Here is a 55,551-nt window from a genome sequence, read left to right on the forward strand (position 1 = left end):
AGCGGATCGCGGAGCGACCGCGGAAACGGTAGTGAGAAGCGCAGACGGTTGCTATCGAAACGGCTCGCCCTGTTTGGCGTCGTCGCCGTGCTCGTGCTGACGGCCGGCTGTCTCGGCGTCCTCGGCGGCAGTGATGGCGAACCCGCCGAGCACGCGCCTGCGGACAGCAACGTGCTCTTGCACGTGGACGCGGACGTTTTGAGCGACGAGGACAACCAGCAACTGGTCAACGCGTTCGCCTCCGTGGAAGACGAGGAGGCGGTCGACGATCAGGGAGACGTCGTCAGCGAGTTCGAGAACGAGACCGGACTCGACATCCGCGAGGCGAATCAGTTCCTGCTGTTTGCAAACTCAGAAGAGGGTCCCATCAACGAGAGTGGCGGCATCATCGTCTACAGCGATTGGGGGACCGATGCCGTCATCGATGCGGTCGAGGAGGAAGACGAGACGGAGTACGAACAGACCGAGTTCGAGGGTGAGGGCGTCCTCTACGAACCGGCTGAAGATCCCGAGTACGGAGCGCCGCAGTACGTCGGCGACCTCGGTGACGGCCGGTTCGTCTTCGGACCAGAAGCACCCGTTCGCGGAGCGCTCGAGGTCGAATACGGCGATGCAGCCCCGGTCTCTGGCGACGTGCGGGGGGCCTACGACGAGACGCGGGACGGGCACGTGACCCTGGCGATGTCGCTTCCCGACGGATCGGTTCCGGAAAACGATCCGATGACCCCCAACGTCGATGTCAGCGCCTTCCAGAACGTCAGCGTCATCACCGGCGTCTACGACACGGACGGCGGCGAGGCCGGCATCGAAATGGGAATCCACGCCGACAGCGAGGACGACGCACTCGACGTGAAAGACGTGATCGACGGCGCGATCTCGATGTTCAGCGGCTCCACGACGAACGACGATCTCAAGGACACCCTCCGCGGGATCGAGGTCGAACGGGACGGCACGACCGTCGACGTCTCGTACTGGAACGACACCGACGAACTCGTCGAGTTGATCGAATCGAACGACCTGTGAGCCAGTTCGAGAGGGAAAGAAAGAGAGAACAGTACCGTTCCCGCTGCTATCGAACGTGAAAGCAGCGATTACCGAACGGTACCGGCCTGCGACTCGCTTTTAATCGGCCGCGTTACGCTGTCCGTGTTGCCCGCGTCCCGGATCGACCTGTGCGTACTGATCGACGACGCTGTAACTCGGCCGTCGTCGAGCAGCCCACCGTCGCAGGTCACTCCCGAGCAGGTCGAGGCCGGTCGCTCGCATGAACCGCCGTGCAGGCGGCGATCGAATCATCGTGATCAAGGCCCACATCGTTCCCGCCGTGAACGATCCCATCGCCGAGAACGTCATCCCGAGCGTCAGGAACGTCGCCGAATAGACGTACCCGATCGTCATCGACGGAATGCTCGTTCCGAGGGGCACTCGTGAACTCGGGTTCAACAGCGTCGGCCCGAGGAAGACGAGAGAGAGGCCGCTTCCGATCATGAAGACGAAGTCTTGCCACATCATCAAACACGCTTACTCGATTGTGAGTTAAAACTCCCTCGGTCGGGAAATAAGCAGTTGCGACTGATATTCGTGCCGAACTGAGGTACCAGATCCGAACTAGGAGCGGTCGAGAACGCCCTCCGAAACCAGCGTCTCTTCGACGGCCGCCATCGAGGAGACGACGACATCGCAGTGCGGTTCAACGGCCGGTTTCGGCTCGAATCCGATCGCGAGCGACGCGGCCTCGAGCATCGGTAAGTCGTTCGCGCCGTCGCCGACTGCAACGGTGTCCGCGAGCGAGACGCCGACCGACTCCGCGAGTTCAGCGAGCGCGTCGTCCTTGGTGCCCTCGATTAGCGGCCCGTCGACCTCGCCGGTCAGTTCGGCCTCGGTTATCGGCAAGCGATTCGAGACGATGTGATCGACGGTCACGCCCTCGCGCTCCAGTGCGGCCGCGACGCCGCGTTCGAAGCCGCCGGTGAGAATCGCCGTCGTCACGCCGGCCTCGTTCAGCGTCTCGATGAGATCGGCCGCCCCCGGGCGGAGTTCGACCTGGTCGAAGGCAGCGGTCGCGTCGGCCTCCGATAGCCCTTCGAGCAGGGCCGCCCGCTCGCGGAGGCTCGTCGCGTACCCGATTTCGTCGTTCATCGCGCGGTCCGTGATCTCGGCCATCTCGTCGGCGACGCTCCGGCGCTCGCCGAGGAGCACCGTCATCTCCGAATCCGAGAGCGTCCCGTCGAAGTCGAAAGCGACGACTGTCATTGCTCGCCGATTGTGGCCGATCGGATAAACCAGTTCAGGTTTCGGGCAGGTTTCGACGGGAACCTGGCCGGTTCGACCGGCCCGCTCTGTTCGCTCGTCTCGGTCGAGAACCGATAAAGAACCGTTCGAACGAAAATCCCTCACCGAACGTCGCGGACATCGATACCGCCGCTGACACGGTAGTTTTTGCCGCCCGTGTCGACAACGGAAGGGTTTACCTGCTCCGCCCGATTGTCTCGCGCATGAACGTGCTCGTCACGGACCCCATCGCGGACGCGGGTCTTGACGTACTCAGAGACGCCGGCCACGAGGTCGAAACGGGCTACGAACTCGAGGGCGAGGCCCTCCTCGAAGCGGTCTCGAACGCCAACGGACTCATCGTTCGCTCGGGGACCGAGGTGACCGAGGAGGTCCTCGACGCAAACGACGACCTCGTCATCGTCGGCCGCGCCGGCATCGGCGTCGACAACATCGACATCGACGCCGCAACCGACCACGGCGTCATCGTCGCAAACGCACCGGAAGGCAACGTTCGCGCCGCCGCAGAGCACACCGTCGCAATGACCTTCGCCGCCGCCCGCTCGATCCCCCAGGCCCACATCCGCCTCAAGGACGGCGAGTGGGCAAAGAGCGAATACCTCGGCGCCGAACTCGACGGCAAAACCCTCGGCGTCGTCGGCCTCGGCCGCGTCGGACAGGAAGTCGCCAAAAAACTCGACTCGCTCGGCATGGACATCGTCGCCTTCGACCCCTACATCTCCGAGGAACGCGCCGACCGCCTCGGCGCCGAACTCGTCGAGTTCAACGACTGCCTCGAGCGCGCCGACTTCCTCACCATCCACACGCCGCTGACACCCGAAACCGAAGGCATGATCGGCGAGGCTGAACTCGATCTGCTCGACGGCGGGTACGTCATCAACGTCGGCCGCGGCGGCATCATCCAGGAGGACGCACTCGCCGCGAAGGTCGAAGACGGAACGCTCGCCGGAGCGGCGCTCGACGTGTTCGCGGAGGAACCGCTGCCCGCCGAGTCGCCGCTGCTCGAACACGACGACGTTATCGTCACGCCTCACCTGGGTGCGTCGACCGAGGCCGCCCAGGAGAACGTCGCGACCTCGACGGCCGAACAGGTCAACGCAGCCCTCTCCGAGGAGCCGGTCGCGAACGCACTCAACGCCCCTTCGATCGACGAGAGCGCGTTCCCCCGCGTCGAACCCTACATCGAAATCGCCGAGACCGCCGGCAAGGTCGCCGCCCAGTTGCTCGACGGCCGCATCGAAACCGTCGAAGTCACCTACGAGGGCGAGATCACCGACGAGGACATCGAGTTCGTCACGGCCTCGGCGCTGAAGGGCGTCTTCGAACCGCTCGAGTGGCAGGTCAACGCGGTTAACGCGCCCCAGATCGCCGAGGATCGCGGCGTCGACGTAACCGAATCGAAGACCCACCAGGCCGCGGACTTCCAGAGCCTGATCTCCGTGACGGTCGGTAACGACGAGGACGAAATCTCCGTCGACGGAACGCTCTTCGCCGGCGACGACCCGCGGATCGTCCGCGTCGACGGCTACCGGGTCGACGCCATCCCGCACGGGAAGATGGTCGTCACGCGCAACACGGACGAACCGGGCGTTATCGGCCTGATCGGTTCCGTCATGGGCAAACACGGCGTCAACATCGCCGGCATGTTCAACGCCCGCGAGGCCCACGGCAGCGAGGCGCTAACGGTGTACAACGTCGACAGCCAGGTTCCCGACGCGGCGAAGGACGAACTCAACGAGGACGGGAGAATCATCGGCGTCGACTACATTACGCTGAACGGCCAGAACTGAGCCTGACGCTGAACGGCCAGATCTAAGCCGCATTGCACTCGATAGCCGACGTTCAGATTCGAATCGCTGCTCCGTCGAACATCGAACGTCGAACGTTATTCCGACTGGGATTCCTGGTCCTGTTCCTGATCCTGTTCCGCCGACGGCGACTGCTCCGGCGTCTCCGGCGGCTCCGGTGCCGACCCCGTGATCGTCACCGTCCGCCCCTCGACGCTGCTCTCGTGAACGTCGCTCGTAATTCCTTCGAGTTCAGCCACGACTTCGTCGGTCAGGTCGGTACCCGGCTCGAGGATGAAGACCCAGGTCATGGTATCCGCCATCGGCGTCTCGCTGGAGACGCCCCAGATGTATATTTCGTCGAGCGTGACCGCATCGCCCGCCGGAGCGTTGTATTCGCCGGTAACGGTCGTCTCGTGTGGAAGTTGTCTGAAGAGGTGCGTGAACTCCTGGTCGACATCTTCGAGGCGGTCGTGCTCGCCGTTGTGGGCGTCGATCCGCTCCTCGTAATCCGGCCCGACGACGATGGTCTCGTTGCTCACCGCGATGTCGCGCCGTCCCGACGAGTTCGGAATCGCGCCGTCGATGACGGCGAAGTCCGCGTACTCCTCGACGAACTCGTACTCGTCGTCGCCCTCGACGCCGTCGACGATGGCCTGCTTGTCGAACGAGCCGAAGAAGACCTGCGTGAGCGACTGGATCAGGTGTGCATCGACGGTGTCGGCGGAGACGCCGAAGTAGTCCGGGAAGACGGAGGAGAAATCGGTGTCCTCGGGGAACGACTCGGTGTAGTCGAAGCGCCGGTTACCGCCGTTGAACGGGTCTGCGTCGGTCAGCCACGTTCGGAAGGCGGCGGCCTCGTCCCAATTAGCGTCGATGTCGCGGTCCGGGATGTCCCGGTCGAGTCCGTCCTGTTCGCCGTTGCCGTCGGTACTGTTCCCGTCATCTTGATTGCCGTTCCCGGTATCATCGGAGTCGTTGCTGCCCATACAGCCCGCCAGCCCGACTGCGAGAAGCCCGATGACGCCGCGGCGCGTGACCGTTGAAGATGTCATGTCTATCTGGTAGGCGTCAACCACGGGCTGACGGATAATGGCTCGTGACTGTCTATCCGCGTGAGAACGTCCGTAATATTAAGGTGTCTCGTAGCGCTGCAAGCGCTGGAAGGGAGCGAACGCAGACCGCACATCGGGAGCGGTTCACGTCGAACGACGTTCCGAGCGGGTAACAGTAGGTATAAGCCACTATAGATCAACAATTAGACCGGAAGCCACACTCCAGAGTGGGACGACCGCGCAAGCGAAAATGTCCCGGGTGCTAGGCCCACCCGAGACGTGGCTTCCAAGTTTGCACCACTTCGAAGCCATGACCTGGTTCATTCTACCGGGATATAAACGTCCCGACAGATTGACGAATACGGGGGAGAATCAGTGGCACCCGCCGGGTTTGAATCTGACAAGAGTAAGAGAAATACGGCCAACAGTTGCGGCGGATCGAGGCGAGTCCGATGTGTGATCGCGATCCACCCGATGACGCTGAGCGGCCGAACGTCCTCTCACTGTCTACCTGTCCGGTGTGTGGCGGGTCGATCACCCGCGTAACAGTTCACGGTCCCTCCAAGGCCGTTTCGACCCCCTGTGGCTGTCAGTTTCCCCCTGCCGGTCTCGAGTTCGAGTAGCCGGTCGCAGCCACAGTATCTACAGCCAGTTGGTGCCGAACGCATTCGGGTATCCATTACACGCGTGAACGACGTGCGATCGATAACGGCAAAAGACCTATCGCCCCAACGGCCAACTCATCAATTATGAACGACGATGCCGACGTTACGGTCGAGTTCGACGAGGACGGACTCGTTCCCGCCGTCGCACAGGACGCCGAAACGGGCGAGGTACTCATGCTCGCGTACGTCTCCCAGGAAGCGCTCGATCGCACGCGAGAAACCGGCCGCGCACACTACTACTCGCGCAGCCGAGACGAACTCTGGGAGAAAGGTGCGACGAGCGGTCACATCCAGACTGTACGGGAGGTACGCGTCGACTGCGACGCCGATACCCTCCTCTATCTGGTCGAACAGGACGGCGGCGCGTGCCACACCGGCTACCGGTCGTGTTTTCACCGGACCATCGAGGGCGATGTCGTCGGCGAACGAGTGTTCGATCCAGATGCTGTCTACGACGCGGAAACTGATGGCGAGGAAACGACCGAAACCGAGGTCTAACACGGGCGAATGAGTGAACGCGTCTACCCCGCCGCCGACGTCGGCGACGAGACACCCACCCCGCTCGACGAACTCGAGGCCGCCAGGGAGCGGCTCGAGCAGGCGACCCAGCGCATCGAGGACCACGGCAGCGACGCCGTCACCGAGGCCGCCGAAGCCTACCGCAACGCGGACGACCTCCTGACCGAGTACGTCGACCGAGCCACCGGCACCGGCCGCGAGAACTTCCAGGCCTACGTCGAACTCGAAGGCCGGTTCTCGACGCTGGTCGAAAGCCTCCCCGACGACCTGAAAGCGCGCGCAGCGTTCGACGACGCGCTCGACGCGATCGACAAACGCCGCCTCAGCGAAAGCGACTTCAAACGCGCACGCGACGCACTCGAACCCGCCGCCCGGTACGCCGATCTGCTCGACGAACGCGAAGCCGCCCGCGAGGCCCTCGACGACGCCCGAACCGTCGCCGCCAAGCGCCGCCGCGAACTCGACGACGAGATCGGCGAGCGCGAACGACTCGTCGAACTCGGTACCGCCGATCTCGATGCCCCGGTCGAGCGATTGCGAGACCCGATCGAGCACTACAACGAGGCGGTCCGCGAGGCGTTCTCGGCGTTTCTACACGAGACGTCGGCTCGCGACGTCTTTACCCTCCTCGAACGAAGTCAGTGGTACCCCTTCGTCGAGTTCAGACGGCCGCCCGCAGACCTGCGCGAGTACGTCCAAGCGAGCGCCGACGGCGAGTACACGATTCCGGAACTGCTCGAGTTCGCCGACTACTCGCGGTCGAAACTCGAACACTACGTCGAGAGCGCGGACGTGCTCAAACGCCGGGTTGCGACCCAGCAGACCTATCTCGACGGGATCGATGCCGAGCCACTGACGGTCGAGTGGCCGCCCGGTCCCGCCGGTGCGCTCCGACGCCGAGTCAGGGAGTATCGGCCGTTCGTCGCCCGCGTCGCCGGCGAAGAAACGGTCGATCGACTCCGGGCGGTGCGCGAGTGCACGTTCGAGGACGAGTACGACCGCCTTCAGACGGCCGCCCAGGCGGTGGTCCAACTCACGCCCGACGAGCGTGAACAACTCGCAAGCGGCGCGCTCGACGCTGAACTCGAGGCGCTACGAGGGGAGCAGGCCGCGCTCGAGGCCGCACTCGAGATCGACGATCCGGTATAACGCGGCTCGAGACTGCGGCTGTGACGGGGTTTGGAACACGCGTCTCGCTTCCGAGGACACCGATTTCTCCTGTCAGTGAGCAGTGAGTATCGGAGATCGATCATCGAGAAGCGAGAAGTGAGCAGCGAGCATCGATCAGTCGTCAGGGCTCGTCCCGTTTTCCGCCGCGAGTTCACCCGGCTCGAAAATGTCCTCGATCGGGCAGTCGAAATACGCGGCGAGTTCGAACGCGAGTTCGAGCGAGGGGTCGTAGCGCTCGCGTTCGATCGCGTTGATCGTCTGCCGGGTGACGTCGACGGCCGCGGCGAGGTCGCCCTGGCTCAGGTCGGCCCGTTCGCGGCGGGCCCGGAGGTCGTTTTGCATACTGTTACGCTCGGAACCGGACGTACGTGTACGTACCGCCCCAGAGCAACCAGAACGCACACCACGCCCAGAAGACGTAGAGGAGCTCCGAACTCCAGGTGAACCGCCCGAGCAGCTCGAGCGTCCACAGCGAGACGAAGGCGGCGAAGCCGCCGAATCCGATCGCCGTCAGGACGAGGTCGCTCGTGCGAGCGGCCAGCGCCTCGTCGCGTTCGTCGTAGACCGACTGCGGTGACGCTCGCGGGATCGTGACGCCGACGACGAACGCGGCGACGTAGACGACGGTGCCGATCAGCGCCTCGCCGACGGCGATCCCGAGGAGGAGTGCGGCGATGCCGACGACGTAACTCGCGCTCGACGCTCTACGGTACGTCCGGGGATTGAACTCGGAAGTTGAGAGTGCGGTCATGGGTGGTATCGACGGGAACGGTGGAAAGCTCCCTTTACAGTAAAGGATGTTTTACACCCTTATGAATCTATCCACCGATCGGATCGCTGATAACGGATCGACTCGGTCGATACCGCCAAAGGTGGGCTGGCTCGACGACGAGCACGGAGTTTTCACCGTCGATCGCGTAGCGTCGGCCATGACTCGCCACCTGCTCGTACCCATGGACGACTCCGAACCCGCTCGCGCGGCCCTCGAGCACGCGCTCTCGATCTTCCTCGACGACGAAATCACGGTTTTGCACGCCGTCGATGAACTCGAGGCCGGCTATGCCGGCGAGCCGTCGGCCACCACTGCCACCGGCGACGAGTTCGAGCCCGAGTTCTTTGCGGCTGTCCGATCGATGGCCGCGGAATACGACCGGAGCGTCGAAACGGCCGTCGTCGAGGGTACGTCGGCAGCAGCGATCCTCGAGTTCGCTCGCGAGGGGGGCGTCGATCAGATCGTCATGGGAAGCGAGGGGCGATCGGGCGTTTCCCGGATGTTGCTCGGAAGTATCGCGGAAGGGGTCGCCCGTCGGTCGACGGTTCCGGTGACGGTCGTTCCGGGAGGAGAGACTGACGAGTGACGAACGGACGGGTGTTTAACGGGCAAGTGGCGACCTGAGACGACGAATCGGTGGAAATCAGCGGGGTTTTTCCACGGCACGTCCCAATCGAGACGTATGGACGACAGGGCCGGGACGACGCTGCATACCGGTCTGCTCATCCTGACGACCGCCGTGATTGCGTGGATATCCGGACTGCCAATGTTGTTCCCGAGTCTCGGTCCGTCGGCGTTCGTCCTCGCGCTCTTTCAGGACAGCGACGCGACCTCGCCGCGGCGGGTGATCGGCGGGCACGCGATCGGCGTCGCCGCCGGATTACTGGCGTATCACCTGCTCGCGACCGGCGTCTCGATGACGAGTTCACCGCCGCCGGGGTCGATCGAGGGGCTTCGCCTCGCGGGGAGCGCCGTCCTCGCGACGATGCTCACGGCGGGCGGGATGCTCGCAACCGATACCCGTCATCCGCCCGCGTGCGCGACGACGCTGATCGTTTCGCTCGGCCTCCTCTCGACCGTCTTCGAGGGGGTGCTGATCGCGCTCACCGTCGTCGTCCTCGTCGTCGCACACCAACTCCTCCTCGCGACCGAACGCGCGGGTGCGCGGTACGAAAAGCGGCTCCGGTCGTGAACGCACTCCCCGCGTTCAGCGTCGGACGTAGCGTCCGTCCTCGTCGCGGGCGAACGGTTGGCCGGTGTCGAACCAGCCGTCGACGAACCGACCGGCGGCCGACGGGTCCGCATCCGTCGCGTCGGATTCCGCCGTCTCGTGCTCCCGTTCCGTCTCCGCTCTCGCATCCGCCTTACTTTCGCTACCGACCGGCGGCGCGCGTTCGTCGGCGACGATCGGTCCCGTCACCTGCAACCGGCCGGTCCCCGCTCCTTCGAGTTCGGTGTCGCCGTCGCCGACCAGTCGCACGCGGCAGTCGAGCACCGGTCGGCCGACCGCGCCCGGGACGGACTGGGCGTCCGCTCGCTCGCCGTTGGCCGGCACCCGGTTCCGCTCGACCGACTGCGCGAGAACGGTCGGACATTCGAGGCGGCCGTAGGCCCGCGAAACGGCGATTCCACTCGTGTTCGTGTTCCTGCTCTCACTTTCGTTCTCGTTCGCGTTCCCGTTCTCGTTCTCAGTTCCGGGAGCAGTACCGGAGACCTCGCGGTAGGGCTCGAGAACGTCGTCTTCGACCGTCGCATCCGCGATCACCCGCTCGATCGATCCGATCGCGTCGTCGAACGCCGGTTCGGCCGCGAGGTCCCGGAGTGCCGGCGTGCGTCCCGCCAGAAGCGTCGCGTTCTCGGCCGCGATCGCCGTCAGCGCGTCGCCGGGATCGAACGCTCGGTCGAGCAGCAGTCGACCGCCGGCATAGAGGAGGGGAAGCGCGAGCCGAATGAGCCCGTCCGGCGTCGACAGCGGCGTGACGAGCGGTGCTACGTCGTCCTGCGTGATTCCCCACGTCACGAGCGCCGTGATGCAGTTCCACTCGAGCGTCCGCGCGGAGAACGCGGCAACCGGCTGGCCGCCGTCACCGTGCAAGCACAACAGCGGGTTCGACGCGGCGGATTCGTCCCGCCAGTCCGCCTCGGGGGAAACGGTCGTCAGTTCCTCCAGCGTCACCGACCGGTCGAACGGAATCGAGCGGACCAGATCGCGCTGAGCCGGCTCCGCGACGACGAGTTCGGGATCGATCGCGTCGAAGGGGCGTTCCACGGTAACCGGCGTCAGGAGGTGCGAGATCGGGGCGAGCGTCGCGCCGAGTCGGCGGCAGGCAAAGAGGAGCGCGAGCGAGAGCACGCGATTTCGCGAGACCAGACAGACGGTATCGCCGGGACCAATATCGAGTCCCGAGAGCCGGGCACCCGCCCAGTCGGCGAGCGTCGAGAGATCGCCGTAGGTGATCCGCTCCTCGCTGATCGTCTCGGCGGGCGCGTACAGCCGTTCCTCCGAGATGTCGACGACGGCCGTTCGGTCGGGAAAGCGTTCGGCCCGTCGCGAGAGCGAAAGGGTCACGAGAGCACGAACGACGCTCGCAGCCGTAATACGAGAGGGGTCATTCGCAAGCACGGGCATCGTCCGCAGTGCGTCGCCGGCCGCTTACGATCCGTCCGCCGGCGAGTTCACCTGCGGTTCCAGAAATCCGAGCAACAGATCGTTCGCGTCTCGCGAGCGCTCGACGAACGCGAGGTGGCCCGCCCCCTCGAGTTCGGTGAACTCGCCCCGCGGCAATCCCCTGGCGAGTTCGCGTCCGGCCGCGGGCGCGACGAGGTCGTCCTCGCTCCCGTGGAACACCCGCGTCGGCTGTGTCACCTCGACGAGCCACTCCGTCGCGTCGAACTCGCCGAGGGCCGCACGCTGTGCCTCCCAGCCAGCCCGATCGGCGTCGCCGTCGGCCCGCCAGTCGACGATCCCCTCGACCGCGTCGGGTTGGGCGGCTCTGAACTCGTCCGAGAGGACCGCCTCAAGCGAGTCGCGGATCGCCTCGCGATCGGTCGGCGGCGCGAACAGGGCATCGAGACTGAACTCGTCGCCGCGAGCCGCGGTGCCGAACAGCGAGAGCGTCGCGACGCGATTCGTGGTTCGGGCCGCCGCGAGCGCGATTGCGCCGCCGAGTCCGGAGCCGACGAGGTGGGCACTGTGGGTATCGCACTCCGCGAGGACCGCCTCGAGATCGGCGACGAGTTCGGACATGGCGTACGGAGTCGGCGGGGCGTCCGAGCGACCGGTCCCCCGGAGGTCCCAGACGACGGTTTCGAAGGGGCCGGTGAGCGCGGCGTGTTGCCAACCCCAGAGCCAGCCGCCGAGGCCGGCCTCGGGGACGAAGACGACGGGGGCGGTGTCGCCCGCGGTATCGCCCTCGCGGTGGTAGTACAGCGAGACGCTCCCGTTCGATGCGGTCGGCATAGCTCCTGTAAGGAGACGCACGAGAGTGAAAGCGGCGATTTCGAGTGAAAGCGGCGGTGAAATAGAAACAGATTGATACGTGTCGTCGAGACGAATAGGGTATGGCCACCGACGACCGACCGCATCCGCTCTCGTCGCGCCGACAGTTGCTCACCGTCGGGAGCGTCGGGTTCGCTAGCGCCTTCGCCGGCTGTGCCGGGATCCGATCGCAAACAGTCGCTCAACCGGAAACGCGCGATGAAGACACCGGAACGCATCTCCTCTACAGTGACGGGGACGATCGCCTCGCCGAGATTTCGCTACTCGAGCAGTGGGCGACGGAACCCGTCCGTTCTCCGTACACGATTCGATTCAACGCCTCCCACACCGACGACACGCAGCTCAAGCAACTCCGATACGAACTCCACCCACTCGACGGCGGGCAACCGCCGGAGTTCGCGCTCGTACGACCCGACGGCATCCCCTGGAAACCGATCGAGTTCAGCAGCGGCGACGACAGCGACACGACGGTCCTCAACATTCCAGATCTCGGCCGCCACGGTCGCGGCTCGGCGACGCTCGATTTCCTCGTCCAACCGCGAACCGATGCGGCCTTCGACCTCCGCGTCAGCGTCGAGGCGACGCTCGAGTCAGCGGGTATCCTCGGCCTCGACCAAACGTCCCATCTCGAGGGTGAACTCGTTCGAACGCTGCCGGGGACCGATCGGGTCGAGTGAGGATTGATGCAGTCGACCGACCGCGAGGATCGTCACTAGCAGGTAGCAGTCGTTCGAGCGAAGTCAATCGACGAACAGAGAAGATCCGAGTGATCTTCGTTACGCGTCCAGGACCTGCCGCAATACGTCCGGCGCATCCGCAAGCGCCGCGTCCAGATCCGCAACGTTCGGCCCGCCGCCCTGGGCGAAGTCTGCCGGGCCGCCGCCGCCACCGCCGACCTTCGCGGCGAGTTCGCCGACGACCTCGCCGGCGTTGACGGCGACGTCGTCCGGCACCGCGACGACGAACTGAGCACCGCTCTCGCCGCTCCCGAGGACGGCGATACTGCCCTCCTCGGCGATGGCGTTCGCGGTCGCGCGCAGTTCGTCCACGTCGGTGTCGAGTCGATCGACGACGGCCGTCCGATCGCCGACCTCGAACTCGTCGCCGCCGCCACCGCCGCCGGCGCGGGCGGCCGCGAGCTGTTCCGTGAGGTCGGCGATCTGCTTGCCGCGATCCTTCCACTCCCGGAAGAACCGTGCCGCGGTCTCGGGAACGTCCGCAGGGGAGACGTCGAGCGTCTCGGCGGCCTCGTAGAGGGCGTCCTCGTTAGCCTGGGTCGCCTCGAGTGCGGCTTCGCCGGCCGCGAAGGTGATCCGCTCGACGCCGTCTTGTACGCGTTCGGTGGTCAGGATCTTGATCGCGCCGATGTCGCCGGTTCGGTCGACGTGCGTGCCGCCGCAGGCCTGCACGTCGTCGGCGACGTGGATGAGTCGGATCTGTTCGCCCGGCGGGATGCCGCCCTGGTAGAGGTCGAAGCCGTGTTCGGATTCGGCGTCGTGGCGGTCGGGCCACTCCTGTGAGACCGACGTGTTGTCCATCACGAGTTCGTTCGCGACGCGTTCGATCGCCTTGACGTCGTCGCGGGAGATGCGGTCGTAGTGGCGCAGGTCGATCCGCGAGGAGTCGACGCCCTTCTGGGCGCCGGCCTGGCGGACGTGCTCGCCGAGGACCTCGCGCGCGGAGTGGATGATGATGTGCGTCGCCGTGTGGTGGCGCATGAGTTGGCGGCGACGGCCGGCGTCGAGTTGGCCGTTGACGAACTCGCCCTTGCCGAGTCGCTCGTCGGTGCGGTGGAGGATGACGCCGTCTTCGATCTGGACGTCGCGCACGTCGACGGTCGCGTCGTCGGTCGAGAGCGTCCCCTTGTCGGCGGGCTGACCGCCGCCTTCGGGATAGAACATCGTCTGGTCGAGGACGACGTCGTAGCCGTCCTCGCGTTCGAACACGTCGAGGACGACGGCCTCGAACTGGGTTCGCTGCTGGTCGTCGTAGTAGAGACGTTCCGTCTCGGGGAGGTCCGCGAAGCGCTCGTCCTCCTCGTCGGCCGCCTCCTCGACCGTCTCGGGGGTATCGTGGCGTTTGGCGACGAGACTGTAGAAGTCGTCGGGGACGGCGACCTCGGCACCGGACTCTTCGGCGATCTCCTCGACCATGTCCGGCTGGATGCCGTGTGAATCGTAGAGTTCGATCAGTTCGTCGGTGGGAATCGGCTCGCCCTTCTTGGCGTACTCCTCGGCGAGGCTCTCGACGCGGCGGCCGCCGCGTTCTAAGGTCTCGCGGTACTTCTCGACCTCGGTGCGGACGATGTCGCGGATGGTGTCGCGGTTCTCGTACTCCAGGCGCTCGGCCTGCATGTCGACGAGTTCATCGAGCGGCGCGTCGACGCCGACGGTGTCACAGAGGCGCTTGGTGCGCCGGAGAACCATCCGGGTGAGGTAGCCGGTGCCGACGTTCGAGGGGACGATGCCGTCGCCGAGCATGTACGCGAGGGTGCGGGAGTGGTCGGCGATGGCGTAGATGTCCTCGAGGGGTTCCATCAGTTCCTCGAGTTCGCCGGCGTCGACGTCGAGTTCGGCCGCGATGTCGCCGCGGGCGGTTTCCATGTCCTCGGCCTCGTCGATGTCCATGTGGCCCGCGAGTTTGGCGGCGCGGTGGATGAGCGCCTCCTCGTCGTCGGAGTGGTCGATCCCCGCGTTGTCCTTGAGGAACTCGATCATGTCGGGGTAGACGGCTTCGTAGACCGTCGGGGTTCCCTGGGACACCCAGGTCCACCGTTCCAGGCCGTAGCCGGTGTCGACGATGTAGGTGTCCATGTAGGAGTAGCGGTTCCCGTCTTTCATCTCGAACTCGCCGTCGGGGTCTTGCTCCATGCACATGAAGACCAGCGTGGCGAGTTCGACGCCGCGGTAGATGACCTCGATCGCGGGTCCGGCGTTGCCGCCGCCGACCCACGGGTCCTCGATGTAGATGACCTCTTCTAAGTCGACGCCCATCGAGTCGAAGAACTCGTCGCAGAGTTCGACGGTGTGGTCCTTCCAGTAGACCTCGCCCTGGTAGGCGTACTGCTCGGGATCGTCCAGATCCTCGCGAGCGTTGAACGCGTGGTGGGCCATCATCTCGAAGGCCATGGTGTGGCGGCCGGTCTTCCCGACGTTGTCGATGTCCTGCATCCGGATGCAGGGCTGGGAGACGGTAAGCGGGTTCGCCGGCGGCGGCGTCTCGCCGCTCGTGACGAGGGGCTGGAAATCGTAGATCGACGCCTGGGTCAGCAAGACGTCGTCTCGCCAGCGGTTCGCCGCGACCGGATACGGGTCGATGCGTTCGTGGTCGTGGGTTTCGAAGAACGAGAGGAACGCCTCGCGCATTTCCGAGAGGTTGTAGGCCTCGTCGAAGCCGGGGTTATCGATGAAGTCGTACTCCTCGCAGGGCGGTTCCCCGCAGGTTTCCCGGTCGTGGTCGCGCGTCCAGAAGTGCGCACCACAGGAGGGACATTCCTTGCGGACGAATCCCTCCGTCTCGAAATACTCGAGACGATACTCCTCCTCAAGTGCACTCATTATACACGTGTTGGCCATGCAGGGCGTAAAACAGTTCCGCAACGTTCATTGGACGAGAATCGCCTCGCCGTCTGCGAGTTCATAAGAAGTCGCGACTGTTCAGTTATTAGTTATATAGAGTACAAATTAGTCGCAGGGAAATTAATTATCCGGGGAGAGCGCGTTTCTGAATAGTCGATCGTACGCAGACCCATAGTGACAATAATACTAATAGTCAAGGAATGGAGATACTCAGCAGAATCTTTATCGTGGTGATACGGACAGTACGAATAGACGATCAGTCAGAGGGCACCACGACGATGGGGAACGCGACATCACGACACCGACCGCAGACGATCCTCTACGTGGCCGCAACCGATGATGCGGCCCAGAACGGAGCGACGGCGCTCGAGCAGGTCTCGACGGGACCCAAGCGAGCCGTCCACCCGACAACGTCCATCGAGCGCGTCCGAAACTGGGCTCCGAACGTCGATTGCGTGGTCTTCGCCGAAACGCCGACGACCCCGGCCGGCGCGCACCTCCTCGAGGTCGCCGACGCCTGCGGGCCGACTCCCCTCGTGCTCTTCAGCGAACCCGCTTACGGCGCGACCGCCGCCCGTTCGACCGACGGCATCGACGGCTACGTCCGCCGTGACACTGACAACGCCATCGCGCATCTCGCCGACGAAATCACTTGGCTGTGCTACGGCGACAACAACGCGGTCACGGCAGCCGAATCCACGACGCCGTCCACACAGGCGAGTTCGGCTCTCGCGGCCGCCGCCGACCTGATCGCACGCCGCGATCGGGATCGCTTGTTCGAGCGCCTCGTCGAGACGGCTGCCGAAACGATAGGCGTCGAGGCGTGCTGGATCGCGACCGTCAACTTCGGCGAACTCGTGCCCCAGACGACGGCTGCGGGCGTCGATGCGACGGCGATCGAGCCGGTGTCGACCGGCGGCCCGTTCGGGGAGGCGTTCCGGGCGGGCGAGTCGCTCCGACTGTCGGACCTCGAAGCGCGAAGCGAACTCGAGTCGCCGTGGTCGGGTGCACGATCGCTGTGTAGCGTCCCTATCGCCGATATCGGCGTCTTGCAGATTGCTGGCGATACCCCGGAGGCGTTCGACGACGCCGACGTGTCCCTCCTCGAGTCACTCTGTGCGATCACGGGTGCCGTTCTCGAGCGGAACCGAGCCGAGACGCGCCTCACCGCCGAACGGGATCGGTTACAGAACGAACTCGACGACCGGACGAGCGAGCGAAACCGACTCGCCGAAGAGCAGACGGTGATCGGGCGGGCTGCCGAACACCTTGCAGCCGAGCGCGATCACTTTCGAGCGGCGTTTTCGAGCGCGCCGATGCCGATGCTGCGGTACGAGCTCGATGGCCCCCACTCGAACGCAGACGCTACTCGAGAGGCACGCTCGGGCTCAATCTCAGAGACGGACACGGATTCCGAGCCGGACCGCGCTCCCAAAGCGGTTATTACGGACGTCAACACCGCCTTCGAGACGACGTTCGGCGAGGAGCGAGACACCGTTCTCGGCCAGCCGGTCAGCGACTACACCGTCCCCTCGGGGGTGCGCGACCGAGCAACCGCACTCACCGAGGCGCTCCGCGCGGGCGACCGACGCGAACTCGAGTGTCGCCGCGAAACCACCGACGGCATCCGCGAGTTCAGCGTGACGGTCGTGCCGCTCGAACGGGCAGCGCGGGACCGGCGGGACGGTGGCGACGACGAGATCGATCCCGAATCCACGCCCGACAGCGCACCCGCCGCCCGTCCGACCGGCATTCTCTACTTCACCGACACCACCGATCGGACCCGCAAGCAGCGAGCGCTCACAGCCGCTACCCGACGGCTCGATACCATCGCAACCCTGCTCGAAGACGAGGTCCAGACGCCGCTCAACGTCGCCCGCGGTTACCTCGAACTCGTCGAGAAAACCGGCGACAGCGACCACTTCGAGGTGATCGACGACGCGCACCTACAACTGACCGACCACGTCGAATCGCTGTACGAACTCGCCGCTACCGACGATACCCTCGCCGATACCGAACCGGTCGCGATCCACGACGTCGCACGACGCGCCTGGCTCACCGTCGACACCGGCGACGCTGAACTCGTGGTCGACTCGACCCTGATGCTCGAAGCCGACAGAGTGCGGTTGCACGACCTGTTCGAGGGGGTCCTACAACTCGTCGTCGCTGAGGACGATCGCGAGACGGGCGCCGTCCCATCGTCGGTGACGGTCACCGTCGGGGCGACCGAGGACGGTTTCTACGTGGCACGCGACGGGCCGGTGGCCGACGATCCGCGGTTCGATCCCGCTTCTGAAGGCGGGGCCGAAGAGGGGACGGCAGACGCCGACGGCGACGGAACCGCACACCGATCTACAGTCACCGCATCCGCAACCGACCCCAACCACAACCCCGACGACCGCGCGCCCGACGGCGCACGTGAACTCGTCGAACAGATCGCCGATGCGCACGGCTGGGATGTCGGAATCGCTGCAGATGAGGCCCGGACGGCGTTCGCGTTTCGGGGCGTCGATTCGGTCGATCTATAGCGACGACGGCGCACGTGAACTCGTCGCTACTCGTCTTCGAGTGCCAGGGATGCGAGCATCGCTTCGAGCTGCAGGCGCTCGTTTGCGCCCTCGGTGATCCGGAAGTCGACCTCGCCGAGTCGTTCGAGCAGTCGCACTGTCGCCTGTTCGGGGATGTCGAACGTCCAGGCCGAACGGTGCAACTGGTCGATAACGTCGCCGCCCGCGAGCCCGCGGTCGGTCAGGAGGTCCTCGAGCGCCGCGCGGGCGGCGGTGAAATCACCGGCGATGGCGTGGTCGACCATCTCCTCGACCTCTTCGGGTCGAGCCGTGGCGGTGATCGCGAAGACGGTCTCTTCATCGACCGTTTCGCCCATCACGGCCGCGGCCTGCAGGGCGTTGATCGCCTTTCGCATGTCGCCGTCGGCCGCGTAGACCAGGGCGTCGACGCCGTCGTCGGTGACCTCGATCCCCTCCGTCTCTGCGATTTCGCGGACCTGCGCTTCGATGGCGTCCTCCGTAAGTTCGGTAAAGCGGAAGACGGCGCAGCGGGACTGGATCGGGTCGATGATCTGGCTCGAGTAGTTACACGAGAGGATAAAGCGGGTGTTGTTCGAGAACTGCTCCATCGTCCGGCGCAGAGCGGACTGGGCGTCGGAGGTCAGCGCGTCGGCCTCGTCTAAGAAGATGATGCGGTGGTCGTAGCCGCCGAAGGAGGCGCGCGCGAAGTCCTTGATTCGGTCGCGGACGACGTCGATCCCGCGCTGGTCGGAGGCGTTGAGTTCGAGGAAGTTCTCGCGCCAGTCGTCGCCGTAGACCTCGCGAGCGATGGCCTGCGCTGCCGTCGTCTTGCCAGTGCCGGCCGGCCCCGCAAACATGAGGTGGGGCAGGTCGTCTTGCTCGACGTACCGCTCGAGTCGCGGGACGATGTTCTCGTGGCCCTTGATCTCGTCGAGTCGCTCCGGGCGATACTTCTCGATCCAGACCTCGGTCTTGCCGGGAGTCGACTCGGCGACCTCGGTGTCCACGTCGGCGTCGCTCATACCGGACCAAGGAGTGGCCCGAAGATAAAACGACCGAACGATACCGTCGGCCGCCACTGCGACCGAGCCAGCGCGAAACCGACGTATCTAGCCATTGAACGACTGACAGATTTTTCACACTCGTCGGGAAAGATATACTCATGGTGACAAAACGGGCGGCCCGGACGAGTTCACGCCGCGGATCAGTACTCATCGTCCTGGTACTCGTCATCCTCGTCGGCTGTGGCGCGCTTTCGACACCGGTCGCCGCACAGACCGACACGCGAACCGGGGGGACCATCACCGTCGAAGCGGACGAAACCGTCGATAGCCTCACCGCCGTCGGCGGCACCGTCATCGTCGAAGGGACCGTCACCGGCGATGTGAGCGCCGCAGCGGGCGAGGTTCGAATCGAGGGTGACGTCGGCGGCGATCTCGAAGCGGGTGCTGGGAGCGTCACGATTACCGGCACCGTCGACGGCGATGTCGATACCGGCACCGGCGGTTTCGAACTCGCCGAGGGCGCAACCGTCGGCGGCGACCTCATGGCCGGCGCGGGTGGCGCAACGATTGACGGCACGATCGAGGGAGACGCCGAAATCGGGGCCGACACGACCCGCCTCGGCGACGAGGCTGCAATCGAGGGCGACCTGCGCTACGGCGGCGATCTCGAGGGCAACACCGACGCCGTCGGCGGGACTATCGAATACGACTCCACGTTGGGCAACGACTTCCTCCCCTCGTTCGACCCGATCGGCTCACTTCTCGTTTCAGCGTACGTCCTCGCGCTGAACCTGTTGTTCGGAGCCATATTACTGGCGCTCTTTCCGCTGTTCTCCGATCGCGTTGCGGGCCGCGTCGCGGAGACGCCCGCCCGTTCGGGACTGGCGGGCCTCGGCGTCCTTATCGCCGTTCCCATCCTGCTCGTCGCGCTCGCGATCACGATCATCGGGATTCCGCTCTCGATCGTCGGCGCGTTCGTCTTCGCGCTGCTCGTCTGGATCGCCGGCATCTACGGCTGGTTCGCCGTGGCAGCGTGGCTCCTCTCGCTTGCCGGCATCGGAAACCGGTGGATCGCACTCGTCGTCGGCCTCGTCGGCGGCGCACTCATCGCACAAATCCCCTGGGTCGGCGGTCTGCTCAACTTCATCGTCCTGCTGCTGGGACTCGGTGCGCTCGCGCTCGCGCTGTTCGGCCACCGGCGGGCGGTCCGCGAGCGAGAACGGCGGCGGGACCGAGAGCCGCGGACGGACACACGAACTGACCGTGGCACCCGCGATAGCTTCGATTCCGACGAACCGGCGGCCGAATGAGACGGTCGTGTGCCCACGCTGAATGCGAGTATCAATGAGGAACTGAGCAATTGTTCAGTCGGTATACTAGTGTTATAATTGAAAAAGTACTTGCTATTCTCTGTCAACGGTACAAACTGGATGTCTGTCGAAGTCATCGGTTTCCGTGCAGAGTGGTGTGGCCCGTGCAAACAACTGCGTCCAATTTTAGACGAACTCGATGAAGAATACGAGGACGTGGAGTTCTCGCACGTCGATATAGCAGAGGAAACTGAAACTGTAAACGAGTATAGTGTCCAGTCCGTTCCGACACTGGTCATTCTAAATGATGGTGAAATACAGACACAGATGACCGGATTCCAGCAAAAAGAAACCATAGAGGAACAGTTGACCGCTCTCGTTTAACGGACTACGGAGAACGCTACCTCCTGTCTGTAACGCCCGCCGGGATCAACACGATCGGTACGTAAACCGTTCTCTGACAGCCTCATACCGGTACTAACACCGACCGAACCCGAACCGCAACCCGATCCGCGCCGATACCGCGCGAATACGAACCCGCGACAAACACGAACGACGCGCTCAAGTCCTACCCTCGATAACCCCACGTATGCGCGTCACCGTCGATATTAAGGGTGAGGACACCTACGAAATCGAACTCGCAACGCGGAACGAGGAGCGCAGCGACGGCGACGCCACGAGTTCAGCGCAGCCGTCGGTCGCGACCGAGCCGACGTATGCGGATCTGCTTCGGGAGGTCGATCTCAGCCCGCACGAGGTGAGCGTGCTGGTCGACGGGCGGCCGGTGCCGGAGGACCAGCCGGTCGAGAGCGAGCACGTGACGGTGTTGCGGTTGATCAAGGGCGGCTGACGCTGACGCTGATGGTGTTGGGTGGAGCGGGTGGCGCGGATCGCGTGTATCGCACGGTGCGCGGATACCACGGCTCGGAAGGGCCTTTTCAACGGGTCGATCACCTGCGATCAAGCTACTTAGAACGGAGCGCCGATGGCAGTGGTATGCCAAACCCCATCAGAGATGTTGCGCCGACGGTCGCCGACGCCGTCGCGAACGAACGCGAGCGCCAGGAGTCGACGCTCGGGATGATCGCATCGGAAAACCACGTTTCCGAGGCCGTCCTCGCGGCCCAGGGGACGGCGCTAACGAACAAGTACGCCGAGGGCTATCCCGGCGCGCGCTACTACGGCGGCTGCGAGTTCGTCGACGAGGTCGAGCGACTGGCCGTCGAACGGGCGACCGACCTGTGGGGTGCGGATCACGTCAACGTCCAGCCCCACTCCGGCACGCAGGCGAACATGGGCGTCTATTTCGCGGCCCTCGAGCCGGGCGAGACGATCCTCTCGCTCGACCTGACCCACGGCGGGCACTTGAGCCACGGCCACCACGTCAATTTCTCCGGGCAACTCTACGACGTCACCCAGTACGAGGTCGACCCCGAAACCGGATACATCGACTACGACGAACTCGCCGCGCTGGCTCACGACGTCGAGCCCGAGCTAATCGTCAGCGGGTCCTCGGCGTACCCCCGCGAGTTCGACTGGGAGCGCGTCGGCGAAATCGCGGACGAGGTCGGTGCCCACCAGCTCGCCGATATCGCGCACATCACGGGGCTCGTCGCGGCCGGCGTGCACTCGAGTCCCGTCGATCACGCGACGTTCGTCACCGGCAGCACGCACAAAACGATCCGGGCCGGCCGGGGCGGGATCATCATGTGCGACGCGGAGTACGCTGACGACGTGGACAGCGCGGTCTTTCCCGGCAGCCAGGGCGGGCCGCTCATGCACAACGTCGCCGGGAAGGCCGTCGGCTTCACGGAGGCGACGACGCCGGCGTTCGAGGCGTACGCGGAACAGAGCGTCGCGAACGCGACAGTCCTCGCGGATGTCCTCCGTGACCGCGGCCTGTCGCTCGTCTCCGGCGGCACGGACAAGCACCTCGTGCTCGTCGATCTGCGGGACTCACACCCCGACCTCACCGGCGACGACGCCGAGGCCGCCCTCGCTGCCGTCGACATCGTCGTCAACAAAAACACCGTACCGGGCGAGACGCGGTCACCGTTCGTCACCAGCGGGATCCGGATCGGGACGCCCGCGCTGACGACGCGCGGATTCGGTGCGGACGAACTCGAAACGGTCGCTCACCACATCGCCGACGTTCTCGACGACCCCGACGACGAGGACGTTCGAAACCGCGTTCGCGAGGACGTACAACGGCTCTGCGAGACGCACCCGATCTACGACTGAGGTGACCGCCGAACGGAACGCGGTCCGCGGATAGCACCTAGGGGCGGTGGTACTGGCGACGATCCGCCGTCGCGGTCGCCGTTCACCGCCGATACTCTAGAGTTCGACAGAACCGTTATGATGGATCGTGTTAAACAAGTACCAGTCTCGTCGAACGGGTGAACTCGGCGGGATTTGCATTTCATGACTACGACCGAAGACGTACTGAACCACCACCTCGAGGCGTTCGAGAGCCAGGATCTCGACGCCGTCGTGGAGGATTACACCGACGAGTCGACCGTCGTCACGAACATGGGGACGTTTCGGGGACTCGCGGAGATCGAGGGACTGTTCGAGACGCTATTCGACGAGTTCGATGCGCCGGACGCGTCGATAACGATTGACGAACAACTCGTGGAAGACGAGTTCGGCTACATCACGTGGACCGCCGAGACGCCGGAAAACGACTACGAGTTCGCGACCGATACGTTCCACGTTCCCGACGACGAAATCGCGTTCCAGACGTTTGCGGGGAAGATTAGCCCGAAGGAGTGATTGAGACGGGCCGCTGGCAGTCAGTGCCGTCGCAGCCGCGACCCGTCCGGGTGCGCCGGGCGATCGGTACGGCAGACCGTCCGAGTCCGCCGATCGATCCGACGATGTTGGGTCGGTCGGCTGAACTCGGCGGCGAGCGTGAGTGAGGTGCGGAATCGCGTGCTCGAAAAGCGGGCCGATCAGTCGTCGTCTTGGGCGCTGCCGCTGACGACTTCGCTGGAGCCGGGCATTTCCACGCTGTCTTCCTCGCGGAGGAACAGCGGGCGTTCGGTGCCGAACGAGAACGCCATCGATGCAACGGCGAGGAGGGCGATGATCGAGAACGGGCCGCCGGTGATGATCGCGGCCGCCTGCAGTGCGTCGACGCCGCCGGTGACCATCAGCAGCGACGCGAGCGCGCCGATGAGGACGCCCCAGATGACGCGGTTGATCGTCGACGGTCGTTCGGCACCGCCGGTGGTGAGCATCCCGAGTGCCAACGTCGACGAATCGGCCGACGTGACGAGGAACGTCGTCACGAGCACGAGGAACAGGACCGTCAGCAGGCCGCCGAGCGGCAGGGCTTCGAACAGCGGGTAGCCCGAGCCGGCCTCGCCGAGTTCACCGATGACGGAGAGGATGTCGGCCCGCCCGGTCTGTTGCATGAAGATTCCCGTGGCACCCATGGTGGCGAACCACGGGATCGTGACGCCGGTCGAGGCGACGACGCCGGTGACGGCGACCTGTCGAACCGTTCGACCGCGCGAAATCCGCGCGATGAACAGGCCGACGAACGGCATCCAGGAGAACCACCACGCCCAGTAGAAGATCGTCCAGTCGCCGACCCAGCCGGCGATAGCGCCGCCGGCAGTCTCCGCGGAGCCGGTGTAGAAGCTCATCGTGACGAACTGGTTGATGTACGCCCCGAGCGCCTCGGTGCCGACTGACATGATGTACGTCGTCGGGCCGAGAACGAACGTGACGACGGTCAACAGGGCGAACAGCGCCATATTGAAGTACGAAATTCGGCGGATCCCCTTTCGGACCCCGAGCGCGACCGAGATCGTGAACGCGACGGTGAGGCCGGTAATCACGAGGACGGTTCCGGCGTCGCCGACGCTCGCCCCCGTCATCCACTCGACGCCGACGAGGAATTGATTCCCGACGAGTCCCAGCGTGGTCGCGACGCCGCCGATCGTCGCGAACACCGCGAGGATATCGATGACTTTTGCGAGCGGGCCGTCGAGGTTGTCGAGTCCGACCCACGGAGCGATCACCGTCGAGATGCGCAACGGGGCATCGTAGCGGTACGCGTAGTACGCGATCGGGAGCGCCATAACCACGTAGGCCGTCCACGCGGAGACGCCCCAGTGGAAGAAGGTGTACTGGACGGCACCGACGGCAGCCGCGGACGATTGCGATTCGGCGGCGATAAACGGCGAAACGGTATCGTAGTGGAAGATCGCCTCGGCCGGCCCCCAGAACACGATCCCGGCGGCGATCCCCGCCGAGTACAGCATCGCGAAGTACGCGAGAAACGAGAACTCCGGTTCTTCGTCGTCGTCGCCGAGCGTAATGTTTCCCCAGGGACCGAAGATGAGGAACGCGACGAACGCGACGAGGATGAACATCGCGATCAAGTACCACCAGCCGAGCGCCGTCCAGAGGAACTCGTTCGCGTCGTTCATGTACTCCGACGCCCGGTCCGGTCTGAGGATGAACGCGAGCACTGCGATGGCCGCAACGACGAATCCGACGCCGAAGACGACGGAATCGAGTTCATCGCGGAACCTGGTTACTGTACGCTGTGAGCCTGAGTCTGTCATGGGTTGTCACCGTATCACGCCGTGTCCGCCCGCCTCCGTGCTCTCGATCAGTCGACCGTCGATCGAGCGGCGCAGTCTCCGTGCTGCGGCCTATCGTGTGACGGACGGTCGTGGCAATAATTGACAAAGGGCGCTATCAGTGTTCATCTTAATCAATGGTGGGGCTTTTAACTGGCCGAAGAAGCGGGTCGTCAGGCGTTGACGTGCGTAACTTCGTAGCCGTGATCGCGGATCGAGCGGATGATCGCCCGCGCCTGCCCTGCGCCGCTGGTCTCGATCTGGAAGTCGAGGTGGGCCTCGCCGACGTCGAGTTCGGGTGCGGATCGATCGTGGCGGACGGTCTGGATGTTGGCGTTGTGATCGGCGATAAGTCCCGAGATTTCCTCCATCTTGCCGGACTGGTCGTCGATACGAACGCGCAATCGAAGCAGTTGTTCGCGGTCGCTCAGCGCGTGGACGAGGACCGTCTGGAGCATCGTCATGTCGAGGTTGCCGCCGCCGAGCAGCGCCACGACCGTCTCGCCCTCGACGTCGAGTTCGTCGCTGATGATCGCGGCAACTGCGGCCGCACCCGCGCCTTCGACGACCTGTTTGGCTCGCTCTAACAACAGCAAGATCGCGCGAGCGATTTCGCCGTCGGTCACCGTCACGACCTCGTCGACGTGGTTCTCGATGAGCGAGAGCGTCAGCTCAGACACGCCGCCCGTGGCGATGCCGTCGGCGATCGTGTCGACGGACTCGAGCGCGATCGGGGCCCCTTTTTGCAGGCTGTCGGAAACGGTCGCAGCACCCGTCGCCTGCACGCCGACGACGCGCGTCTCCGGCGACAGTTCCGCGAATGCGGTCGCGATTCCCGAGATGAGGCCGCCGCCGCCGATCGGGACGACGATCGTGTCCACGGCCGGGACGTCCTCGTACATCTCGAGTCCGAGCGTTCCCTGCCCGGCGACGATCGCGGGGTCGTCGTAGGCGTGGACGAACTCGGCGTCGGTCTCGTCGACGAGGTCCCGAGCGTGAGCCATCGCGTCCTGGAAGTCGGTGCCGACGAGTTCGACGGTCGCGCCGTAGCCCCGCGTCGCGTCGACCTTGGCCTGGGGGGCGGTTCGCGGCATGACGATGGTCGAGTCGACGCCCAGTTTCGTCGCGGCGAGGGCGACGCCCTGTGCGTGGTTGCCGGCGCTCGCGGCGACGACTCGGTCCGTCTCTGTTCGGGGTACCGTTTCCGTTTCCGTTTCTGTTTCTGTCCCCGTTCCCGATTCTGATTCACCATCAGCAACGTACTGGGCGATCTTGTTGTACGCGCCGCGGGTTTTGAACGAGCCCGTCCACTGCAGGTGCTCCATCTTGAGAAAGACCTCGGCACCGGTTAGCTCGTCGAGGGACGTGCTTCGCTCGACGGGCGTGTGTTTGACGACCGAGTCGTCGTCGAGTCGGTCGCGGGCGGCCTCGATATCGCCGAAGGTGACGGGTTCGAAATCGTGAGTCATCGTATCAGCGCAACAGTTTCTTTCGGTCGGGGTCGAATAATGGTTCGTCTCGTACCGTCGCGGAACGGCGCTCGTTCTCGTACCCGATCTCGACTTCGCGACCCGCCTCGGCCGCAGTCGCCGGCAGGACGGCGTAGGCGATCCCCGCGTCGATCGTGTAGCCGTAGTCGGCCCGGACGACGTCCCCGAGCACGTCGCCGCCGTCGGGATCGAACACCGGATGACCGGCGTCGACGAGTGAGCCCGGTTCATCGAGCGTGATCGGGGTGATTTTTCGGTCGATTCCCGCGTCGCGCGACTCGAGAAGCGCCTCCTTTCCGACGAAATTCGTCTCGAGATCGACGGCGAAGCCGATGCCCGCCTCGTAGGGGTTGAACTCGGGGGTAAGGTCGGTTCCCCACAGCCGGAACCCCTTCTCCATGCTCGTCGAGTCGAGGGCCGCCCACCCCATCGGAACGATGCCGTGCGCCTCGCCGGCGTCTTCGATCCGTTCCCACAGCCGAGCGCCGTACTCCATCGGCGCGTAAACCTCCCAGCCTAACTCGCCCGCATAGGAGAGTCGAAGCATGGTCACTGGCAGACTCTCGAGGTGCGTCTCGCGCGCCGTATAGAACGGGAACGCGTCGTTCGAGAGATCCGCCTCGACGAGCGGAGCCAACACGTTCCGCGCGTCGGGCCCGAAGACGCCGACCCCGCACAGACTCGAGTCGTGCGCGGTCACCGAGACGGAGCCGTCGTCGGGTGCGTGCTCGCGGACCCACCGCGAGTGCAGCGTCGCCGAGTTCCCGCCGCCCGTAAACACCATGTAGCGATCGTCCGCCAGCCGACTGACCGTCAGATCCGCGAGGACGCCGCCGTCCCTGTTGCACATCGCGGTGTAGCGCATCCGGCCCGGCGAGACATCGACATCGTTGGTCAACAGTCCCTGGAGGAACTCGCAGGCCCCCTCCCCCGTCACCTCGATCCCGGTGAACGCGGTCATATCGACCATCGCGACGCGGTCGCGGACCGCCTGGTGCTCGACGCCCTGGGCCTTCGACCAGCCGCGGTCGAGCCAGTCCGGTCTGTCCGGAACGTCGTACTCCTCCAGCAAGGCCTCGTTGGACTCGTACCACTGCGGCACCTCCCAGCCGCCCGAATCGTAGAACGCCGCGCCGAGTTCGGCCTGGCGCTCGTAGAACGGACTCCGGCGGAGTTCCCGCTGGTCCGCCGGCTGTTCGCGCGGGTGGATCAGCTGGTAGACCTCCCGGTACTGCTGGGCACCGCGGCCTCGGGCGTACTCTCGCGAGCCGGCGTGGGGCTGGAAGCGAGAGACGTGTGCGGGCGTCGCATCGACGCGCTCGCCGTCGAGCCGCGGGACGCCGTCCTCCATCCAGTGGGCGACGATGTTCCCGGCACCCCCGGACTGTGTCACCCAGATGGCGAGCGCCCACCAGAGCCCGTCGATACCCTCAGCGGGCCCCAGGATCGGCATTCCGTCCGGAGTGAAGCAGAACATCCCGTTGATCGCCGACTCGAACGTCGCATCCCGCAGCGAGGGAACGAGTTCGGCCGCCGCATCGGCGGCCGACCGGTCGTGGTCCGGGTGCGTGTTCTCGACGAAGTGCTCCTCGGTGAACTCGCGCAAAGACGGGTACTCGAGGCCGAGATCCGCGAGTTTCTCGGGGCCGTAGATGTCTGCGGGATCGACGAGCAGGGGCTCGTGGTTGTACGAGCCGATGCCGTAGCGCTCGCCGTGCTGGCGGAAGTACAGCGACTGATCCTGGTGGCGAAGCAGCGGTTGCTCGATCTCTCGATTCGCCCCCGCGAGCGCGGCGAGTTCGTCGGAGACGAGGTACTGGTGAGCACAGGGGACCAGCGGAATATCCACGTCGACCATGTCGCCGAACAGCGGTCCCCAGATGTTCGTCGCGACGAGCACCTCGTCGGCCGCGATGTGCCCCCGGTCGGTGACGACCGTCTGAATCTCGCCACCGGCCGTTTCGAGGTCGGTCACCGTCGTCTCGCCGTAGAACTCGGCACCGGCCGCCCGGGCGCGCTCGGCCATCGCGGCGGAGGCGTCGACGGCGTGGGCTTTGCCGTCCGTCGGGACGTGGTAGCCGCCGTAGATGGTATCCGCGTCGATCTGCGGGATCCGTTCGGCAACCTCAGTGGGCGAAAGGAGTTCGCCGCCCTCGACGCCGTACGACTGCCCCCGTTCTCGCTTTCGTTGCAGGTAGTTCCAGCGGTCCTCGGTGGCTGCGACCTCGATGCCGCCGCACGTTCGAAATCCGTCGAGCGCTTCGTACAGCTCGCGCGTGTACGACGCCATCCGCGTCATCAGCTTGGAGCCGCCGGTCTGGAACACCAGTCCGGGCGCGTGTGACGTGGAGCCGCCGGTCTCGAACAGCGGTCCCTGATCGAGCACGACGACGTCCTCGCGTCCGAGTTCAGTGAGGTGATAGGCGGCGCTACAGCCCACGCAGCCGGCACCGACGACGACGGTTCCCGCGCTGTCGGGTATCGTGTTCCCTGTACTCATATGACACGGAATGTGCCATGCGATCGACCATAGCTACCCGGGTGGATAATCTGGGGCGTATAACTGCCGTCGGGTGAGCGCGACGAACTCGGCGGCGAAACGGGCCGAACGGCGCAGTCGTCGGTAGTCGTGCTGGCGGATTCTACCAGCACCGTCGTCGACTGAAGCGGTCTCCCGTACCGATTTCCCGGCACACTCGCAGACGGCCGCGGGTGCGCCGGCACTGACTGAAAGCAGTCCATATGGGGCCGCTACGTGAATCGACGGTCGCTCTCGTCTCACGCACCCGGGCCCGGATTCGGTTTCGGTCGCACTATTCTCCCGTTTCGTTCGATGAGGATTAATTCGGGGCGGTAATGGTAATACCGTCTTACCGGCGCTCGCGACATCGCGGCGATCTCACGCTGCGTTCGGAAGCCGACTGTCACACCGCTCGTAGCCGACCGGCCGGTTGCCGTACCCGATCGCAGAGACGCTCGCGAGAGCAAACGAACTCGCGCCGGCGCGAGCCGGCGAGTCGCCGTCGGTCGATGACGACCGAGAACGAGACGTCTCGTCGAGCCGCGTTCCGAATCGTATCCGGATCCGGATACTGAGCGAAAACTGAAACGTCCGCCGAATCGCCATCGGATCACGACGCCGAACGCGAGCCGATCGCCGACAGCGCCAGTGCCGATCGCGGTCCAATCAACTGTTATAGGCGCCTCGTCCCACGGTTTCGGTGCTGTTCATAGTCCGTCTTGCGTCGGCGAGACTTCCCGTTCGTCGTCGCTCAGAGACGACCCATATGTCGTATAATTCGCCGTAACGGATGCTTCATCCGTCGTATCGGTTGTGCTAGTGAACGGATTTTTACAGACTCTCGAATAGTTGGATAATTACAAAGAGTGGCGGAGCGCAAGCGCGACACGTATGGTACAACTCCAACCCGCCCAACAGGTACAGGTACCGGAGTGGTTGCAGGATCCGGTCGCGGAACTAGTCGTGTTCCTTCCCCGGCTGATCGGAGCGCTAGTTATCCTCCTCATCGGCTGGGTCGTCGGTCGTTTCGCCGCGCGGCTCGTCCGACGAATCGCCGACGGCATCGAACTCGATCGGATGGTCCTCGAGACGCCGCTCGGGCGGATACTCGGGGGAACTGAACGGGCCGTCTCCAGCGCGTTCGGGAAGCTGGGGAAGTGGTTCGTCTACGCGCTCGCCATCCTTGCGGCCGCGAACGCGCTTGCGATCCCGACTCTCTCAGAGTGGATCGCGACGGCAGTCTCGTACTTGCCGGCGTTCATCGCGGGCCTGCTCGTCATCGTCCTCGGGTTCGTGGTCGCCGACTTCATCGGCGACGTCATCGAACGAACGCGAGCGGCAGCGGAGACGGCGTACGCGAGCTGGTTCGCGAACGGGGCTCGCATGTTCCTCTATTTCACGGCGATCGTCATCGGTCTCGACACGATGGGGATCGATGTCGGCATCCTGTACGTCTTCGCCCGAGCGCTCGCGTGGGGACTGGCGGCCGCCGTGGCCATCGGTGCTGGCGTCGCGTTCGGTTGGGGCGGTAAGGACTACGTCGCCGAAAACATCGACCACTGGATGGGACGGACGAGTTCAGTCGCGCCGACCGAGAGCGCCTCGGAGAGCGAACGTCCCCGCGGCAGCGAGTCGCGCGGTAGCGATCGAGAACCCGGAGCTGAGCCCGGTCCCGGAACGGGATCGGAAGACGACTGAGTCGCCTCGGCCGCCTCGGCCGTCTGAGTCGCCTCAGTCGGTCGGCGGTGCAACTTGTCCCGCCGACCGGTCGGCCGTGGAGCGCGGAAAGAGCGGCTTGACGGGCACGACGACGTAGGACGTGACGAGACGGCCGTCGATCGATCGGCACTTCTCGAGCTGTGCGAGTCGGTGCGTCGTGGCGTAGGCGTCCTCGATTCGCTCGAGGATCGACTCGAACGTGTCCACGTCGAACGCTTCCGCGGAAATGCGGTCCGTGACGACTGCGACGCCCTGTGACCGGGCGTAGATGTCGAGTCGGCCTTCGAAAGCGTACTCCAGTTCTTCGATTCGGTCGTGGACGTCGCCGACCGGTCGATCCGTCCGCGACGGGAAGGAGACGTACGCCTGGTACTGGTCGGGGCGGCCCGTAACGTGGCGTTTCCAGAGGTGTCGTAGCAGCTTCATCTATCCGTGGTCGGTGTGCGGCACCCGGCGTTCGATCGTCCGGTGGCGGTCTCGTTCGGAACCCTGCCGCAACCGTTCTCACGTTCGCCTTGTTCGGACGGGTAATACGTTCTTTGTTGTGCGCTGACGGGCGTCAGCGAGTTGTTTTTTCACCGCAAGCGACGGTTCGAAGTTCGCGAAACCTTTGTACGATCCGCCGTAATCGGCGGGCAGTATGCGCCGCACCCCTCCCGCATCGTCGACGCTGCTCCCGGCGGTTTCGGCCGGCACAGTCGCGATCGGCGTGATGATTAATACTGGCTTTCCCGCGGCCGTCCGAACGGTACCCGCAGTGCTCCTGATCGCCGCCGGTCTCTTCGGCGTGGTCAGGTCCGTCCGCGGCCGGTCCGTCGACTCCCTTCGGCGTGCCGCAAGGCGGTGGTGGGTACTCGCGTTCGCCGCCTTTCTCCCGTACGGGCTCGCAACGGCACCGTCGAACGAGCAGGCCGCAGCGGTCGGCGAGGCGTTCTCCGGACCGATCGCAACGACCGCGCTCGAGGGAATTGCCGGAGCAACCATCCTGTGTGCGGTCGCGGTGACGGTACTCTACTGGTTCGCGAGATACGGCATTCATCCCGGGCGGCCGACGCCCGAAGAGCGCATCCTGGACGATCGGTGGAGTAAGTAGCGATTCGCGAGCGCTCGTTCTCGGGGCTACCCCGACTCGTCGTCAAACCGCTCGAGTCGGAACATATCGATCGGCTGGTCGGTTTCGCCGTCGACCGCGAGGTCGGCGAGGATTTCGCCGATCACGCTGGCGAACTTGAATCCGTGGCCCGAAAAACCCGCACCGACGGCCACCTGCGGATGGTCGGGGAGGGTATCGAGGATGAAGTGTTCATCCGGCGAGTTCGTAAACATACAGGTGGCGAGTCGCATCGTCGGCCCGTCGGCCTCGGGAAAGTAGTTCGCCACGACCTCCCGGAGCAGGCGCTCGTCGTCCCGGTCGGGGTCCGTCTCGTACGAATCCGGGTCGACCCGTTCGTCGCGATGGTGGTACTTGCCGATCTTGAATCCCGGGACGTCGTAGATCGGCAGTCCGTAGAAGCGGCCTTCGGGGACCTGTAGGTTCCAAACCGGGAAGGTGTCGGGTTCGAACGTCGATGGCCGCTCGGGCTGGAACCAGCCGAGGACCTGGCGTTCGGGAATTGCGAGTCCGTCGAGCGCGTCGGTGAACTTGTAGTTCCACGCGCCGGCAGCGAGGACCAGCGCCGACGCATCGTAGGTGCCGCGGTCGGTCTCGACGCGAACGCCGCCGGACGGTGTCGGCTCCCAGTCGTGAACTCGTTCGCGGGCGCGGACGTCAGCCCCGGCGGCTTGTGCGGTCTCGACGTGCCCGATGATCGACTGTTCGGGGACGACGAACCCGCCGTCGGGCTGGTACAGTGCCTTGTACCCCTCCGGAAGCCGGTAGCCGGGAAAGCGCTCGGTTACCTCCTCGCTCGTCAGGACCTCGTGCGGGATGTCGTGCTTCTCGCAGGACCGGAGCGAGCCCTCGAAGACGAGGGTATCCTCGGGGCCGGCGTCGATCGATCCCGTCCGGCGGATGATTTGGCGATCGGTCTCGGCTGCGAGTTCATCCCAGAGGTCGTACGCCCGCTCGATGAGCGGAATGTACGACGGGTGTTCGTAGTAAGCTCTGCGAATTATCCGCGTGATGCCGTGTGACGACCCCATCGTGTGCGGGATGTCGTATCGCTCGAGTCCGAGTACGTCGAGCCCGCGCTCGGCGAGGTGAGCCGTCGTCGCGCTGCCCATGCCGCCGACGCCGACGACCACGACGTCGTACCGGTCGCCTGGTGATTGCATACTCCCGGTCGGTTCGAGGACACGCCCCTTGATAGTTAGTCTGTCTCACGCCATCCCTTTTTGCCGCGGCAACCGGCGGATTCGGACTGTGATACGGGCTGCCGTACCGGTTTTCCAGCGCAACCGCAGGACGGGTCGCGGCTGCGCCGAAACTGACTGCCGGCAGTCCGTATGCGTCCGGAACGGTAACGGACGGTTCGCGCCCGCGCGACGACGAGAGATCGGAAAGGGAGCGGTCAGCGGTGCAGTCATTCTCGTCGCGATCGGAACTGAAGACGCCCATCACTTATACGTCCGAACTACCTGCGATCAACCCTTATTGAACGGTACGTCTTGGCATGCCATACAGCATGACACGGTGGAACAACGGTCTCGACGAGGTAGAGCAAGTGAGCGCCGACATCACCGACGAGACGAACGCGCTCCCGGCGCGGTACTTCACCGACCCTTCCGTCCACGAAATGGAGAAAGAGAAGGTGTTCGGGCGGTACTGGGTGTACGCCGGCCACGCAAACTGCATTCCGGAAGCGGGAGATTACTTCACCCGCACTATCGGTGACCGAGAGATCATCGTCCTCCGGAATCACGACGGCGACATACAGGCGTTCTACAACGTCTGCGCCCACCGCGGATCGGCGATCGTCGAGGAGACCCCGATGACCGATCCGGACAACGCACGACGGATACAGTGTCCGTACCACCTCTGGACCTACGACCTCGACGGCGACCTCGCGAGCACCCCGCGGAGTTTCGAGGAGGCGCGACTGAATCCCGACCTCGAAGACGAGGACGTTCCCGACCTGGACGCCGATTCGAACTCCCTCATGGACGTCCACAGCGATCGCATCGGCCCCTTCGTCTTCGTCAACTTCGCCGCCGACCCGATGCCGCTCGCTGAACAGGCCGGAAAACTGAAATCCGAACTCGAATCGCTGCCCTTGGCGGAGTACGAACTGGCCCAGCGAATCGTCTCGGAAGTCGAGTGTAACTGGAAAGTCTTCGGCGGCAACTACTCCGAATGCGACCACTGCCAGGCGAATCACCAGGACTGGGTCACGGACCTCGAACTCCTCGACTCCGAACTCGAGGTCAACGACTACCACTGGGTGCTCCACTACAAGCACAGGGAGGATGTTGACGACGAGATGCGCATTCACGACGAACACGAAGCGCAGTTCCACTACTTCTGGCCCAACTTCACGGTCAACATGTACGGCACCGCCGACGGCTACGGAACGTACATCATCGACCCGATCGACGAGGAGCGGTTCCAGCTCGTGGCGGACTACTACTTCAAGGACCCCGAGCTGACCGACGAAGAAGAGCAGTTCATCCGAACGAGCAGACAGCTCCAGGAAGAAGACTTCGAGCTGGTCGAACGACAGCAGCGCGGCCTCAAATCCGGCGCGATCGCACAGGCCCAGCTCGGCCCGAACGAACACACGGTACACAAGCTTCACCGCCTCGCACAGGCGGCGTACGAGGTCTAGTTGCTCGATATCTCCCGCCCCAAAGACGTATGCCCTATCGCACCCACCACTCACGCTCCGCACCGTTCGTCGCCACCTGTCCCGACTGTGAGATCGAACGATCCAGCGACTCGGCCACCGAACTCGTCGCGTTCTATCGGCGACACCACCGGCACACAGGACACGATATCGTCGTCACCCGTGCCGATCTCGAGTTCAGCGCTGCAGTCACCGCTGCGCTCGACGCGTCGGACGACGTCGCAGCAGTCGTCGACGGTCTCGACGCCCGGTACGGTGTCGACAAGCACGATAGTATCGAGAGCGGTACCGACGGGGTACCGATCGGTATCGTCGTCGCAGCGATGAGCGAACGGGGATTCACCGTCGGTGAAACGCTCGAGGCGATCGCCGGCGTTCGGATGACCGGGGCCCTCTACGAGCCCCGCGACGATCACCTCGCAGCCTTTTGAGCGGCACCGTGGGGTGCGCTGCGTCGTCGCGATAGCGCCCGATGCTCCCGTCTCCGACCCAGTGCGATCACCGTTCTTCGAACAACGTTGCTTCGACGAGTTTGCCCATGCCACGCCGAATGCGGCCGCCGACCGCCGTCGGCGAGATGTCGAGGTTCGTCGCGAGTTCTTCGAGCGACGTTTCGCGGGGTTCCTCGAAGTACCCCTCCTCGTAGGCGTTCACCAGGGCAGTCTGCTGTTCGTCGGTTACGTCGGTCGCCGGTCCGTCGACCCACTCGTCCTGGCGGAAGACGCGGTGCAGTTCGACGGAAATGTCCTCGGTCTCGCAGAACTCCCACAGCGTTGCAAGCGCGTCCCGATCCGGCAGGTGCAGCCGAACGGTCCAGCCGCGATCGTTACTTTCCGCTTTGAGCATGAGCCCGCCGATTCCGGCGGTTTTCGGTGAGATGAGTTTCGTTCCCTCGGCGTGTTCCAGTCGGTAGACACGCGTCGAGCCGAAGTCGTCGATAAGCGTCCAGTCCGTGACCGTGTGATCGTCCTCGAGAGCCGACTCGAACGCCTCGTCCGCGCGTTCGACGAGGAAAAAGAACAGTCCGGTTTCGGGATCCGTCGTCGAGTGAGAGACGACCTGAATGGACGCCTCGGGACACTCGGCGATCGTCGGCGTCAGCGCAAGGTCCGAATGTGCGATATCGAGTATCGCGATCAGACTCATTGGCACTCACTTCCCAGTGCGGGATGAACCGGTCGCCCCCTCGGCCGTCCGCACGTCGCCCGTGCTGCGAGAGCAGATCGTTCGAAGACGGCCGTCCCTGCGACCCACATTGGTGTGTCTTACCACACCATCCGCCTTAACAATTACCACGATCGTACACGCGAGTTCGGGCAAGCGATCGAGCCGCATTCGCGCTCGAATCGATTCGAAAGCGACGCGCTGTTGACGACGCGAACCGAATTCCTGCCGAATGCGCGTCCACGTTCGCACGGCCGGCCCCGACGACGAGCTCGACATCCGGCGGATCATCGACGCCGCCATGCTCGACCCCGGCGACGTCGAAGCCCGCATCGACAACGAAGACGTGCTCGTCGCCGGCGACCGGCGCGGCGTGACCGACGAGTTCGCCGAGACGCCCGAGACGAGCGAGCGAGAACGCATCCTCGGCGCGATCGTTCTCGTCCCCCACACGGACGAACGCGGGGCCCACATCTCGGCCGTCGCCGTCCGCAACCGCCATCGAAACCGGGGTATCGGGCGAGAACTCGTGACCCGCGCACTCGAGCGCGAACGGCGGTTGACGGCGCGGTTCGATGCGGACGTGCGGCCCTTCTACGAGGCGCTCGAGTTCGCAATCGAACCGGTCGACGACCGCCGGTATCGTGGCGTCGTCGCGCGTTCGGACGCCGAGATCGACGGCTAACCAAAAGCACCCGAACGCGAACAGTTGGAATTATTATATCGGGCCGCTGTCGTAATCCCATGGGTTCTCGCCGCTCCGGGTCGAACTCGCGTCGCAAGTGGCACGCACGGATCGAACGGTACACGCCGGACGGAGCGCTCGGGCGATGGCTCCTCGGTGCCCCGCTCGGAATGACCGGCCTCTGGCTGCTCGCGCTTACCGTCTTCGAGATCCCGCGCTTGGGCCTTTCCATCGCAGCGTTGTTCTGGACGCCGGTCCTGCTCGGAGCGGGGATTCCAGCCCTGCTCCTGTCCGCGCTCGTCCTCTGGCCGGTCTACCTCTCGCTCATCGGGAACGTCTCGTCGCCGGCGGCGTACTCGGTCGCAGACACCGCAGGTGCGTCCGCGTCGAAACCGAACTCGTCGGAGGCGGTGGTAGGCGGGAACGCCGCCGAACACACCGCCGCCGAATCCCCACGCAGAGCGAAAACACCACCGTCGCCGGCGAGCGGCGACTCGCCATCGTCGACTCCCGACCCGGTCGAGGAACTCAAACGACAGTACGCGGCCGGAGAACTCGGCGAGGACGCGTTCGAACGACGGATCGAGGCACACTTTCAGGACGACAGCCGCGATCGGAACTCGGAGACGGAACGGGACGAGCTATCGTCCCCCGAGTCCGAGCGGCTCGGTGAGCACGAATAACGACCCGAGCCGCTGTGAGCAGCAACCGCGAAACACATGCGAATCGCGAAACACGACGCAGCGAAACCAACGCGGCGGAACGGGGAACCACACCGTCACGAGAGCCGCGATCGAAACCGGTCTAGCCCGTACTCGAGCATGTCCGGACTCACGGCCTGAAACTCGTCGTCATCCGGCAGATACGGCACCACCGAATCCCAACTCTCGCGGGCGTAGCGCTCGTCTAACAGCACGCGAACGCCCACGTCCTCGGGCGAACGGATCACCCTGCCGGTCGCCTGGCGCGCCTTCCGGACCGCCGGAATCGTCAGCGCGTACGTGAAGCCGTCGCCGAACTCGTCGTCGTAGGCCCGTCGCACCGCCTTCGTGCGCGGGCTCGAGGTGTTGACGATCGGAACGCCGCAGACGACGGCCGCGGAGAGGCGGTCGCCGCTGTAGTCGACCCCCTCCGTTAGCGTCCCGCGAAGGCTCGTCACCAGCACCTTGCCGTCGCCCGCGAAGAACTCGCTTTTGAGCGACTCCGTCGTCTCGTCGTCGCTCGAGGCGTCGAGCAGGACGGGCTTCGAGAGGCGGTCCTCGAGAATCCCGGCGATCCACTCGGCCTCGGCGTAACTCGGCATCCCGACGAGGACGTTGCCCGGCAGTCGGCCGACCCGTTCGATCGTATCCGCGTAGTGAACTCGCGTCGGATTGTCGTCCCCCGTCCGTCCCCGATTGTCGTACGTGAACTTCGGCGCGGCGACCGCGAAGCTCTCGCGGTTCTCCGCGGGGAAGTGCAATCCGTACCGGCGTTCGACGACCGGCCGATCCTCCTCGCGCGCGAGGTACTGCAGTCCCGTCACCTCGGTGAAGGCGTCCATCGGCTCCAGGGTTGCGCTCATCAAAATCCCGCCGCCGAAGGCCGCGAGCCGATCGCCGATGGCGTCGCTCGGTACGCAATTGTGCAAGGCGAGTCGGGCGGTGTAGGCCCTGCGCCAGGAGTCCGCGGGCTCCGCGTCGTTCCACGTGCGCTCGAGTTCGATCTCGCGGAAGTAGTCGGTGTGCCCGCAGCGGTACCAGTCGCCGAGGACGCGGCCGACGGCGGGCGCGGCCCGGGTCCGGTCTTCGTCCTCAGCTTCATTCAGAATTCGCGCGGCGACCGCGCCGACGGCCTCGGCGCGAACCCAGTCGGCGTCGCCGTAGCCCGCGTCGCGCGCCCACTCGGAGAATTCGTCTTCGGCGGGCTCGGCGGGGTCGCGAAGCGGAATTTCCTCGTCCGGGAGGTCGGTGAGATTCGATTGCCATCCCCCGTGTTTCCGGTCGAGATGGGCGCGCACCCGGCGGTCGAGTTCGCTCCGCAGATCCTGGATGAACTCGCGCGTGCGGTTGAGTTCCTCGAAGGTAACGTCGCTGTCCTGCAGTTCGGCGCGGACGAGGTCGGCGTCGGCGGTCTGGGACCCGCCCTGTGCGCGGCGGCCCTCGCGTTCGAACTCGATCGGCTGGATGACCCGCGAGAGTTCGGTTTCGGCGTCTCGGAGGGTGGCGTCGGCGACGCCGTCGCTGACGAGATCGCGCACGCGCGGTTCGAGCATGTGGGCCTCGTCGCAGACGACGAACGTGGAGTCGTCGAGCAGCGCGCCGGTAAAGGAGCCGGTCGTCCGCGGGTCGAACGCGTGGTAGTAGTTGCCGATGACGACCTCGGTGTGGGCGAGCGCCGCGCCCATGATCGAGTGCGGGCAGGTGCCGTGGCGGACCGAGCGGGCGACCAGGTCCTCCGGCGTGATCATTCCCGCGTCGGTGAAGTCGTAGGGAACCGCTTCGACCGCGTCGCCGTCGCTGCCTTCGTCCGGGAGGTCGTCCAGGAACCGGGCGTAGAACGGACAGAACTCGGTTTCGGCGCTCACGGGACCGCCGTCGGAGTAGGTCGGCATCTCCGGTGGGTAGGCGGCCGTCTCGCCGGCGGTCTCGAGAAAGCGACCGGTCGGCCCGGACTGGCCGCTGTCGGCGAGTCCGGTCTGTTGCTGGCGCGCGCCCGCGGTGAGCGCCGCGGCGGTCGTCTCGCCGCCCTCGCCGGTCAGGTCCCGCGTTCGGTCGCGGAGCGTTTCACAGCGGTCGTAGACGTTGCCGTCGTCGATGTCGCCGGCACCCTCGCGGTTGTACGGGCAGACGTCGGCCTTACCGACGAGCGTGAGCCCCGAAATCGGGTTCCAGTCGTCGGGCAAGTTCTCGTTGATCGTCTCGAGGTCGGCTTCGAACTGGCGTAGTTGCTGTTTGACGCTCGTGAGAACGAAGACGCGCTCGTAGTCGGTGTCGGGATCGCGCACGAGTTCGATCCCGGCGGTGAGCGCGATCATCGTCTTCCCCGTTCCGCAGGCCCCCTCGATGACGGTGTAGCCGCCATCCTTCCCTGCGTCGATGGCGGTCTCGATGCCGTCTACCTGCGGGTCGTAGGGTTCGGCGTGGCCGAAGACCGAGCGCCAGTCCGTCATGCTGCCCGAACTCGTCGTCGGGTAGCCAAAGCGTTGACGGACCGGCCGCGCGAGAACTCGTCCCGGGAGGCCGCGAGTTCGGCTGGCGGCCGGCGGCTGGCAGTTGGCGGCCGGCGAATGGCGGGTAGGAATGACGGATGACGGACGACAGACGAGGATGAGGAACGGCGACTCGCGCGCGGAGTCACTCACAAGAGCGGGCGGCGACATCGTGTAGCGACGGAAGCGACCGAACCGGTACGCGTGCGACGAGAGCGTCCGGGACGCGGATGTTAAGCAACCCACTCATTTTGCAAAGATAGCTTAACATTTATGTGGTATCAGTAAGATGGTGAGAATATGGTGCAGAACCCGCGACAGGCTTACGGTGCCCTTTTCGTCGTTATCGTTGCGGCCACCAGCGGCGTTATCATCGCCGCCGGATTCGTCGCGCCCGAGTTCGTAATACGGGGAGCGACCTTCTGGCTCTTTATCGGGGCAGTCGGAGTAATGGTCGTCTGTGCGATCATCAGTTGGCTCGCGGATCTCCCACGAATTCTCGCACGCGAGTTCGGCTCGAACGGGGGTGACCGGTAATGGGGAAGTGGCTGCCAGCGACGTACAACCTCGTGCTGTTTCTCGTTTCGGCGCTCCTGTATCCGGTTCTGGGGCTTCTCATCGGCGAGCCGTTTACGGAGCCGACGATCGTGGAGTTGACCGTCGTGCCGGCTGTGATCGTCCTCGGCGGGAACGTTGCCTATGCGATCCGCGCCGAGCGCGGCGACTCCGGCGTCGTCGACGAGCGGGATCTGCGCAACATCCACACCGCGCTTGCGGGGGCTGGTATCGTTCTTCTCGGGTCGCTCGTCGCCGTCTACGTCGGCTACGCGACCGCAACCCGGACCGCACCGGCCGCCGTCAACTACCTCGCAGTGGCCGGGGTCGCGACGATCTTCGCTATCTTGGGCGGGACGGAACTCCAGCAACGACTGTAGACATGGAAAACAGACTGCGGGTCAAACGTGCGGAGGCGGAGATCACGCAACAGGAACTCGCCGACGCGGTCGGTGTCAGCCGCCAGACGATCTACGCGATAGAGAAGTCGAAGTACGATCCCTCGCTCGAACTGGCGTTCAAACTCGCCGAGTACTTCGAGTGTTCGATCGAGGAACTGTTCGAGCCGGATTTCGTGTGAAGCCATTCAAACCGGAGGGCGAGTTGCGCCGTTACGCGCCGTTTTCGAGTTCGGTACCGTCGACCTCGGTTCCGTAGTCGGCCGCATCCTCGTGTTCGGCTTCGAGCGCCCAGTCCCGCGTCAGCGTCGGCGCACCGCGAACGGCGATTACAGCCGTCGCGAGACCGAAGACCACAATTCCGATCGCGCCGACGGGGTTGACCACGAGTTCGGATCCGCCCTGGGCGAAGACGATCATCGTCGCGCTGAAGGCGTTGAACGTGCCGTGGAAGATCGACGGGGCGATGACCGACTCGGCGTTGAGCGTGATGTAGGTGTAGACCGGCGACATCGCGAGGCAGGCCGCGACCATGACCCCGACGCCGACGGCGGGATAGTTCGGGTAGTTGAGCCCTTCGAGGATCACCGGCGCGTGCCATAGGCCCCAAACCAGCCCGGTCGCGGCCGAGGCCGGCCAGAAGCCGTACGGAGCCAGTTCGGTCAGAAAGACGCCGCGCCAGCCGAACTCTTCGCCGAACGCGAGCACCGCGTTGATCGTCACGCCGGACACGACCGCGGCGACGATCGTCACGAGGAGATTGAGCGGCCAGTCCGGCAGCGACGGCCCGGCGGGTTGCTCCGCGTCGGTCGGCGCGAACTCGGTCCCCTCGCCCGTCAACGGATTCGCGTCCGGGACGAACGAAACGTCGGGGAGGAGCAAGGCGATCCCGGTGCCGAGGAGGACGAGGACGAGCGGGACGGCAACGGCGATTGCGAGCCAGCGAAGCCGCCCCCAGGGCGCGCGAAGCCCGGCCTGCTCGAACGACGGCGACCCGGTTAGACACGTCACGATTCCGGCCACCATCGGCGTGAACATGTACACCGGCGTGAAGGCGATCACGCTCACGTCCGTTACGCTGGAGATGAGAACGAACGCGCCGGCGAGCACGATCAGCGAACTCAGAAAAACGACGATCGGGCGGCGGTCGGTCATCGATTTACCACCCGAAACGAGGGGCCGTCGTACTGTAACATGTCTGAATTGTACGCAATGGACAACTAAGTATCCTCCTTCTGATCCGGCGTCTGGGCCGGATTCTGAGTCCGGTTCCGGGGTGGGTCACTCCCGCACACGAAGCGGCTTCCAGCGGCCCGCAGAAACGCAACACACACGAGTCGCGACACCGAACAGGCCGTATGAGCGACACCAACCGCGAGGAGAGCGATACGAAAGCCGGATCCGGTGCCGACGCTGACATCGATACCGACCGGTGGCGCGACGAACTCGAGGCCAAACGCGCCGAGAAGGACGAGTTCTTCGCCGAGCATCCGCAGTCGCCGATCCCGCCGGAGGAACGCGATGACTTCGACGGGCTCGACTACTTCAATCCCGATCCGGACTACCGCGTCACCGCGACCGTCGAGGCCCACGACGACCCCGAGGTCGTCCTGATGGATACCACGGCGGGCCGGGAGATGCGGTACCTTCGAGTCGCCACCCTCACGTTCGGCCTCGACCGGGCAGATGCCGACCTCGAAGACACGACGGCCGAACTCGCGGCGTACCAGCTCGAGAGCCCCAACGAGGAAGCGTACTTCGTCCCCTTCCGCGACAAGACGACCGGCCAGCAGACCTACGACGGCGGACGCTACATGGAACTGGCTGCCGATCGAGATCTCGAGACCGACGATGAACTCGTCGTCGACTTCAACCTCGCATACTCGCCGTTCTGTGCGTTCAGCGAGACGTTCGACTGTCCGCTACCGCCGGAGGAGAACTGGCTCGACGTGGCGATTCCAGCGGGAGAGCGCCACAAGTAACGCTCGGGAGCCGACTGACTCGTCGTCTGGCGTACACAGGCGTGTGTTTCAACTGGAAAGAGACGGATAGTAGACGGTCCGACACCATCGATAGAGCGAGTTCGAGTCGAAACAGAGGGGGAACGACAAGTAGCAGATGGGGCTATCGGCGACCCCCGACCGGCGACCTTACGGGGCGACGCCGACGGTAAGCAGCGTCCCGAACTCGCGATAGCGTTCGACCATCTCCTCGCGGGTCTCCCAGTTCTCCGTCGGGAACTCCGTCTCGGCAGGGATCGTAATCTCGCGGTCGGGAATGGTGTCCTGCTCGGCGACGTGGAGTCCCGCCGCCCGGAAGGCATCGCGGTACTGTTCGCGGTCCCAGCGGGTCATCTCGATCGAAATCTTCTCCTGCCACTGGTGGGAGTGGACGTTCTCCTCGTAGTAGTTGACGGCACAGTAGAAGGTCCCACCAGGACGAAGTACGCGAGCGATCTCCGCGAGCGTTTCGTGTGGATCCGCGGCGTAGTAAAACGCCTCCATCGACCAGACGTGATCGATCGTATCGGCGGCGAACGGGAGCGATCCGAAATCACCGACGACGTAGGAAACCTGCCCGTCGTCCGTATAGCTCGCCGCGTTGTGCGCCATCTCGGGCGACCCGTCGAGCCCGTAAATTCGACCCGCACCCTTGGTATCTCGAAGCGCCCGACCCGCATAGCCGCTCCCACACCCCAGATCGAGCACCGTGTCACCGGGTTCGACCGGGATGCGGGCGAGTGCGTGCTTTGCCGTCTGCCAGTGTCGTTCCTCCATTCCTCGATCGCGACCGCTCGTGGCCCAGTCGTCGAACTCCTCGCGTACGCTCATGTCCGTTCTACGTCGCTCCGTGTGCAAAACGAGTTCGACTTGCACCGACGGTCGAGACCGGTGACTGGCGTGTCACAGTTGCCGTGTATTCTCGCAGCGACAGATTCTTTAGGGTAGCCTAAAAATATACGCGTGGAGAGAAACGGGCCGGCCGAACTACCGTGGGCATCGGTGGTGGCCGTCACTGACGGCGCGACTCTCCGAATGGCAATCTTTTAGCGAGTAGCCGGAAGCGCACGACAGCAAGAGCGATACGCGGGAACTCGACGGAGAAGCAGATGGCGGCGAGTTCACATCGATCCGCACTATTAAGTCGATCCCGGAAGTTGTTCACGCCAGTATGGATTACACGCTCGAGATCGAGGAGACACCCACCACGGTACCGGGTGGGACAGGCATTCTCTTGCTCCATCCAAGTACCGGCGAAACCGACCGCATCGACACCGATTTTCTCAAAACCGATACGGATCATTTCCTCGTCGTCTCCACTCGAACAACTGCCCGCGAGGCCAAACAGAAACTCGAGTACTACGATGTCGACGAAGACCGCGCCGAAATCCTCGACACCCTCAGCATCGAACACGGCTATTCGCGCCGCCAGAGCGACAGCGTCCACTACGTCGCTGCCCCCGACGACGTCGACGGCATCGTCGACCATATCGACGGTTTTCTCGACGCCCACGACGGCAAACTCAGAATCAGCTTCGACTCCGTCACCGAACTCGCCTACTACGCCGGCGACGAAGAGGCACTCGACGCCGTCGACCGCATCCTCGAACTCCTCGCAGCGTACGACGCCGTCGGCCTCTTTCACGTCTCCGAAGACCCCCACGATCCCGAACTCGTCGAGCGATTCCGGGAGCGCTTCGATGGCGTGATCGACCTCGACGAGGACGGAAGCATCGACGTCGATTTCTGACGACGACCGCGGTGAGTTCCTGAAACGCACACGTATTTCTCCACCCGAAACTCGGGGCGTCGTTCTCACTCCGCAAGCGCATCGAACGTCTTCTCCGCCCAGCTGATCGCGTACTCGGGCCCGTGATGACGGTACGCGTCCGTATCGAGCGCCCCGAACGGTGCCGGTAACTCGATTGCGTGTTTGATCGCCGCACACGCGAGTTCAGTCGCGTCCGCAAAGTCCGTGTCACCGCGTGCGACCGCCCGCGACAATTCCGCAACGCGGTCTTCGAGCCTCGTTCCCGCGTCCTGCCAGGAATCGCCGAGGACTGTGCGGTCGGCCTGGTCGTGCCACGTCGCGAACGTCTCGCGCGTCTGCAGCCCCAGCCAGCCGTCGTACAGCGCCGCAGCGATCTGGTAGGTGCTGTTGGGCCCGCGCTCGACCGCCCGGTCGAGGTCCACGTACCGCTCCTCGAAGAACCCGAGGAAGTGTTCGGGAGTCTCGAGTCCCAGTTCGACGAACGCCTCCGCGAGCAGGAACTCGATGAACGGCTGCGGCGACCCCTCGACGCGCGGTTTGACGAGCACGATCGCCGGATCGGTCTGGCGCGTCCAGACGACGCTACCGTCGCCCGGCATCCCGATCGTCAGATCTGAACTCGCGTAGCGAGCGAGCAGCGTCGGGGCATCCGCAGGGAGCCACGTGTCGGGATAGCTCACCGGGTCGAGTCCGTCGACGAGTAGTCCGAGGTCTTCCGCCTGCGCGGGCGGCAGCGTCTCGAAGTCACGCTCACAGTCAACAACGAGTGCATCCGGAGCGTGTTCGTCCCGAACGGCCTCGACCGGGGGTGAGAGGTCGCGGGTCTCGAACATCAGGCAAAGACGCTCTGGAAGACCAGCAGGATCGACAGCAGCGCCGATACACCGACCGTTGCGACGACAATCTTGGTTGCAGTGCTCATGGTCCGAACCTGTCGCCCGTCTCGCTTAAATCCATCTGTCCCGGCCGAACGGTCCGCGGTACGCGGTCTGCGATTCACGACGACGTGATCATGGCTACGGGAGAAAACAGCCGTCACTCGCCCTCATCGCGCCACGAATCCGGAACGTCAATCACGTATCGACCGTCCTCCTGCAACGAAATGATGTACTCCTCCCGGTTGTACAACTCCATTAGATTGAGTTCGTACTGCCCGGGCTGGACGATCTTGATACTCTCGAACTGCTTGTTGAGTTCTTCCCGCAGTTCCTCCATCGACGGGGTCTCTCCCGTCGGTTCACTGACGACACGTCCGTGACCCGGTGACCCTTCGGCAGCCGCCTGTGCATCGCCGGAAGGCGAATCTGTCGCGGGAGCCGAACCCGGTCCCGGTCCCGGACCCGAACCCGATGCCGGCGGCGATGTCGAATCGCTGGGCGAAGACGGGGACGGATCCGATTCGGACGGCGCTGTCGACCCGGTCGGCAACTCGTCCGTCGCAACCACCTCGCTCCTGGCGTCCGACTGCGCCGTATTCTCGCTGTCCGCCATCGTCACCCGACTCGGACCTGCACTCGAAGTTGAACTCGAACCCGAACTCGTCTCCGTGTCTGCAGCCGCGGCCGAACGCGACTTCACATCCGAGCTCGAACTCGAGCTCGAACTCGAACTCGAGTCCGATTCATCACCGCGCTCGCCCTCCGGACCCGTCGATCGGTCTTCAGGACGGCGAGCAGTATCGGGCCACTCCTCGAACGACCCGAGTTCACCCGACTCCGCTGTCTCCGCCGTCTCCGCTGACGAGTTCCCATCTGAACTCGCATCTGCAGCCGCTGTCTCGGATGCGGAAGGAGAGGAAGAGGAGGACCCGGTAGACGGCCACGCCGGCGACTCGTCGACCGACGCATCCGCTTCGTCTCTCGAAACCCAATCACGGACGGTTTCTGCGGCGCGAGAGGTCATTCCGCTGGAATCGGATTCTGATTCCACCCCCGATTTCGACGCCGACTTCGACTCCGATCCCGTCTTCACAGAGTCGGATGGCTGCTCCGCCGCCGAGTTCCGGCCGGCGCTCGAATCCGCGGACCCCATCGCCGACGACGGCGTAAACTGAAACTTGTTCCCGTTGCAGTCGGGACAACCCGAGAGCATCTCCTTGGAGCCATCGGGAAACGTCCGACCGCAGTTTGTGCATTCGTGTGGCATGAGTTTCTAATCACGGGAGACGAGCGCGCTGATCAGCGTTTCGTCCTTGTGTAGGGTCTCGATCTGGTTTGCCGGTCCGATTACCGTCAACTTCGTCTCCGACTCGTTGTTACCCATGATCCGGCCGAGCAACGACGAATCGCGCGTCTCCGATTTCGGATACGTCTCGATCTCGATTCCGTTGAACTCGTCCGGGCTGATTTCCGACATCGTCACCTCGATGAGGCGACTCTCCTCGTCGGGCGTCAACCCTTCTTCCAGGATAACGATGTTGCCATCGTGAACGCCATCGAGGATCATCCGAATCTTCTCCATCGTCGCCATATTGTCCATTCGCTCGCCGCTGATGAGATCGATCTGGACACCGTCAGAGTCCGGGGAGTCCGAGTCGTCCGCGTTAGTAGCCTCTGGCATAGGCGATCACCCGAAGTACTCCGCGATCGAGTCGTACACTTCGTCCATGTTGTCGCCTTCCTTTGCCGACAGCGGGATCGTCTTGTGCTGTGGGAAGGCGTCTTCGATCCGTTTGATGCTCGACTCGTCGAGATCGATCTTGTTCGCGAAGATGAGCACCGGCAGATCGCGAGATTCGATGATACCAATCAACATTGTGTTGACCTGGGTGATCGGATCCTCCGCGCTATCGAGCACGTAGATGACGCCGTCGACGTCCTCTCGAAGCCAATGCATCGCCTCGGCGACGCCTTCGGTCGCCTCTCGCGAACGGCGGATGGCATCGTCTTCTTCCATCTCGTCGGTAAACTCCTCGTAATCGACCTTCGTCGTCACACCGGGCGTGTCGACGATATCGATTGTCACCGTCTTGCCGTCGCGTTCGATCTCGACGTTTTCTTTCCTTCGCGCGCGCCGCGTTTCGTGTGGAACGTGGCTTTCGGTCCCGATCGCATCGCCAGTCCAGTCGCGGGCGATTCGATTCGCGAGCGTCGTCTTTCCAGCGTTCGGCGGACCATAGATACCGATTCGTTTGGGTTCCTGTTCGGAGAACAGGCGGTCCGTAACCCGAGAGATACTATCTTTGAGTTCTGTGAACAGTCCCATCTGTAGGGCCCTCCAGCACCGCGGGGTGCATCTGCGCGTACTACTGACTGAACTCACTTAAGCCTACGTCAAACGTATTGAGATTCAGACAACACAGAACGGATATCTATCATGTTCGACATGGATAATCCGTGGGCGGCTGATCAACGGCCCCGGTCAAAAACGAACCCCGGGTGGGACAGTCAGTAGAAGTACGATACACACACACGTGGTGTATGATACCAACATTTATACACGAGACATCATTACGAGTTCGGATCCGAATCTGACAGCGGTGAAAAGGGATGCACGATTGTGTATTATGAGGTGGTATAGGATGTTTTACACCCTCAAATATGATGGACTGTCCCCTCCCCCACCCCTCCGTTTCAACTGGAGAGTTCCGAGAGAAGACGGCGATCTCGATAGCTGAGAGCGAAGAGAGGCCTTCGTTTCACCTCGAACGATAGTTTGAGCCGATCTTCGTGCGGAATAGCCGGAAACTGACTACTCTAGTAACAGAGAATGGTTCTCTAGTAGAGCAGGCCACTAGAGAACAGCAGTCTAGTTACATCTAGTAATATCCTCAGACTCCCTAGTAAAATGAAACTAGCTGCTAGTGGTACGGACCGTATTTCTCACCCACCAACATAAATCCCTGCCCTCTAGATAACCCCCTCCCCACCCCACCCGTTGTAACAGTTCCACTTGAAACGAAGGGGTGGGGGGGGGATCGGTCCGAGTGATAACTCACAACTCACCGTTCGACGCTGTCCGGATCATTGCTTCCATCACCACTATCACGCTACTGGCAATGACATCCACCGACAACTCACGATCTCCAGCGAATCAGTTACAACTCCCTCGTTCGACCGCCTCCTCTCCCGAGTACGGTTGAACTCGAGTTCAATCGGAGTTCACCGGCCGGTTAGAAGCGGTATGCCGAGCCGAACGGCCCCTCACCCGTTCCAGGCTTTGGACTCATCACCATCCGTGAACTGAAGGGAAGAATTTAATATCACGCTCTTCCTCTGTTTCGTTTGCATCAACTGGATCCGAATCGGGATACTGAAACAGTAGACTAGCCGCTCTGGCTCGTCTATCCTACGAAATCTTCGCTGTCGGGTTCGGATCTGCACCCGAAACGAGGGGGTACGTGTACGACGAATGTCAGACGACGAAATGGACCGAACGAGTTCGGAGACAGTTACAGAGCGGGATGGAACCGAGAACGACGAGTCCGCATCCAATTCGGGTTCTCATGCCGATATCGATACCGATACCGCGTCCGAGGCCGATGCTGATCCCGATATCGATCCACACGCCGAATCCGACTCCGCGGTCGATTCCGATCCCGCTTCCACTGCTGCTTCGGACCGGCGCGAGAGTCCGAGAACAAACGGAGAGCACTCAGACGTTGGTTCCGAGCACGGCCAGCGCTCACCGTCTGCGGATGCAGAAACACGCACGCAGGCACAATCACAGTCACAATCATCGCCACAGTCACGACCGGATACCACCGAACCCGATCGAACGCACGGATTTTCTAACTTGCCGGACACCGAACTCGGGGACGGCGAAGACGAGGGCGATTCGAACCAAGGGCTGTTCGACGATCTACTGAGTGGTGAACCCATCTTCGAGAACAAAGAGGTTCTGCGGCCGTCCTACACGCCCCACGAACTCCCGCATCGAAGCGACCAGATCAACAAGATGGCGACGATTCTGGTCGCCGCACTTCGCGGGGAAACGCCGTCGAACATCCTCATATACGGCAAAACCGGGACAGGCAAGACCGCAAGCGCGAAATTCGTCAGCAAAGAACTCGAGAGCACGTCCCAGAAGTACAGCGTGCCCTGTGATGTCGAGTACATCAACTGCGAGGTAACCGACACGCAGTATCGAGTTCTCGCCCAGCTCGCGAACAAGTTCATCGAAAAGAACAAAGCTCGGATCGACGACCGGATCGATTCACTCGATGCGTTGCTCGATCGTATCGAGGCGTACGAGAACGATGAACAGACCTCTATTTCAAATCGAACTAATTCTTCTGAAGCAGCCCCGCCCAGTGGGGATACTGGGTCACGTCCAGGTGAAGGAACGGGGTACGATTCGACGAATGATCCGGCGACGGATTCGATTGCTGGCTCGGCCTCTACAGCGGACGATCACCAGCCCCAGTCCACTGCCCACCCCCTCAATGGAACCGAATTCGACTCGGTCGACGCGGTCGAAACACGGATCGAATCCCTGGAAGCGGACAAGGAATCCTTCGAAGAGGTCCCGATGACTGGCTGGCCGACAGACCGCGTCTACAGCGTCTTTTTCGACGCCGTCGACTACGACGAACGGGTCGTCGTCATCATGCTAGACGAGATCGACAAACTCGTCGAGAAAAGCGGTGACGATACCCTGTATAACCTCTCTCGGATGAACTCCGAACTCGAGAACTCACGCGTTTCGATCATCGGCATTTCGAACGACCTCAAGTTCACGGACTTTCTCGATCCGCGCGTCAAATCCTCGCTCGGCGAGGAAGAGATCGTCTTTCCGCCCTACGACGCAAACCAGTTGCGAGACATCCTCCAGCACCGCTCCGAGGTCGCGTTCAAGGACAATGCGCTCTCTTCGGACGTGATTCCGCTGTGTGCCGCCTTCGCTGCACAGGAACACGGGGATGCCCGCCGCGCCCTCGACTTGCTCCGGACCGCCGGTGAACTCGCAGAGCGCGCCCAGGCGGAGACGGTCGTCGAAGAACACGTCCGCAAGGCCCAGGACAAAATCGAACTCGACCGCGTCGTCGAGGTCGTGCGCACGTTACCGACGCAGAGCAAACTCGTCCTCTTTTCGATCATTCTGCTCGAGAAAAACGGCGTTCACAGCATCAACACGGGCGAGGTGTTCAACATCTACAAGCGCCTCTGCGAGGAGATCGACGCCGACGTGCTCACCCAACGGCGGGTGACCGATCTTATCAGTGAACTCGACATGCTCGGTATCGTCAATGCCGTCGTCGTCTCGAAGGGGCGATACGGGCGGACAAAGGAAATCAGTCTCTCGGTGCCGATCGACGAGACGGAAGCTGTCTTGCTCTCCGACTCCCGACTTTCCGACATCGACGACATTCAGCCGTTCGTTCAGGCGCGGTTCGAGAACTGATAGCCTCCGGTCCGTCGACCGGTGGTTCTTGCTCGGATGTAACTGTCGAAGCATAGATACCGCTGGACTCGCTTCGACAGCATATGCAACGACGAACGGTGCTTTCGATGGCCGGTGCAACCGGTGGGATGCTCGCGCTGAGCGGTTGTCTCTCGAATAGCGGACTGTTCGGATCGAACGATCGGATCAATAAGAACGGCGAGATCACGATCACGGTCGACGGCGAGTCGTTCGAGACGAAATCGCAGTTCCAGTCTGAAAACGTCGACAACGAGTCCGCCGCCTTCCACCTCCACGAATCGAACGGCCGCTGGTACATGGAGGGCGAGGAACCGGTAACGGTTGCGGAAGGGATCGACTTGCTTCCCTCCTTCGAGTTCGAAACGGTATCCGGATCGCCCGTGGTGACAATCGAAGGGACGACGTACGATGCGGGCGAGTCGGGAACGGAGCTCACGTTTACTCTCGACGGGGAGGAGATCGATCCGACCGAGCACGAACCTGCCGATGGAGAGGAAATTATCGTCGAGATCACGACCGAGTCTGAGACCGAAACGGCGGACGACGATGCGGCAGCTGAAACGGATGCGGCGGACGAGTCTGGCTCTGCTAACGAAACGGGACCGACTTCGGACGGGGGCAACTGAAAACCTAAAAAACTGAAAAGCAAAGCGGACGGTCGACGTCCGGTCGCCTCGGAAGAACGAATCGAACTGCAGTCGGTAACGAGGGTTGTCGCCGCCGTTTTACGATCGATACCGACCCGCCACAGCGACGAGGCTGGCGCTTGCTCCGACGCCCACGCCGGTCGGCGCCTCGACGCCAGCGAGACCGAACGGTACGACGCCGGGCACCGACGGCGCGAACATGCCGCCGAAGAAGCTATCGAAGAAAAGGCGAACGTGGCCGAGTAACGGAATTCGGTACATCGCTTTTCCGGTGACCCAGTCTGGTTGGACGACGGTCGTCCTGGCACCGCCCTGGTACTGGTCGTATCCGCTGTTATCGTCGCCTTTTGTCACGAATCCGTCGTGTGGGGCTGGGCAGGTGCGAACCTGATTACAGGTCACATCGCCGACGATGTCCTCGTCTGCCTTCGTCTCGATCCAGTTTTCGTCCTCCTCGACCCAGAAGTGGGCGCGGTGGATCACCGGCGTCTGCCGTGAATCGCCGTTCGGGAGGAAGACGATGACGTCACCGGAGCCACCGAACTTGTCATACCCGCTCTCCCGTGCATTTTCGCGCGTGACTATCCCGGTCCCGTCGATGGGATTGTCGCCGACGAACCGGTTGTCGTCGACGACGAACACGAGATCGCCACGCTGCATATTCGGCTCCATACTCCCGCTCTCGACGGCGACCAGCGGCGGCCAGATACCACTGACAGCAAACAGGAGCAACCCGACCGCCGCAACGATCGCAACGCTGCTCAATACGTCTCTGACGACGACGACACTGCCGTCGTCCGACCGCAGGAACCAGCGGATAATCCCGTCGTCCTCGATCGTGGCTCCCCCGCCATTACCAGTACCATCTCTGTCGGCGGTTCTCCCGTTCGATCCGCTCCGTGCGCCCGATCGAGTGCTCGTGTGCCCGCCTTCAATCTCCGTCTCCGTCTCAGTCTCAGTCTCAGTTTCGGTCTCGGTCGCTGAACTCGTCTCGGCCGAGTTCACCGGCGGACTTGTTGATTGATCGCGGTCGTGCTCGCGCTCGTCACCGCCGGTCGTGTGTGCGGGGGGGCCGGGAGTGTCAGAGCGGTCATTTGGCCCACGGTTGTCAGTATCGTCCCACGCGGAGCCATCACCACTGCGGTCACCACCATCGTCATCGGTACCACCCGAATCAGGGCCGCTCATCGTCCCTGGTTTTGCTGGGGTTCGCAATCAACCTTCTGCTCGTGGTCCCCGGACTGTCCGAACTCGAACGCGTCGCCGGGAACGATAACTGATCCGCTACGCTTTTCTCTCCGGTCACGAATGCGAATCGTGTGCCACTCGAAGGGGCAGCCAGGATCGTCAGCGAACTCACGAGCCGCGGGTACAACGCCGAGCGGGAGGCCGTTACGAAGATCGCATCGGCTGAGAATCCGCCCGCGGTGCTCGACCGCGTCGTCGACGAACTGCCGGCAGACGCGCTCGTCGTTCGAACTGCCCACGTCGATGCGGTCCTGACGGCCGCGACACACCCCTCGACGGCGAACGAACGGGGTCGTCCGTCCGAACCGCTCGACTCGAAACAGGGGCCCACTCGGAACGGAACACAACCCTCCGCTTCAACTGGAGTAAATACAGCCGATATACACGATTCTGCGGGCGTTTCTCCAGTTGAAACAGGGGGGTCTCAAGTCGAGCGAGAGGTCGACCTCTCGAAGCGGTCGCTCGAAATCGCCGGTGACATGACCGGCCAGAGCACGGGGACCGGCGCGTACGAGGATTTCGTGTCCGTCTTTCGGGATCGACTCGACCGACTCGGCGGCAAGCTCCGCGGCCGGGTCAATCACCGCCCCGCGACGGCCATCCAGAGCATGCCGGGCGGGAGCGAGGCCGGGATGGTCGGACTGGTCAACGATATCCGCTCGACCGCAAGCGGCCACTGGCTGATCGAACTCGAAGACGCGACGGGGACCTTTCCGTGGCTCGTGATGAAGGATCGAGAGTTCGCCGATCTGGTCGATCAGTTGCTCTGCGACGAGGTGCTGGCGATGGAGGGAACGCTCTCGGACGACGCGGGCATCGCGTTCGTCGATTCGCTGTATTTCCCCGACGTACCCCGCACGCACGAGCCGTCGACGGCTGATCGCCACGTCCAAGCGGCGTTGATCAGCGACGTCCACGTCGGCAGCCAGGAGTTCATGACCGACGCCTGGAACGCCTTCGCCGACTGGCTGCATACGGAACAGGCCCAGCACGTCGAGTACCTGTTACTTGCGGGCGACATGGTCGAAGGGGTCGGGGTCTATCCGGATCAGGACGATGAACTCGATATCGTCGACATCTACGAGCAGTACGAGGCGTTCAACGAGCACCTCAAGCGGGTGCCCGGCGATCTGGATATCGTGATGATTCCGGGCAACCACGACGCGGTTCGGCTGGCGGAACCGCAGCCGGGCTTCGATGAGAAACTCCGAGACACTATGTCGGCACACGATCCGCAGATCGTGAGCAATCCGTCGATGGTGACGGTCGAGGGCGTCTCCATCCTGATGTATCACGGCGTCTCGCTGGACGAGGTAATCGCTGAACTCCCGGAGGAGAAAGCGAGTTACGAGGAACCGCACAAGGCGATGTACCAGTTGCTCAAGAAACGCCACGTCGCGCCGCAGTTCGGGGGGCATACGAGACTCGCCCCCGAGGAGAAAGATTACCTCGTCATGGACGAGGTACCCGACATCTTCCACACCGGCCACGTCCACAAGCTCGGCTTCGGGAAGTATCACAACGTGCTCGCGATCAACTCGGGCTGTTGGCAGGCCCAGACCGAGTTCCAGAAGAGCGTCAACATCGATCCCGACTCCGGCTACGCGCCGATCGTCGACCTCGATACGCTCGACGTGACGGTTCAGAAGTTCAGTTGATCCCTCCCGCCGTTTGCAGTCACGTCGCCGGTGATGGCCTGAAACCACCGCGCTTCCGGCCGACGATGCAGCTATTGGTCTTCGACGACCAATTGCGTTCGGATGTAGTCGACGAGTTCGTCTCGTGCGGCGCGAATCGGGTCGTCGCTCCCTGTCGTGACGCGCTGTGTCTGTGCGCCGTTGATCGTCGCGAGTAGGAACGCGGCAGTCCGTTCCGGATTGACCGGTCGAAAGACGCCCTGCTCGACACCGGTGCGAACGATGTCGGCGAGGTGCTCGCGGAAGAAGTCGTCCGCATCGGCGAACTGGTTTCGATAGGCGTCGTCGTACGGTGCCTGTCCGCGAAGGGCGGTGAGCGCGCCGAGGAAGTCGGCGTGATCCGCGTCGAAACTCCCCAGGGAATACTCGACGATCATCCGTAGCTGCTCGCGAGCGTCGTCGGCACCGTCGGTCGGCACGTCGGCTTTGAACCGCTCGAGAAGGAACTCGAGAAAGGCGACGAGCAGCTCGTCTTTCCCGTCGTAGTGCTGGTAGATGAGCGATTTACTCTTCGGGAACTCGTCGCCGATGCGCTGGATCGTCAGGTCCGAATAGCCGTGTTTCTGGAGCGCATCGTAGGTCGCTTTCATCATTTCGGTACGCGTCTCGTCGGGTGACGATTCGAACGGATCAGGTGCATCCATATGAATGAACATTCATTTACTATCTATATACCTTGTTACTTCCCTCGGCTACCCGTGCGCGAGACGAACAGCGATCGATACGACCCGCATCGAACTGACATACGCCGGCGGGACGGCGGGTATCACCGACACCACGCTTGGAATCTTGGAGGCCGTCGGGTTTTTCGGTGCGAACAGGACCGGAAAGACGACGACCATCACGGTTCTCGTGATCCCGCTCAAACCGACCGACGGCACCGTCACGGTCAACGGGGTCGATGTCGTGACCGAGCCGGCGAGCGGTTTCGACGGCGGGATGTAAAACGCCGGGACGCCGCAACGGCGCCGTCGTCGTGTCCGTTTAGCCACCGCCTCGAGTTCAGACGTGCAGTAACGAATCGGTCGGGGCGAACGCGGTTTCTGGGTCGTGATCCGCGTTCGTGATCCGTGGATCGTGGGCGGTCTGTCGTCCGCAGATCCGCTCACGAGCGCGCGAGTTCGACGGTGGACTGTCGTTCGTGGCACCCCTACGGTTCGAGTCGAAACCGAACCGTCGGCGAGCCGTCGAACTGCGGTCCTTGACCCTGTTTCTTGAAGCCGAGTTCTTCGGCGGCGGTCTCGATCGAGTTCGTCTCGGGGGCGACGAGCACTTCGACGGCCATCGACTCGCCCTCGGCGAATCGGACCGGTTCCGCGAGGAGGCGTTTGCAGGCGTCGCTCGTCCCGTCGAGTTGTGTGACGTGGACGGTGTTCTCGCGCGCGTCGAAGCTGATGAATCCGAGCAGGTCCTCGGGATTGGAGCCGCTGTACTGTGACTCCGAACTCGAGATGTCCGCGTTCGGGTCGCGGCTGCTGTCTTCTGCGACGCGGACAGTGCGGTCGTGGACGAGATTCTGCATCACGTCGGTCGGGGAGTCGGCG

55 protein-coding genes (2 of these 55 only partly in view) are annotated in these 55,551 nt (G+C 63.8%); 28 read left to right on the top strand and 27 right to left on the bottom strand.

Translation table 11 applies throughout. The annotated features are described in order from the left end of the window. Positions 1-1,023: the 3' portion of a hypothetical protein gene (locus C481_RS18135; protein WP_006110779.1), read on the top strand. It extends 9 nt beyond the left edge of the window; only the last 1,023 of its 1,032 coding nucleotides appear in the window; the start codon falls outside the window, past its left edge; it ends in the stop codon at positions 1,021-1,023. A 99-nt stretch (positions 1,024-1,122) separates the two neighbouring features. On the opposite strand, the gene C481_RS18140 is transcribed toward C481_RS18135, so the two are convergent. Further along, complete coding sequence (locus C481_RS18140) at positions 1,123-1,512, bottom strand: hypothetical protein (RefSeq protein ID WP_006110780.1); 390 nt, start codon at positions 1,510-1,512, stop codon at positions 1,123-1,125. 96 nt (positions 1,513-1,608) lie between these two features. Beyond that, positions 1,609-2,253: a phosphoserine phosphatase SerB gene (serB, locus tag C481_RS18145; protein WP_006110781.1), complete on the bottom strand. Its 645-nt coding sequence runs from the start codon at positions 2,251-2,253 to the stop codon at positions 1,609-1,611. A 242-nt stretch (positions 2,254-2,495) separates the two neighbouring features. Here serB and serA point away from each other — a divergent pair, with 242 nt between their 5' ends. Then, positions 2,496-4,082, top strand: coding sequence for a phosphoglycerate dehydrogenase (gene serA, locus C481_RS18150; RefSeq protein ID WP_006110782.1), 1,587 nt, complete (start codon positions 2,496-2,498; stop codon positions 4,080-4,082). A 95-nt stretch (positions 4,083-4,177) separates the two neighbouring features. On the opposite strand, the gene C481_RS18155 is transcribed toward serA, so the two are convergent. Further along, positions 4,178-5,134 (bottom strand): hypothetical protein, encoded by a 957-nt coding sequence (locus tag C481_RS18155; RefSeq protein ID WP_006110783.1) that lies wholly within the window; start codon positions 5,132-5,134, stop codon positions 4,178-4,180. Positions 5,135-5,883: 749 nt separating this feature from the next. On the opposite strand from C481_RS18155, the gene hisI reads away from it, so the two are divergent. Both hisI and C481_RS18165 read left to right on the top strand, forming a co-directional pair. Continuing rightward, entirely contained in the window at positions 5,884-6,297 is a 414-nt protein-coding gene (gene hisI, locus C481_RS18160) for a phosphoribosyl-AMP cyclohydrolase (protein ID WP_006110784.1), read from the top strand. A 9-nt stretch (positions 6,298-6,306) separates the two neighbouring features. After that, a complete protein-coding gene (locus C481_RS18165) occupies positions 6,307-7,467 on the top strand; it encodes a DUF7118 family protein (protein ID WP_006110785.1) in 1,161 nt (386 codons plus the stop codon). 135 nt (positions 7,468-7,602) lie between these two features. Here C481_RS18165 and C481_RS18170 read toward each other — a convergent pair whose 3' ends face one another. Both C481_RS18170 and C481_RS18175 read right to left on the bottom strand, forming a co-directional pair. After that, positions 7,603-7,830 (bottom strand): helix-turn-helix transcriptional regulator, encoded by a 228-nt coding sequence (locus tag C481_RS18170; protein ID WP_006110786.1) that lies wholly within the window; start codon positions 7,828-7,830, stop codon positions 7,603-7,605. Between the two features lie 4 nt (positions 7,831-7,834). Continuing rightward, entirely contained in the window at positions 7,835-8,239 is a 405-nt protein-coding gene (locus C481_RS18175; RefSeq protein ID WP_006110787.1) for a hypothetical protein, read from the bottom strand. Between the two features lie 178 nt (positions 8,240-8,417). Between C481_RS18175 and C481_RS18180 the strand changes: the two genes are divergently transcribed. Then, complete coding sequence (locus C481_RS18180) at positions 8,418-8,846, top strand: universal stress protein (RefSeq protein WP_049904775.1); 429 nt, start codon at positions 8,418-8,420, stop codon at positions 8,844-8,846. Positions 8,847-8,942: 96 nt separating this feature from the next. Next, on the top strand, positions 8,943-9,452 hold the full coding sequence (locus C481_RS18185; protein WP_006110789.1) for an HPP family protein: 510 nt from the start codon (positions 8,943-8,945) through the stop codon (positions 9,450-9,452). 15 nt (positions 9,453-9,467) lie between these two features. On the opposite strand, the gene C481_RS18190 is transcribed toward C481_RS18185, so the two are convergent. Both C481_RS18190 and C481_RS18195 read right to left on the bottom strand, forming a co-directional pair. Then, positions 9,468-10,889, bottom strand: a complete 1,422-nt coding sequence (locus C481_RS18190; RefSeq protein ID WP_049904755.1) for an AMP-binding protein — start codon at positions 10,887-10,889, stop codon at positions 9,468-9,470. Positions 10,890-10,913: 24 nt separating this feature from the next. Next, a complete protein-coding gene (locus C481_RS18195) occupies positions 10,914-11,720 on the bottom strand; it encodes an alpha/beta fold hydrolase (RefSeq protein WP_006110791.1) in 807 nt (268 codons plus the stop codon). 101 nt (positions 11,721-11,821) lie between these two features. On the opposite strand from C481_RS18195, the gene C481_RS18200 reads away from it, so the two are divergent. Beyond that, the gene (locus C481_RS18200) at positions 11,822-12,436 is read left to right on the top strand and encodes a hypothetical protein (RefSeq protein ID WP_006110792.1); all 615 of its coding nucleotides are present in this window, start codon (positions 11,822-11,824) and stop codon (positions 12,434-12,436) included. 99 nt (positions 12,437-12,535) lie between these two features. Here the strand turns inward: C481_RS18200 and alaS are convergent, their stop codons facing one another. Further along, entirely contained in the window at positions 12,536-15,316 is a 2,781-nt protein-coding gene (gene alaS, locus C481_RS18205) for an alanine--tRNA ligase (RefSeq protein ID WP_006110793.1), read from the bottom strand. A 299-nt stretch (positions 15,317-15,615) separates the two neighbouring features. On the opposite strand from alaS, the gene C481_RS18210 reads away from it, so the two are divergent. Continuing rightward, positions 15,616-17,865 (top strand): GAF domain-containing protein, encoded by a 2,250-nt coding sequence (locus C481_RS18210; RefSeq protein ID WP_006110794.1) that lies wholly within the window; start codon positions 15,616-15,618, stop codon positions 17,863-17,865. Between the two features lie 26 nt (positions 17,866-17,891). Here C481_RS18210 and C481_RS18215 read toward each other — a convergent pair whose 3' ends face one another. Further along, positions 17,892-18,887, bottom strand: coding sequence for a replication factor C small subunit (locus C481_RS18215; RefSeq protein WP_006110795.1), 996 nt, complete (start codon positions 18,885-18,887; stop codon positions 17,892-17,894). Positions 18,888-19,027: 140 nt separating this feature from the next. Between C481_RS18215 and C481_RS18220 the strand changes: the two genes are divergently transcribed. From C481_RS18220 to C481_RS18240, 5 genes are all read left to right on the top strand, one after another. Next, positions 19,028-20,179 (top strand): bactofilin family protein, encoded by a 1,152-nt coding sequence (locus C481_RS18220; RefSeq protein ID WP_006110796.1) that lies wholly within the window; start codon positions 19,028-19,030, stop codon positions 20,177-20,179. 120 nt (positions 20,180-20,299) lie between these two features. Continuing rightward, complete coding sequence (locus tag C481_RS18225) at positions 20,300-20,563, top strand: thioredoxin family protein (protein ID WP_006110797.1); 264 nt, start codon at positions 20,300-20,302, stop codon at positions 20,561-20,563. A 205-nt stretch (positions 20,564-20,768) separates the two neighbouring features. Then, entirely contained in the window at positions 20,769-21,029 is a 261-nt protein-coding gene (samp2, locus tag C481_RS18230) for a ubiquitin-like small modifier protein SAMP2 (RefSeq protein WP_006110798.1), read from the top strand. Positions 21,030-21,175: 146 nt separating this feature from the next. Continuing rightward, complete coding sequence (locus C481_RS18235; protein WP_006110799.1) at positions 21,176-22,420, top strand: serine hydroxymethyltransferase; 1,245 nt, start codon at positions 21,176-21,178, stop codon at positions 22,418-22,420. 183 nt (positions 22,421-22,603) lie between these two features. After that, positions 22,604-22,954, top strand: coding sequence for a nuclear transport factor 2 family protein (locus C481_RS18240; protein WP_006110800.1), 351 nt, complete (start codon positions 22,604-22,606; stop codon positions 22,952-22,954). Positions 22,955-23,133: 179 nt separating this feature from the next. Here the strand turns inward: C481_RS18240 and C481_RS18245 are convergent, their stop codons facing one another. The 4 genes from C481_RS18245 to C481_RS18260 all read right to left on the bottom strand — a co-directional run bounded on the left by C481_RS18245 (position 23,134) and on the right by C481_RS18260 (position 29,394). Further along, the gene (locus C481_RS18245; protein WP_006110801.1) at positions 23,134-24,759 is read right to left on the bottom strand and encodes a BCCT family transporter; all 1,626 of its coding nucleotides are present in this window, start codon (positions 24,757-24,759) and stop codon (positions 23,134-23,136) included. Between the two features lie 191 nt (positions 24,760-24,950). Beyond that, positions 24,951-26,246, bottom strand: a complete 1,296-nt coding sequence (ilvA, locus tag C481_RS18250) for a threonine ammonia-lyase (protein WP_006110802.1) — start codon at positions 26,244-26,246, stop codon at positions 24,951-24,953. A 4-nt stretch (positions 26,247-26,250) separates the two neighbouring features. Next, positions 26,251-28,767 (bottom strand): GcvT family protein, encoded by a 2,517-nt coding sequence (locus C481_RS18255; RefSeq protein WP_006110803.1) that lies wholly within the window; start codon positions 28,765-28,767, stop codon positions 26,251-26,253. 399 nt (positions 28,768-29,166) lie between these two features. Then, positions 29,167-29,394, bottom strand: coding sequence for a hypothetical protein (locus C481_RS18260; RefSeq protein ID WP_006110804.1), 228 nt, complete (start codon positions 29,392-29,394; stop codon positions 29,167-29,169). Between the two features lie 285 nt (positions 29,395-29,679). Here C481_RS18260 and C481_RS18265 point away from each other — a divergent pair, with 285 nt between their 5' ends. Further along, positions 29,680-30,486 carry a mechanosensitive ion channel family protein gene (locus C481_RS18265; protein WP_006110805.1) on the top strand — a complete coding sequence of 269 codons (807 nt, stop codon included), beginning with the start codon at positions 29,680-29,682 and terminating at the stop codon, positions 30,484-30,486. 33 nt (positions 30,487-30,519) lie between these two features. On the opposite strand, the gene C481_RS18270 is transcribed toward C481_RS18265, so the two are convergent. Then, positions 30,520-30,933, bottom strand: coding sequence for a hypothetical protein (locus tag C481_RS18270; RefSeq protein ID WP_006110806.1), 414 nt, complete (start codon positions 30,931-30,933; stop codon positions 30,520-30,522). A gap of 214 nt (positions 30,934-31,147) precedes the next feature. Here C481_RS18270 and C481_RS18275 point away from each other — a divergent pair, with 214 nt between their 5' ends. Then, entirely contained in the window at positions 31,148-31,600 is a 453-nt protein-coding gene (locus tag C481_RS18275) for a DUF1467 family protein (RefSeq protein ID WP_006110807.1), read from the top strand. A 26-nt stretch (positions 31,601-31,626) separates the two neighbouring features. Here the strand turns inward: C481_RS18275 and solA are convergent, their stop codons facing one another. After that, the gene (solA, locus tag C481_RS18280; RefSeq protein ID WP_006110808.1) at positions 31,627-32,781 is read right to left on the bottom strand and encodes an N-methyl-L-tryptophan oxidase; all 1,155 of its coding nucleotides are present in this window, start codon (positions 32,779-32,781) and stop codon (positions 31,627-31,629) included. 350 nt (positions 32,782-33,131) lie between these two features. On the opposite strand from solA, the gene C481_RS18285 reads away from it, so the two are divergent. Together C481_RS18285 and C481_RS18290 are read left to right on the top strand one after the other, a co-directional pair. Further along, positions 33,132-34,271: an aromatic ring-hydroxylating oxygenase subunit alpha gene (locus C481_RS18285; RefSeq protein WP_006110809.1), complete on the top strand. Its 1,140-nt coding sequence runs from the start codon at positions 33,132-33,134 to the stop codon at positions 34,269-34,271. 29 nt (positions 34,272-34,300) lie between these two features. Further along, positions 34,301-34,720, top strand: a complete 420-nt coding sequence (locus C481_RS18290; protein WP_006110810.1) for a hypothetical protein — start codon at positions 34,301-34,303, stop codon at positions 34,718-34,720. 67 nt (positions 34,721-34,787) lie between these two features. Here C481_RS18290 and C481_RS18295 read toward each other — a convergent pair whose 3' ends face one another. Continuing rightward, positions 34,788-35,435 (bottom strand): helix-turn-helix domain-containing protein, encoded by a 648-nt coding sequence (locus tag C481_RS18295; RefSeq protein ID WP_006110811.1) that lies wholly within the window; start codon positions 35,433-35,435, stop codon positions 34,788-34,790. A 250-nt stretch (positions 35,436-35,685) separates the two neighbouring features. Between C481_RS18295 and C481_RS18300 the strand changes: the two genes are divergently transcribed. Then, positions 35,686-36,138: a GNAT family N-acetyltransferase gene (locus C481_RS18300; RefSeq protein WP_006110812.1), complete on the top strand. Its 453-nt coding sequence runs from the start codon at positions 35,686-35,688 to the stop codon at positions 36,136-36,138. Between the two features lie 59 nt (positions 36,139-36,197). Next, positions 36,198-36,821 carry an SHOCT domain-containing protein gene (locus tag C481_RS18305; protein WP_006110813.1) on the top strand — a complete coding sequence of 208 codons (624 nt, stop codon included), beginning with the start codon at positions 36,198-36,200 and terminating at the stop codon, positions 36,819-36,821. A gap of 95 nt (positions 36,822-36,916) precedes the next feature. On the opposite strand, the gene C481_RS18310 is transcribed toward C481_RS18305, so the two are convergent. Next, positions 36,917-39,289, bottom strand: a complete 2,373-nt coding sequence (locus tag C481_RS18310) for an ATP-dependent DNA helicase (RefSeq protein WP_006110814.1) — start codon at positions 39,287-39,289, stop codon at positions 36,917-36,919. 339 nt (positions 39,290-39,628) lie between these two features. Between C481_RS18310 and C481_RS18315 the strand changes: the two genes are divergently transcribed. From C481_RS18315 to C481_RS18325, 3 genes are read left to right on the top strand one after another with little or no spacing between them, the layout of a single operon-like run. Beyond that, the gene (locus C481_RS18315; RefSeq protein ID WP_006110815.1) at positions 39,629-39,865 is read left to right on the top strand and encodes a hypothetical protein; all 237 of its coding nucleotides are present in this window, start codon (positions 39,629-39,631) and stop codon (positions 39,863-39,865) included. Then, entirely contained in the window at positions 39,865-40,263 is a 399-nt protein-coding gene (locus C481_RS18320) for a hypothetical protein (RefSeq protein ID WP_006110816.1), read from the top strand. The genes C481_RS18315 and C481_RS18320 overlap by 1 nt, the downstream gene beginning before the upstream one ends. Before the next feature lie 2 nt (positions 40,264-40,265). Continuing rightward, complete coding sequence (locus tag C481_RS18325) at positions 40,266-40,463, top strand: helix-turn-helix transcriptional regulator (protein WP_006110817.1); 198 nt, start codon at positions 40,266-40,268, stop codon at positions 40,461-40,463. A 31-nt stretch (positions 40,464-40,494) separates the two neighbouring features. Here the strand turns inward: C481_RS18325 and C481_RS18330 are convergent, their stop codons facing one another. Continuing rightward, positions 40,495-41,436: a CPBP family intramembrane glutamic endopeptidase gene (locus C481_RS18330; RefSeq protein WP_006110818.1), complete on the bottom strand. Its 942-nt coding sequence runs from the start codon at positions 41,434-41,436 to the stop codon at positions 40,495-40,497. A gap of 203 nt (positions 41,437-41,639) precedes the next feature. On the opposite strand from C481_RS18330, the gene C481_RS18335 reads away from it, so the two are divergent. Next, entirely contained in the window at positions 41,640-42,263 is a 624-nt protein-coding gene (locus C481_RS18335) for a DUF1684 domain-containing protein (protein ID WP_006110819.1), read from the top strand. A 168-nt stretch (positions 42,264-42,431) separates the two neighbouring features. Here the strand turns inward: C481_RS18335 and C481_RS18340 are convergent, their stop codons facing one another. Continuing rightward, complete coding sequence (locus tag C481_RS18340) at positions 42,432-43,112, bottom strand: class I SAM-dependent methyltransferase (RefSeq protein ID WP_006110820.1); 681 nt, start codon at positions 43,110-43,112, stop codon at positions 42,432-42,434. Between the two features lie 340 nt (positions 43,113-43,452). On the opposite strand from C481_RS18340, the gene C481_RS18345 reads away from it, so the two are divergent. After that, entirely contained in the window at positions 43,453-44,031 is a 579-nt protein-coding gene (locus C481_RS18345) for a DUF7090 family protein (RefSeq protein WP_006110821.1), read from the top strand. 65 nt (positions 44,032-44,096) lie between these two features. On the opposite strand, the gene C481_RS18350 is transcribed toward C481_RS18345, so the two are convergent. The 5 genes from C481_RS18350 to C481_RS18365 all read right to left on the bottom strand — a co-directional run bounded on the left by C481_RS18350 (position 44,097) and on the right by C481_RS18365 (position 47,256). Further along, positions 44,097-44,885, bottom strand: coding sequence for a DUF7089 family protein (locus C481_RS18350; RefSeq protein ID WP_006110822.1), 789 nt, complete (start codon positions 44,883-44,885; stop codon positions 44,097-44,099). Beyond that, the gene (locus C481_RS23335; protein WP_449406463.1) at positions 44,885-44,974 is read right to left on the bottom strand and encodes a hypothetical protein; all 90 of its coding nucleotides are present in this window, start codon (positions 44,972-44,974) and stop codon (positions 44,885-44,887) included. The genes C481_RS18350 and C481_RS23335 overlap by 1 nt, the downstream gene beginning before the upstream one ends. 113 nt (positions 44,975-45,087) lie before the next feature. Continuing rightward, positions 45,088-46,197, bottom strand: a complete 1,110-nt coding sequence (locus C481_RS23215) for an OapC/ArvC family zinc-ribbon domain-containing protein (protein ID WP_049904756.1) — start codon at positions 46,195-46,197, stop codon at positions 45,088-45,090. Positions 46,198-46,203: 6 nt separating this feature from the next. Continuing rightward, positions 46,204-46,611, bottom strand: coding sequence for a DUF2073 domain-containing protein (locus C481_RS18360; RefSeq protein WP_006110825.1), 408 nt, complete (start codon positions 46,609-46,611; stop codon positions 46,204-46,206). Between the two features lie 6 nt (positions 46,612-46,617). After that, positions 46,618-47,256: an Era-like GTP-binding protein gene (locus C481_RS18365; RefSeq protein ID WP_006110826.1), complete on the bottom strand. Its 639-nt coding sequence runs from the start codon at positions 47,254-47,256 to the stop codon at positions 46,618-46,620. Between the two features lie 1,146 nt (positions 47,257-48,402). Here C481_RS18365 and C481_RS18370 point away from each other — a divergent pair. Both C481_RS18370 and C481_RS18375 read left to right on the top strand, forming a co-directional pair. Beyond that, positions 48,403-50,394: a Cdc6/Cdc18 family protein gene (locus tag C481_RS18370; protein WP_006110827.1), complete on the top strand. Its 1,992-nt coding sequence runs from the start codon at positions 48,403-48,405 to the stop codon at positions 50,392-50,394. Positions 50,395-50,477: 83 nt separating this feature from the next. Beyond that, positions 50,478-51,041: a hypothetical protein gene (locus C481_RS18375; RefSeq protein ID WP_006110828.1), complete on the top strand. Its 564-nt coding sequence runs from the start codon at positions 50,478-50,480 to the stop codon at positions 51,039-51,041. Between the two features lie 99 nt (positions 51,042-51,140). Here C481_RS18375 and C481_RS18380 read toward each other — a convergent pair whose 3' ends face one another. Then, positions 51,141-52,250, bottom strand: coding sequence for a S24/S26 family peptidase (locus C481_RS18380; protein WP_049904757.1), 1,110 nt, complete (start codon positions 52,248-52,250; stop codon positions 51,141-51,143). 131 nt (positions 52,251-52,381) lie between these two features. Here C481_RS18380 and C481_RS18385 point away from each other — a divergent pair, with 131 nt between their 5' ends. Continuing rightward, the gene (locus C481_RS18385; RefSeq protein ID WP_006110830.1) at positions 52,382-53,968 is read left to right on the top strand and encodes a DNA-directed DNA polymerase II small subunit; all 1,587 of its coding nucleotides are present in this window, start codon (positions 52,382-52,384) and stop codon (positions 53,966-53,968) included. A gap of 71 nt (positions 53,969-54,039) precedes the next feature. Here the strand turns inward: C481_RS18385 and C481_RS18390 are convergent, their stop codons facing one another. Next, a complete protein-coding gene (locus C481_RS18390) occupies positions 54,040-54,651 on the bottom strand; it encodes a TetR/AcrR family transcriptional regulator (protein WP_006110831.1) in 612 nt (203 codons plus the stop codon). Positions 54,652-54,655: 4 nt separating this feature from the next. Between C481_RS18390 and C481_RS18395 the strand changes: the two genes are divergently transcribed. After that, on the top strand, positions 54,656-54,952 hold the full coding sequence (locus C481_RS18395; protein WP_006110832.1) for a hypothetical protein: 297 nt from the start codon (positions 54,656-54,658) through the stop codon (positions 54,950-54,952). A gap of 205 nt (positions 54,953-55,157) precedes the next feature. On the opposite strand, the gene C481_RS18400 is transcribed toward C481_RS18395, so the two are convergent. After that, positions 55,158-55,551, bottom strand: partial view of a hypothetical protein gene (locus tag C481_RS18400; protein WP_006110833.1) — the 3' portion only. 50 nt of this gene lie beyond the right edge of the window; the window shows 394 of its 444 coding nt (coding positions 51-444); the start codon falls outside the window, past its right edge; it ends in the stop codon at positions 55,158-55,160.

This window comes from Natrialba asiatica DSM 12278, from assembly GCF_000337555.1.
Lineage (GTDB): Archaea > Halobacteriota > Halobacteria > Halobacteriales > Natrialbaceae > Natrialba > Natrialba asiatica.

Coding starts and splice junctions, on each gene's coding strand:
- C481_RS18165 (WP_006110785.1), top strand. CDS start 6,307: ATGAGTGAACGCGTCTACCCCGCCGCCGACGTCGGCGACGAGACACCC.
- C481_RS18265 (WP_006110805.1), top strand. CDS start 29,680: ATGGTACAACTCCAACCCGCCCAACAGGTACAGGTACCGGAGTGGTTG.
- C481_RS18345 (WP_006110821.1), top strand. CDS start 43,453: ATGGATTACACGCTCGAGATCGAGGAGACACCCACCACGGTACCGGGT.
- samp2 (WP_006110798.1), top strand. CDS start 20,769: ATGCGCGTCACCGTCGATATTAAGGGTGAGGACACCTACGAAATCGAA.
- C481_RS18320 (WP_006110816.1), top strand. CDS start 39,865: ATGGGGAAGTGGCTGCCAGCGACGTACAACCTCGTGCTGTTTCTCGTT.
- C481_RS18190 (WP_049904755.1), bottom strand. CDS start 10,889: ATGCCCGTGCTTGCGAATGACCCCTCTCGTATTACGGCTGCGAGCGTC.
- alaS (WP_006110793.1), bottom strand. CDS start 15,316: ATGAGTGCACTTGAGGAGGAGTATCGTCTCGAGTATTTCGAGACGGAG.
- C481_RS18275 (WP_006110807.1), top strand. CDS start 31,148: ATGCGCCGCACCCCTCCCGCATCGTCGACGCTGCTCCCGGCGGTTTCG.
- C481_RS18285 (WP_006110809.1), top strand. CDS start 33,132: ATGACACGGTGGAACAACGGTCTCGACGAGGTAGAGCAAGTGAGCGCC.
- C481_RS18175 (WP_006110787.1), bottom strand. CDS start 8,239: ATGACCGCACTCTCAACTTCCGAGTTCAATCCCCGGACGTACCGTAGA.
- solA (WP_006110808.1), bottom strand. CDS start 32,781: ATGCAATCACCAGGCGACCGGTACGACGTCGTGGTCGTCGGCGTCGGC.
- C481_RS18195 (WP_006110791.1), bottom strand. CDS start 11,720: ATGCCGACCGCATCGAACGGGAGCGTCTCGCTGTACTACCACCGCGAG.
- C481_RS18325 (WP_006110817.1), top strand. CDS start 40,266: ATGGAAAACAGACTGCGGGTCAAACGTGCGGAGGCGGAGATCACGCAA.
- C481_RS18270 (WP_006110806.1), bottom strand. CDS start 30,933: ATGAAGCTGCTACGACACCTCTGGAAACGCCACGTTACGGGCCGCCCC.
- C481_RS18215 (WP_006110795.1), bottom strand. CDS start 18,887: ATGAGCGACGCCGACGTGGACACCGAGGTCGCCGAGTCGACTCCCGGC.
- C481_RS18330 (WP_006110818.1), bottom strand. CDS start 41,436: ATGACCGACCGCCGCCCGATCGTCGTTTTTCTGAGTTCGCTGATCGTG.
- C481_RS18370 (WP_006110827.1), top strand. CDS start 48,403: ATGTCAGACGACGAAATGGACCGAACGAGTTCGGAGACAGTTACAGAG.
- serA (WP_006110782.1), top strand. CDS start 2,496: ATGAACGTGCTCGTCACGGACCCCATCGCGGACGCGGGTCTTGACGTA.
- C481_RS18245 (WP_006110801.1), bottom strand. CDS start 24,759: ATGACAGACTCAGGCTCACAGCGTACAGTAACCAGGTTCCGCGATGAA.
- C481_RS18210 (WP_006110794.1), top strand. CDS start 15,616: ATGGGGAACGCGACATCACGACACCGACCGCAGACGATCCTCTACGTG.
- C481_RS18220 (WP_006110796.1), top strand. CDS start 19,028: ATGGTGACAAAACGGGCGGCCCGGACGAGTTCACGCCGCGGATCAGTA.
- hisI (WP_006110784.1), top strand. CDS start 5,884: ATGAACGACGATGCCGACGTTACGGTCGAGTTCGACGAGGACGGACTC.
- C481_RS18315 (WP_006110815.1), top strand. CDS start 39,629: ATGGTGCAGAACCCGCGACAGGCTTACGGTGCCCTTTTCGTCGTTATC.
- C481_RS18310 (WP_006110814.1), bottom strand. CDS start 39,289: ATGACGGACTGGCGCTCGGTCTTCGGCCACGCCGAACCCTACGACCCG.
- C481_RS18375 (WP_006110828.1), top strand. CDS start 50,478: ATGCAACGACGAACGGTGCTTTCGATGGCCGGTGCAACCGGTGGGATG.
- C481_RS18350 (WP_006110822.1), bottom strand. CDS start 44,885: ATGTTCGAGACCCGCGACCTCTCACCCCCGGTCGAGGCCGTTCGGGAC.
- C481_RS18340 (WP_006110820.1), bottom strand. CDS start 43,112: ATGAGCGTACGCGAGGAGTTCGACGACTGGGCCACGAGCGGTCGCGAT.
- C481_RS18305 (WP_006110813.1), top strand. CDS start 36,198: ATGGGTTCTCGCCGCTCCGGGTCGAACTCGCGTCGCAAGTGGCACGCA.
- C481_RS18200 (WP_006110792.1), top strand. CDS start 11,822: ATGGCCACCGACGACCGACCGCATCCGCTCTCGTCGCGCCGACAGTTG.
- C481_RS18295 (WP_006110811.1), bottom strand. CDS start 35,435: ATGAGTCTGATCGCGATACTCGATATCGCACATTCGGACCTTGCGCTG.
- C481_RS18335 (WP_006110819.1), top strand. CDS start 41,640: ATGAGCGACACCAACCGCGAGGAGAGCGATACGAAAGCCGGATCCGGT.
- C481_RS23215 (WP_049904756.1), bottom strand. CDS start 46,197: ATGCCACACGAATGCACAAACTGCGGTCGGACGTTTCCCGATGGCTCC.
- C481_RS18390 (WP_006110831.1), bottom strand. CDS start 54,651: ATGGATGCACCTGATCCGTTCGAATCGTCACCCGACGAGACGCGTACC.
- C481_RS18180 (WP_049904775.1), top strand. CDS start 8,418: ATGACTCGCCACCTGCTCGTACCCATGGACGACTCCGAACCCGCTCGC.
- C481_RS18300 (WP_006110812.1), top strand. CDS start 35,686: ATGCGCGTCCACGTTCGCACGGCCGGCCCCGACGACGAGCTCGACATC.
- C481_RS18360 (WP_006110825.1), bottom strand. CDS start 46,611: ATGCCAGAGGCTACTAACGCGGACGACTCGGACTCCCCGGACTCTGAC.
- C481_RS23335 (WP_449406463.1), bottom strand. CDS start 44,974: ATGAGCACTGCAACCAAGATTGTCGTCGCAACGGTCGGTGTATCGGCG.
- C481_RS18170 (WP_006110786.1), bottom strand. CDS start 7,830: ATGCAAAACGACCTCCGGGCCCGCCGCGAACGGGCCGACCTGAGCCAG.
- C481_RS18395 (WP_006110832.1), top strand. CDS start 54,656: ATGAACATTCATTTACTATCTATATACCTTGTTACTTCCCTCGGCTAC.
- C481_RS18240 (WP_006110800.1), top strand. CDS start 22,604: ATGACTACGACCGAAGACGTACTGAACCACCACCTCGAGGCGTTCGAG.
- C481_RS18260 (WP_006110804.1), bottom strand. CDS start 29,394: ATGGCGATTCGGCGGACGTTTCAGTTTTCGCTCAGTATCCGGATCCGG.
- C481_RS18290 (WP_006110810.1), top strand. CDS start 34,301: ATGCCCTATCGCACCCACCACTCACGCTCCGCACCGTTCGTCGCCACC.
- C481_RS18155 (WP_006110783.1), bottom strand. CDS start 5,134: ATGACATCTTCAACGGTCACGCGCCGCGGCGTCATCGGGCTTCTCGCA.
- ilvA (WP_006110802.1), bottom strand. CDS start 26,246: ATGACTCACGATTTCGAACCCGTCACCTTCGGCGATATCGAGGCCGCC.
- C481_RS18235 (WP_006110799.1), top strand. CDS start 21,176: ATGCCAAACCCCATCAGAGATGTTGCGCCGACGGTCGCCGACGCCGTC.
- C481_RS18140 (WP_006110780.1), bottom strand. CDS start 1,512: ATGATGTGGCAAGACTTCGTCTTCATGATCGGAAGCGGCCTCTCTCTC.
- C481_RS18255 (WP_006110803.1), bottom strand. CDS start 28,767: ATGAGTACAGGGAACACGATACCCGACAGCGCGGGAACCGTCGTCGTC.
- C481_RS18225 (WP_006110797.1), top strand. CDS start 20,300: ATGTCTGTCGAAGTCATCGGTTTCCGTGCAGAGTGGTGTGGCCCGTGC.
- C481_RS18365 (WP_006110826.1), bottom strand. CDS start 47,256: ATGGGACTGTTCACAGAACTCAAAGATAGTATCTCTCGGGTTACGGAC.
- serB (WP_006110781.1), bottom strand. CDS start 2,253: ATGACAGTCGTCGCTTTCGACTTCGACGGGACGCTCTCGGATTCGGAG.
- C481_RS18380 (WP_049904757.1), bottom strand. CDS start 52,250: ATGAGCGGCCCTGATTCGGGTGGTACCGATGACGATGGTGGTGACCGC.
- C481_RS18185 (WP_006110789.1), top strand. CDS start 8,943: ATGGACGACAGGGCCGGGACGACGCTGCATACCGGTCTGCTCATCCTG.